A 55,282-nucleotide genomic window follows, 5' to 3' on the forward strand; every position below is an offset into this window, starting at 1 on the left:
CCTGGCGCAACAGAGCCAGCACAGTCTTCGCCAGCTCGCTCTGGTCGAGATGGAGCAGGAGGGATTCGAACGGGTGGTGCGCTTCGGATTTGCCAGCCGGCCTGGCAATCCCGTGAAACGACATCTTGTCTTGGAACTGATGGGCCGCCACAGCAACCTGCTGCTCCTTGATGAACGCAATCGGGTGATCGCTCTGGGCCGCCAGGTGAGGGGGCATCAATCACGGGTGCGACCCATCGGCACCGGGGATGACTACGTGCCACCACCACCACTGCAAAGCAGTCCACCGCAGAAGGATGAAGACTTCGCGCGTTGGAGAAAACGGCTGACCCTGCTACCGGTTCCCCTCGCCAAAGCCCTGCCCCAGGCCTACCAGGGCATTAGTCCGGCTTTGGCACGACAACTGGCATCAGATGACCCCAGTGCTATCCACTCTCTTCTCAACACTCCTGTTCAAGAGATTGATCAGAGGCAATGGGAACAGCTGCATGAACGCTGGCAGCAGTGGTTGCACTGCCTGGACGAGGCCAGCTTCAGTCTCCACATCTCAACCGCAACGAATAGCTATCGCGTGTGGGGAGCGACCACAGTGCCATTAGCGGCCTCAACCCCAAAAGAACCACCCCTGAGCCTGACGCTCGGTTGCTACTACAGCGATCAGCTGCAGGCCCGAGAACTGGAACGTCAAAGCGAGGAGCTGCGCCAGCAGCTCCTCCAGACCAGACGCCGGGAAGAGGAGCTGCTGCTGGATCAGATCACCAAAATGCAAGCCACCGACTCGGCTGCGGAGCTGCAACAACAGGCGGATGGCCTGTTGTGCCTGCCGGCTCCTAGTCGCGACCAGATTGATCAGGCACAGAAGCTTTACCGCCGCGCACGCAAACTGCGAAGGGCAGTGCCTCAGCTGGAGGAACGGCAGCGCCACCATCGCCAACGGCTGGCCTTAATCGACGGCAGCGAGGCCTTTCTTGAGGAGGTGCTTTCTGCAGGCTGGGACTGCCCTAGGCAGCGGTTGGAGCGCCTGAATGAGCTGCGTCTCGAGGCGCAGGAATTGTTGACCTCTCAGCGGCGACGTGGCCGTCGCCAAGGAGCACCTCGACCAGCGCTCCAGCCCCAGCCCTTGGAACTGTGCTCACCAGCAGGTCTGACGATCCAGGTGGGCCGCAACCACCGACAGAACGATTGGATCAGCCTGCGCCATGCCAAGCCAGGCGACCTTTGGTTCCACGCCCAGGAATGCCCCGGCAGCCACGTTGTGCTGAAGGCATCTACCGGCCTGGCGGATGAAGCCGACCTCACTCTGGCGGCCGATCTGGCAGCCCTATTCAGCCGAGCACGCGGCAACCGTCGTGTGGCGGTAGTGATGGTGCCGGTGGAGCAACTGCAGCGGATTGTTGGGGCTGGGCCAGGCACAGTGCGCCACCGCGGTGGCGCTGTGCGTTGGGCCGAACCCGAGCGCGCTGAGCGACAGCTCCAAGCCGGAGAACTTCTAGCCTGAAGCAAGCACAGGCACGCCTTTCTGAGCCCTCCCGAACCAATCGATCAACCGGACGTCATCCCCAAGCCGCTCGCGCCTCCTCCGCCGATCCAGATCGGTCGATCCGGAAGGGCGGATCTACCGGCGGATAAAGAGATGCCTCTGCTGGACCATCTCGAGGAACTGCGCCAACGCGTCCTGCGCAGCCTGGTTGCGGTGGTAGTGGCAGCGATCGCCTGCCTGGTAGCGGTGAAGCCGCTGGTTCGGCTCCTGGAGGAACCGGCCGGCTCGATCCATTTTCTCCAACTCGCACCTGGGGAGTTTCTATTCGTCTCCTTCAAGGTGGCCGGCTACGCCGGCCTCACCCTGGCACTGCCCTATGTGCTCTATCAGGGACTGGCCTTTGTACTCCCAGGCCTCACGCGCAATGAACGCCGCCTCATCGCTCCAGCCGTAGCTGGCTCGGCAGTGCTGTTTCTGGGGGGATTGGCCTTTGCCTGGTGGGCACTCGTGCCTGCGGCCCTGCGCTTCCTGGTGAGCTATGGCGCCGATGTCGTGGAACCGCTCTGGTCGATCGAGCGCTACCTCGACTTCGTGCTGCTGCTGATGCTGGCGACAGGTCTGGCGTTCCAACTGCCTGTACTGCAACTGCTGCTCGGATTGTTTGGGCTGATCAACTGGAAATCAATGCTGGCGGCCTGGCGCTGGGTTGTGCTGGCGGCATCCCTGGCTGGAGCAGTGCTCACTCCTTCCACCGATCCAATCACAATGCTGTTACTGGCGGGAGCGATCACGGCGCTGTTCCTCATCGGTGTGGGTCTGGTGGCCCTCACCGAGAGATTCAGAGCACAAACTCCTCCAGACGCTCCCCCCCCTGAAGCGGCAGGCTGAGGGCCTTTCCGAGGCGAGGGCGATCGCGAGTCGTGGCCAACCACTCGCGCACCACCTGCGCCTGAGCTAAACGATTCACAACATCAATCACCTCCGCGATGTGCTCCCGATAGGCGTTTTCGTCGAGGGGGAACGACTGCTGCTCGAGATACGCCCACATCACATGGAGGTAAAGACGCCCCCTACGAACGACCAGCTGAAGGTCGTAACTCGCCTGCCAGCGCTGCTGTATGCAGCCAATCACCTCATCAACGGTCAAGGGGCTGGGAGCCTCTCCAGCACGAACGTCAAGCACGGAATCGCAAGAAAGAACAATCGGTAAAGCCCTGTCGTCGCAAAGTGTGACGGGACCTTTAGCGTCCATAATGATCGCCATTCAGTGACGGTTGATCACCCGCCATGACCCAAGCCTCCTCGAGCGATGTGCCCGGAATGGGTCGTCGGCAGTTCATGAATCTGCTGACATTCGGCTCCGTGACTGGCGTTGCCCTGGGTGCTCTCTATCCGGTTGCCAACTACTTCATCCCTCCCCGGGCCGCAGGTAGTGGTGGTGGAACCAGTGCCAAGGATGAACTTGGCAACGCTGTCACCGCCTCCGGATGGCTGAACAGCCACCCCAGCGGCGACCGCAGCCTGGTGCAGGGCCTCAAAGGTGACCCCACCTATCTGATCGTCGAAGGCGACGACGCCATCGGCAGTTACGGCATCAATGCCATCTGCACCCATCTTGGCTGCGTTGTGCCTTGGAACAGCGGTGCCAACAAATTCATGTGCCCTTGCCACGGCAGCCAGTACGACGCCACCGGCAAGGTGGTGCGTGGTCCTGCTCCCCTTTCTCTGGCCCTGGCGAACGTGAGTGTCGAGAACGACAACGTGTTCGTGAGCCAGTGGACCGAAACCGACTTCCGCACGGGCGAGAAGCCCTGGTGGGCCTGATCAACCCAGCCGTCCTCCCATCCCACCCCGCTCCTCGTCCCCCATGCGTCGCCTCCTTTCACCTCTTCTCGCAGCCCTGATCATGGGCATGGCCGTGCTCACGGCACCCACCGCATCCTGGGCTTACCCCTTCTGGGCTCAGCAGAACTACGACAGTCCCCGGGAAGCAACTGGCAAGATCGTTTGCGCTAACTGCCACCTCGCCAACAAACTCACCCAAGCTGAGGTACCCCAATCGGTGCTTCCCGACAGTGTGTTCAAAGCTGTTGTGAAGGTTCCTTATCAATCAGGCCTGCAGGAAGTCGGTGCTGATGGCAGCCAGGTACCGCTCCAAGTTGGTGCTGTGGTGATGCTTCCCGATGGTTTCACCCTGGCACCGCAGGACCGTTGGACCGACGAGATCAAAGAAGAAACTGAAGGGGTCTACTTCAGTCAGTACAGCGACGACCAACCCAACATCCTGCTGGTGGGACCAATCCCCGGAGATCAGAATCAGGAAATCGTGTTCCCGATCCTGTCTCCAGACCCTTCAACCGACAGCAGCATTCAGTTCGGCAAATATCAGATCCACGTTGGCGGAAACCGTGGCCGTGGCCAGGTCTACCCCACCGGTGAAAAGTCCAACAACACCCTCTTCACCGCCACTGCTGAGGGCCGCATTGCCTCGATTGAGCCTGGCGACAACGGTGCAAGCTTGGTGACCATTGAGACGGCTGACGGCACCACCACTGAGACCATTCCTGTGGGCCCCGAACTGGCTGTTGCAGTGGGTGATCAAGTGGAAGCAGGTGCTCCCCTCACCAATGATCCCAATGTGGGTGGCTTCGGCCAGCTCGATGCAGAAGTGGTTCTCCAGAACCCTGTTCGCATCTACGGCCTGCTCGCCTTCTTTGCTGCCGTAGCCCTTGCCCAGATCATGCTGGTGCTGAAGAAGAGACAGGTGGAGAAAGTGCAGGCTGCTGAAGGCGTCTGAGGTCTGTGTCACTCCTCTCGTTGTTCACCTCACCAGGGCCCGAGCTTTTCCAGCTCGGGCCTTTTGCTCTGCGTTGGTACGGGTTGCTGATTGCCCTGGCGGTGTTGATCGGCCTCAACCTGTCCAGCTGGCTGGCCAGGCAGCGTCAGCTCGAGCAAGGACTGATTAGTGATCTGCTGCCAATCCTTGTGCTCTCAGCGGTGATCGGAGCCAGGCTTTACTACGTCGCTTTTGAGTGGCGTAACTACGCCGCCACTCCCTTGAAAGCTCTGGCGATCTGGGAAGGCGGCATCGCCATTCATGGAGCCCTAATCGCAGGAACCCTTGCCGTCATTCTGTTCTGCCGCTGGAGGCGACAGCCCTTCTGGGATGTATTGGACGTGCTCGTGCCATCCGTGGCCCTTGGTCAATCAATCGGTCGTTGGGGCAATTTCTTCAATAGCGAAGCCTTCGGAGTGCCTACAGACCTCCCCTGGAAACTGCTGATCAAGACCGTTCCGATGAACGTCCAGAGGCTCTTTCCTGACGCCCAGTTCTTCCATCCCACCTTCCTCTACGAATCCCTTTGGAACTTGGTGGTCTTTGCGGTGCTCATGCTGCTGTTCCTCCGAGCCAAACAGGGATCGCTAAAACTGCCTGCCGGTGCTCTCAGCTGCCTGTATCTGCTCGCCTACAGCCTGGGCCGTCTCTGGATTGAAGGCTTGCGCATCGATCCCCTCTGCCTGGGTGGCATGCCTCCCTTCTGCGATGGAGGACTGCGCATGGCCCAGTTGATGAGCCTGATGCTGATGGCCCTTGCGGCTGCTGGGCTGTGGTGGCTGTATGGACGCGATCGGTCCCTTCCCGATCCGGGCCTCCGTCAGGGCTGATTTCCATGTCTTCCACACCCAGCAGAATTGCCATCGTTGGCGCAGGACCAGGCGCGCCAGATCTGCTGACCCGCCGCGCCGAAGACCGACTCAAAACAGCCGACGTTCTGATCTGGACCGATTCACTGGTCTCTCCGCAGATTGCCGCGCTTGCATCGCAACGTTGCGAACGCATCCGCACCAGCAACCTCACCCTTGAAGAGGTGCTGCCAGTGATGATTGATCGCGCACGCAAAGGATTGCGAGTGGTCCGTCTTCATGACGGTGACCCCTGTCTTTATGGAGCCTTGTCTGAGCAGGTCTGCGGACTGGCTGATGCCGGTATCAGCGTTGAGGTCGTGCCTGGGCTGAGTGCTTATCAGGCCACTGCATCCGCTCTCAGCGCAGAACTCACAATTCCAGGCATCGTCCAGACCATCGTGCTCAGTCGCGCCGGCGGACGGACCGGCGTGCCACAAACCGAAGAGCTGGCGAACTTGGCCCGCCTCCAAGCATCCCTCTGCCTCTACCTGAGTGCCCGTCATGTTGACGAGGTGCAGGCCACCTTGCTCGAGCATTATCCGGCCGACACACCCGTAGCGATTGGCTACCGGGTGAGCTGGCCTGATCAGTGGCTGGATGTGGTGCCGCTGAATGCGATGGCGAAGGCCTCCAAAGAGCGAGATCTGATCCGCACAACCCTCTACATCGTTAGTCCAGCCCTTGCAAGCCAAGGACGCCGTTCCATGCTTTATTCCCCCAGCCACGACCATCTATTCCGTCCCCAGCAGGGGTAACAAACAAGCAACGGTGGTGGTTTAAGATCCCTTCGTGCGGGCGATTAGCACAGTGGTAGCGCACTTCCTTCACACGGAAGGGGTCACTGGTTCGAATCCAGTATCGCCCATTGATTCTTGATGCTCAGCAGCACATTTTTAGATCAATTGGATCAGGACAAATCCGATCTTTACCATTAGGTTCTGCCTGATCGAAAAGAGCGTGCTCTTGGATATGGCGAATGTCGACCATTCCTCCAGCGACAACCACAGCGAGACCAGGCAAGAATCATTCACCGGTCTTCAACAGGTCGGGGCTGCTCTCCAGTCCGCCCGAGAATCCCAGGGCCTGAGTCTTCATCAGCTGGCCGAAGGCCTTCACATGGGCGATGAACAGCTCAAGGCTCTTGAAGCCGGTGACCGCGCCAACCTTGCCGAAAGCGTTTTTGTTCGCGCCACGGTACGACGTGTTGCCGACAGGCTACGGATGGATCCAGAGCCCTTGATCGCTGCCCTTCGCGATCTGGATGGCATGGACTCCGACCAACGGTCCAAACGCTCCACTGCGAGATCCACTCCGGCCCAAGCTCCTGGACAGACCGATGCAAAACCCAACCAGAGCGGACGTTTAATCCGAATCGCAATGGTGGCCGTGGCCGTGGGGGCGGCAGTCGCCGCTGGTTGGAGCTGGAGCCAAACCGCCTTCCGACGTCAGCCCTTGCTGCCGCAAAGACCACCATCAGCCTCGGCTTCCCTGCCATCGCCCCAGCCAACACCCCCTCAGCTGCGGGCCAGTCAAGGGCTCGAGCTAACTGATCAAGCCTCGACAACGAGGGGCAGCAACCAGTCGGTCACCATTTTCACGAAGGAGCCCAGCTGGATCGCTATCCGCGATCGAGAAGGCCAGCTTCTGTTTGAAGGCATGGTGGACTCCCAAAAAACCTTCGACGCAAGCAACGGCATTGAGATCTATGCCGGCAGGCCGGATCTGGTGACGGTGAACGATGACGGTCAGAGCCAAGGCCCCTTGGGCGCAATCGATCAGCTGCGTTGGTATCCCATCACTGCTGCACCTTCACCTTCAGAGCCAAACCAGTCGCTTCCTGCAACACCAGCGAACAACCCTCAAGGCTCCACTGCTCGAGACTGAGGTTCTGGTTCAGTCGCTCTGGCACCAGTTCAAGCGAGAGAATCCCCTGTTTTGTTTTGACGCGGATCGAATCGACCACCGGTTCAGGCCGTCGATCGAGGGCTGAAGCCAGACGCAGCAACAAAGCCATCTCCGACACGGTGCGGCGTTCAGAGCGCGTTTGCAGTGCCTGCCAAGCCTCATGCCGCTTTTTGGGCAGGCTGCGGCGGTGGTAGCGGGCGATCGCCGCAACCATCAAGTGTTCGGTTTCGGAGTAACCGAGCAGCTCACCGTGACGAATTAAATACCAGGAATGCTTGTGATAAGCGCTGAGGTTGATGTGCTGACCACAGGCATGGAGCATGGCCGCAGCCCAGAGCAACTCCCGTCCCAGACCGGTATCCCGATGCAGCACACCGGCGGTGTTGTCATAGAGACAGAGGGCATGCTTGGCGACCCGTTCCGCCCGTTGCTGATCAACAGCGAAACGCTGTACCTGATGGATGACGGTGCGCTGGCGAATGCTGCTCTGAAAACTGAAGCGGTCTTCGAGAAGACCGTGACGCAACATCCAGTCAACGATCAAGCCCTCTCGAAGCGCCCTTTCGCTCAGCACCATCTCCTCAACGTCGAGCATTTGCATGGTGGTCTGCAGGATCAACGCGCCCGGCACGATGATCTCGGCCCGTCGGTCGTTGATCGGCGCCAAACCCTTGCGCTGCTCTGGGGAGAGAGTCACCAATCGATCAACAACCCGGTCAAGGCGATCACGATCCAGGCGATAGCCATGCAGCTTCAGCGGAGCACGGTCGTCCTCGCTGGCGGCGAGAGCGCCAATCGCCATGGCGGTGCCACTGGTGGCGACCATCACAGGCGTTTCTCCCGGCTTGATGCGGCGCCGAACCTTGTCGACTGCAGGCTCCAAGGAACCTTGGATGTAAGCCCGTAGAAAGGCCTGTCCCTTGGGCGGCAGAGGATCTTCCCTAACGAAATCACGCTGAAGCCGTACGGCTCCGACGCGGGTGCTGGTCAGGGCGCGGGCATCGCGTCCGTCAGCCAGGATCAGTTCGGTGGATCCACCGCCGATATCCAGCAGCAGGTGAGGGCGATCCCCAAAAGACATGCCAGAGAGCACCCCGAGGTAGATCAGTCGCGCCTCTTCAGGACCACTGACGAGATCGACATCGAGATCGAGTTCATCTTTGACCTGTTGGAGAAACTGACGGCCATTCGGTGCTTCCCGCACGGCACTGGTGGCCGCCGTGACAATCTGCTCAACCTGATGGCTGGCGGCCAGATCGGTGAACCGGCGCAGGGCATCCATGCCACGCGCGAGCGCCTCCTCACTGAGGTGTCCCGTGGCTGCATCCCGTTCTCCGAGCCTTGTGGTGGATTTCTCCGCCAGCACAACACTGAAGGTGCGCAAGCTGGGATCCACCGCCGCGACCAACAGGTGGGTGGAATTGGTGCCGATGTCGATCGCGGCGACGCGTCTGAGCTCTCTCACGCCCTGGCGCTGAGCGTTGTCAGATGACGCGGCGTCGGCACCTGCCATCAGCAGAGACTTGCAAACCGCTCACACTCTGGCATCGGTCCATGGCGAGACCATCAAGCACCGCCTCAAGGGAGGGAGTGCCTATGGTTTTTTGAAACACCGCTCAACGTGATCGGCGCACTACAACGCCACTTCAATCCTGCCTGGGCCGCCTGGATCCAACTTCTGCGCTGGAACAAACCCAGCGGACGACTGATTTTGCTAGTGCCGGCCGGATGGAGCCTCTGGCTCACCCCCGAATCTCCACCACCAGTCTCCCTCGTTGTGCTGATCAGCGTCGGTGGTCTCGCCGTGAGTGCGGCAGGGTGCATTGCCAATGACCTCTGGGACCGACGCATCGACCGCCAGGTGGAGCGCACCAAAGGCCGTCCTCTGGCCCGAGGAGGCCTGCCGTTATCGGTGGCCATCGCCTCATTACTGGCGCTGCTGCTGATCAGCCTGGTTGTGGTGCTAGCCCTTCCAGCAACGGGACGCGGCCTCTGCCTTGTGCTGGCCCTGCTGGCGCTGCCACCAATCCTGCTTTATCCCTCAGCGAAACGCTGGTTCCCCTTCCCTCAAGCCGTTCTGGCGCTCTGCTGGGGCTTCGCCGTGTTGATCCCTTGGGCCGCAGCTGAAGGAGAGCTGACCGCCACACCGGCCCTGTGGCTGTGCTGGCTGGCAACGATGGCCTGGACCTTCGGCTTTGACACCGTGTATGCCATGGCCGACCGGATCGATGACCGTCGTCTTGGCTTGCGCAGCAGCGCCCTCACCCTCGGCAAGGCCTCCGTGCCAGTCGTGACCGCCTGCTATTCCCTCACTGTGCTGGCCTTGGGGGCTGCCGCCATCGAGACAGGTGTGGGGGCTGCCTTCTGGCCCTGCTGGTGCGTGGCGGCAACCGCCATGGTGCTCGAGCCCAGGCGATTGCAGCGTCTAAGCCAGCAGCCGATGTCGGTCTACGGCCGACACTTCAAACATCAGGTCTGGCTGGGGGGACTGTTGCTGTTTGGCCTCGTGCTGGGCGGGCTACAAGGATGAGCGGACTCACCGCGCCTCTACGCAAGGGCGACACCGTCCATGTGGTGGCAGCCAGCTCAGCCTTTGATGACCCCGAAGCGCTCTACCAGGGCCTGGAGGTGCTCAGTCGCTGGGGCCTGAAAACGGATCCCATTGGAATCCCTCGGCGTCGGTGGGGCTACTTAGCGGGAGAAGACCACGAACGTCGCAACGACCTTCACCCCGTGCCGGCAGCACCACTACTGGCCTGTGCACGCGGTGGCTGGGGGGCAGCACGCCTGCTGGAACAGCCAATCCATTGGCGACCAGGCTGGCTACTGGGCTTCTCCGACGTGACCGCCCTGTTGCTGGCTCGCTTCAGCGCAGGGCTTGATGGAAGCATTCACGGCCCCCTGCTGAGCACCCTGGCGGCTGAACCGGACTGGAGCCAGCAGCGGCTGAAAGATCTGCTGTTCGGGCAGCCACTGCCTGACCTACAGGGCATCAGCTGGGCTAGCGGCACAGCACGGGGGCCCCTGATCGCAGCCAATCTCACCGTGGCCTCCCATTTACTAGGGAGCCCTCACATGCCAAGCCTCAGCGGAGCAATCCTGATCCTTGAAGACGTGGGGGAGAGTCCTTACCGGATCGATCGCATGCTCACCCACTGGCGCCTGACCGGTGCACTGCACAAGCTGTCTGGCCTGGGCTTCGGACGTTTCAGCGGCTGCGAGGACGACGAGGACAGCGATGGATTCGCTTGTGCGGAGGTGCTGCAGGAGCGCAGCCTCGATCTGGGCATTCCCGTTGTGGCCGACCTGCCACTGGGGCATGGTCCGGGTGGCAACGCCGCCCTACCGATCGGGAGAGAGGCCTGTCTGGATGGTGACCGCGGACACCTCAGGCTTCTCTAAACGACAGCACCGCCTCGGCAACAATCAAATCAAAAGGAGTGGTCACCTTGATGTTGGCGGGGCCAGCATCCAAGACCTTCACATCCCAACCGAGTCGTTCATACAGCGAGGCATCATCGGTGACTTCCCAGCCAAGCCGAAGGGCCTCGGCATGCCCTTGGCGCAACTGATCCACAGCGAAGGCCTGGGGTGTCTGGGCAGCCCAGAGTTCGGAGCGATCTGGTGTGGCAGTGATGCAGCCTTGATCATCCACCCGTTTGATCGTGTCGGTCACCGGCGTGGCAGCGATGACTGCCTCACCTTCGAGCACGACCTGCGCACAACGGTCGAACAGGGCCGACTCCGCCAGACAACGGGCCCCATCGTGAATCAACACATGGGAGGCCTCTTCAGGCAGCCCAGCCAGACCACGCAGCACTGATTGCTGCCGCGTGCTGCCTCCTTCGATCCAATGAATTGGTTTGGCGGGTGCCAGGGGCTGGGCCTCAGTGATCAGGGCCTCAATCGCCGCACGATCGATCTCTTGCCCGACGATGCCGATCCAGCCGACCGTCTCCGCCTTTAAGGCAGCCTCAAGCGTCCAAGCCAGAACGGGACGTTCCCGCAGCGGCAACAACAACTTGTTGCGGTCGCCCCCCATGCGACGACCGCTTCCGGCGGCAGCGATCAACAGATGCACAAGCGACTCCTGCGGCCGGCAGGGGGAAACGGCCTCCATACAATCAGCTCGCACCCTCCTTGTGCTGCTGGTTCATGCGTGTTCTTGTCCTAAGTCCGGGGACTCTTCAGCAGCAACTCGAGCGTCTGCCCGCTCTGGCCGCTGCTGCTGAACAGCTCAACGCCACGATTCAGGTGGCCTGTCCACTCGCCCACCGCCAGGGATGGGAGCTGCTTCCGGCCGTTGAGAAGGTGATCCCCTTCGGATTCGACGACGACACCAATCTGTCGGACTGGGCCAATCTGCTTGGCACCGTGCGCGAACCCGACTTCCAGGTGTGTTTCAACTTCGCCTTCGGGCGACAGGTGAACCTGATGCTCGGCATGAGCCATATCCCCACACGGATCGCCCTCGACGGTTTCTCCACCACCGACCAGATCCAGCCCGGCAGTGGCTGGAAGGCCCAGAAGACCAGCAGTTTTCTTCAGCCGATCGGCCTGAAGCTCGATGCCGACGCCTTCCGCCTATCCCTGCCTGCTGCAGCGCTCGACTCAGTGCGTGCCGACCAGCCCGCCGGTGACGGTCCCTTGCTGCTGCTTGCTCCTGGTCAGGACAACAACGACTGGCCCGCCGATCGCTGGCAGCGGCTGCCAGGCAGCATCCGCCAGCGCTTGGACTCTTTACGCAGCCAGCACTTACCGGCTGGCGGGAAGCTCAACATCCGTGCAGCCCAGGTGGCCTGCTCGGATGTGGTGCTCAGCAGCTGCCCCGTCACTCAGCTTCTGGCGGTGTATGCCGGTGTTCCACTGGTGGCCCTTGGCGCGGATGAGGCCGATCTACCAACACGTCAAGGGGTGCGCTGCCTGGGGGGTGCGGGCTCTGATCTTCGCGACCTCAGCGAACAGGACGTGCTTTCCGCTCTCGGGTTCTGATGCCAAAGAAGCGACTGGGCCAGTCCAGCCGCAGACCATCCTTCTCACCGTGGCGCCTGGGGCCCAATCTGAGGCTGCTCGCTCAACCCTGGATCGGCCCCTTACTGGCGCTGGTGGTGGTGGTCATCGGTGGGGCCGTCGGGTATCGGATCACCGAGGGTTGGGACTGGGGGGATTGCTTCTGGATGGTGCTGATCACAATCAGCACGATTGGTTATGGCGAAGTGGAGCCCCTCTCGCACGCCGGGCGGTTGGTGACGGTTTTGATCATCGCCGGGGGCATTGTGGTGGTCCAACTGACCATCCAGCGCATCCTTGGCCTGACCGAGGCCGGTTACTTCCGCCAGTTGCGAGCACTGCGCTTTCGACGCAAACTCCGGCGCATGCACGATCACGTGATCATCTGCGGCTATGGCCGTATCGGTAGGGAGATCGGCGAACAACTCCTTCAGGAGAACATCGCTGTCTTGGTGGTGGAGCTGGACCCCCAGCGAAGCCAGGCCGCCCAGGAACGCGGCTTGCGGGTCCTGGAAGCGGATGCCACAGGAGATGAAACCCTCCTCGAGGCCGGTCTGAATCGCTGTCGCAGCCTGGTGGCAGCCCTCCCCAGTGATGCGGCCAACCTCTATGTGGTGCTCAGTGCCCGAGGCCTGCAGCCGAACTGTCGACTGATTGCACGCTCCGACAGCGAAGAGGCAGCAGCGAAGCTGAAACTTGCCGGCGCCAGTGTGGTGGTGAGCCCCTACGTCGCCGGGGGACGGGTCATGGCAGCGTCTGCTCTGCGCCCCCTCGCCGTCGACTTCATGGAGTTGCTGGTGGGCTCCGACTGCGAAATCGAGGAGTTCCAACTGAGCAACAACCCGCTGCTTCTCCACAACCTCCCGGGACAGACCCTGGCAGATCTCCAGCTGGGGCGACGGAGCGGAGCCTTTGTTCTGGCCATTCGGGACAAGGGCAGGCTGGTGGCCAATCCCGGTGGCGACATGCGCCTGGAAGCAGGACAGCTTCTGGTGGTGCTGGGCAGCAAAGAGCAACTGATGCGCTTCCGCGAGCTGCTTGGCCCTGCCGTGGACATGGTGGAAACCATGGGCGGTTCCGCCTCGGGATAAGCGCTCCCCAACCCATCCCGGTTGAGCCCATACGGGGCGGATCCCTACGATCCATCCACTGTGGAGCCCTTTATGACGTCCAACGACTCCCTCAACGGCCAGACCGCTCTGGTAACCGGTGCCAGCCGCGGTATCGGCCGCGCCGTTGCTCTGGCTCTTGCTGCGGCGGGCGCTGAAGTGGTGGTGAATTATTCCAGCTCTCCGGATGCAGCAAACGCAGTGGTGGCAGAGATCACTTCTGCCGGCGGCAAGGCCTATGCCCTCCAGGCCAACGTGGCTGATGAGGAAGCAGTCGAAGGCCTGATCAAAACCGTGCTCGAGCGCAGTGGACGCATTGACGTGCTGGTGAACAATGCCGGCATCACCCGCGACGGACTGCTGATGCGGATGAAGACAGCCGACTGGCAGTCGGTCATCAACCTCAACCTCACCGGTGTCTTCCTTTGCACCCGTGCCGTCACCCGCACGATGCTCAAACAAAGGAGCGGGCGGATCATCAATATCACGTCCGTGGTTGGCCTGATGGGCAACGCCGGCCAGGCCAATTACGCCGCCGCCAAAGCCGGAGTCGTGGGACTGACCCGAAGTGCTGCCAAGGAAATGGCCAGCCGGGGCATCACCGTCAATGCTGTCGCTCCCGGATTCATCGCGACGGACATGACCAAGGATCTCGATGCCGAAGGGATCCTGGCGGCCATTCCCCTGGGCAGCTTCGGTACACCTGATCACATCGCCGGCACCGTTCGTTTCCTGGCGGCCGACCCTGCAGCCACCTACATCACCGGCCAGGTCCTGCAGGTGGACGGCGGCATGGTGATGAGCTGAGCATCAGCGTTCTAGGGGTTGATTCAGTTCATCCCGCAGCCGGCGGATGCGCTGTAGCAGCCGCAGCCGCCGGCTGCGCTCCGTGGCGGTGAGGAAGAGCCTCAAGGGTGCATAGATCAAGGCCATGCCCCCCGCAAGGGCCGCGAACAGGGTGAAGGACTGAAAGCCGGGTTCATCCATGGCCGGACCATAACGAGCCGAGTTAGGCCAGACAGCTTCAGGATCGCTTCGATTCGGCTTTCCCCACCAAACGGGCGGTCCGAAGGGTCAGCTTCCTGTGGGACATTGACCAGCGGGTACCTGTAGAACATGGCCAAACTCCTCAGCTTTTCGGATGAGTCCCGCGGCGCGCTCGAGCGCGGCATGAACACCCTTGCCGATGCCGTGCGCGTCACGATCGGCCCCCGCGGACGCAACGTGGTTCTGGAGAAAAGCTTCGGCGCTCCTGACATCGTCAATGACGGCGACACCATCGCCAAGGAGATCGAACTCGACAATCCCTTCGAAAACATCGGCGCCAAGCTGATTCAGCAGGTGGCGTCGAAAACCAAAGACAAGGCTGGCGACGGCACCACCACAGCCACCGTGCTGGCACAGGCCATGGTTGAGGAAGGTCTGCGCAACACCGCTGCAGGAGCCAGCCCGATCGAGCTGCGCCGAGGCATGGAGAAGGCCGTGGCCCATGTGGTGAGCGGCCTCTCCCAACGCAGCCAGGCGGTGAGCGGCCAAGCCATCGGCCAGGTTGCCACCGTTAGTGCCGGTGGCGACGAAGAAGTTGGCCAGATGGTCTCCGAAGCCATGGACAAGGTGAGCGTCGATGGTGTGATCACTGTTGAAGAGTCAAAGTCCCTGGCGACCGAGCTGGAGGTCACCGAGGGCATGGCCTTCGACCGGGGCTATAGCTCCCCCTATTTCGTCACCGATGGCGAACGCCAGCTGTGCGAATTCGAGAACGCGCTGCTGCTTCTGACCGACCGCAAGATCAGTGCCATTGCCGACCTGGTCCCCGTTCTGGAAACAGTCCAGAAGTCCGGCTCACCCCTCGTCGTACTGGCCGAGGAAGTGGAAGGCGAAGCCTTGGCCACTCTTGTGGTGAACAAGAACCGCGGTGTTCTTCAGGTTGCAGCCGTTCGCGCACCCTCCTTCGGCGAGCGACGCAAGGCCGCACTGGCTGATATCGCCATCCTCACCGGTGGCACCGTGATCAGCGAAGACCGTGCCATGACCCTCGACAAGGTCAGCCTGGACGACCTGGGCCGTGCCCGCCGCATCACCATTACGAAAGACAGCACCACGATCGTGGCCAGCGAGGAGCATCGTGCAGCGGTCACTGAACGTGTTGGAGCGATCAAGCGCGAGCTCGATAACACCGAATCGGACTATGACCGTGAAAAGCTGAGTGAGCGCATCGCCAAGCTTGCCGGCGGCGTGGCTGTGATCAAGGTGGGGGCGCCGACCGAAACCGAACTCAAGAATCGCAAGCTGCGTATTGAGGATGCTCTCAATGCAACCAGGGCCGCCGTAGAGGAAGGCATCGTTGCCGGCGGTGGATGCACCCTGATCGAGCTCGCCGAGGGACTCGACGAGCTCTCCGCGCAGCTGCAGGGCGACCAGCGCACGGGCGTCGAAATCGTGAAGCGTTCTCTAAGCGCACCCCTGCGCCAGATTGCCATCAATGCTGGAGCCAATGGTGACGTAGTGGTCGAAGAAGTACGACTCTCCGGGAAGGGATTCAACGCCCTCACAGGCAACTTTGAAGACCTTCTCCAAGCAGGCATCGTCGATGCGGCCAAAGTGGTGCGCCTGGGGCTTCAGGATGCTGTTTCGATTGCCTCTTTGCTCATCACCACTGAAGTGGTGATTGCAGACAAGCCCGAGCCTGCTGTCGCTGCCGCGCCAGGAGGCGATCCCATGGGTGGCATGGGCGGCATGGGCGGCATGGGTGGAATGGGCGGCATGGGTGGCATGGGCATGCCCGGCATGATGTGATCCACCGCTCAAGGCTGGTGCGATCGCACCTCAGAGGGAGCGCACCAGCCGAGCATGGATCCTGCAGACAGCAAGTGCTTCCCGAGGCGGGCGACTGCAAAGCCGTCCAAGCTCATGATTCAGGGCCTGCAGCTCCCCCATTGGCAGCCCTGCCAGGGGCATGGCGAACACGAGACCACCGAGGGCAAGAGGCAATGGCAGGTACAACCGGAGTCTTTTCATCGGTCTCACGCGTCTCAAGCACATTGTGTGTCCAGGCGGCCCCGTGGTGTCAATCCGTCAGATTCGCTTCAAAGCCCTAAAGCGGATGGCTTGATCAACTCGCTATCTGGCGGCAATACGCAGCCACTTGCAGATCCACTCCAGTGATCGCTGTGCCCACCACCACACAGTCGGCACCCTGTTCAAGCGCTTGTCTCGCCATCACGGCTGAGGCGATCCCTCCTTCACAGATCAAGGGGACTGCTTGCGGCAACTGAGTACGCAACGGCTGCAACAGCTCCAGCCCAGGCGGCGTTGCTTCAGCCGTCTCAGCGGTATAGCCGAACAGGGTTGTTCCCACCCAACGACAGCCAAGCTGGGCTGCACGCAATCCGTTCGCAACGCTATCGACATCAGCCATCAAGGGGAGTTTCAGTTCCCGATCAGCGCGTTCAACCAGAGCTTGCAAAGACTCTCCATCCGGCCTTGGGCGTGATGTGGCATCGATCGCCACCACATCGGCCCCAGCACCCCAAACAGCCTGGATCTCCTGCCAACGCGGTGTGATGTAGACCTCACTATCAGGGAATGTCCGTTTCCACAGCCCAATAATGAGGGCCTCTGGACAGCGACGACGCACAGCGCCGATGTGCTCAGGACTCTCGAGACGTACTCCGACTGCACCGTTGTTGAGACTCGCCTCTGCCATGGCGGCGATCACTTCAGGGTCCCGCATCGGCGAGCCCTCAGGCGCTTGAACAGACACGATGAGCCCACCCCTGAGGGCTGCCAGATCCAGACGGCTCATCAATCAGGAAGCCCGTGGCAGCTCGTCGGGGGATGCAGTCGGCAGCCATCGACGCAACCGATGCAAACGGGGTGACGGAGGGGGAGGAACCGCCCCTGCAGGGGACAGGCGATCCAGCAGAGGCTTGTCGAAGCCCTCAGCATCGTTGGGAGCCTCAGGAGTGCTAACCACCTCATCGAGGCAGTCTGTCTCGATGCAATCCGCGCGTTCGCTTTTGAACCGAGCCACTGGAGAAGGCTGTGCAGCGATTCCGATAGGTGCGACTGCTGCCAACGGTGAAGGCGTCACCGGCACAAAATCAGCATCAGCATCAGCACCGAAATCCGCAGTGGGCTCCACAACAGTCAGGAGAGGCTGTGGTGCAGGGCTCTCGACCGGCTGAGGCAACGTGCCCACTCCGTAGCGATGCACCCACTGAAGTTCGGCACGATCGATCGCCAACTGATCACCCTGGGCACGGGCATCGTTGAGCTGCTGCAACTGAGCGTCCCGTCGACGCTTTGGGGAAAAGGCTCTAGAGGCAGTCACAGGATTAGGAAAGCTTGCGGTTGAGTAGGGGGCGGATCAGCAGGAACAGTCCCGCAGTGAGCAGCATCAAGACCAGGAGGCAGACATAACCACTCACCGGACCATAGGGTGCATCCAGAAGGACGACCGAGAGATCCAGAGGACCGGCGTAGGCAGCACGGATCGGTTCTATGGCGAAGGTAAGTGGATTCAGTGCCGCAAGCCAGCCCAACCAGGGCGGCATGAATGACAAAGGCGCTAACGCCGTGCTTGCAAAGAGCAGAGGCAAGTTGAAAACGAAGATCACCGCGATCAGCTCAATGTGCCCTGGGAGAGCAAAGGCCAGACCGAGGCTGAGGGCCGTCACGGCAAACACCAAGAGCAACAGCGTGACCAACACCAGCCCGAGGCCTGCCATCCCAGGCCAGCCATAACCGAGCAGGGCAGCAGTGGCCATGATGGCCAAACTCTGAATCAAGCTCAAGGTGGTGATGTAGATCACGGATGCCAGCACGATCGAACTGCGGCTGCGCAGAGGCGCTACCAGCAGACGATTTAGGAAGCCGAATTCCCGATCAAACATCACAGGCAATCCGGCATTGAGAGCCGCACTGAAGGCGGTGAAGACAATCACTCCGGCACCGAGGAAGCGGCCGTAACTGATCCCGCCTGGCAACAGGCCCTCAGGAGCCCTCGAGAACAAGGCCCCAAACAGCACCAGCCAGATCAGGGGTTGGAGGACCCCGGCCACCAATGTGGAAGGACGGCGTTGCAGTTGCAGAAACAAACGTCGCGTGAGGGCCGTGGTTTCCTGCACCAGTTCAGCCATCGGAGCGCTGGTGGGAGTAGCAACAGGACTGGTCATCAGGAGATTGGATCAGACGAGAGAAGCTGAGAAGAAAGACGAAACAACATCAGCGAAAGCAACAATCCGGAACCTCAACGCATGGACTGTTTCCGCTCTTGCTTGGTGTCACGCTGACCGGCAACAGCCAGTTCCGCATCCATCAGAGTGCGACCGGTGGCTTGAAGGTAGACATCATCAAGGCTCGGCCGGCTCTGGGCCAGGGCAAACACCGGCAAACCCGCCTGATCAAGCTGCTGACGCAGACGTTGGAGCACATGATCTCCTTCCACAACCAGATTGAGGGAGTACCCCTGAGCTCGGTTGACCACGATCTGAAGCACGCCCTCCACAGGCTGGAGCAGGCGCTGGAGTCGCTCTGCCTCGTGCTGATCGCTGAATTCACGCACCCGCAGGGTCACCCGATCACCACCGAGCCGCTGCTTGAGCTCATCTGGCGTGCCTTCTGCAATCACACGCCCTGCATCGATGATCGCCATCCGGTCAGCAAGAGCCTCCACCTCTTCGAGGTAATGACTACTGAGCAACACCGAGGTGCCCTCCTGGACCAACTCACGAAGCACCTGCCAAATCGCGCCACGGCTTTCAATGTCCAGACCGACAGTGGGTTCATCTAAGACCAGCAGTCGGGGTCGATGCAGCAGCCCTGACGCGAGATCCAACCTGCGACGCATTCCACCGGAGTAGGTCCCACAACGGCGATCGATCCAATCCTGCATTCCCAGCAGTGCGATCAGCTCCTGCATGCGCTTGTCGCGATTCGCAGGACGAAGGTGATAGAGATCACCCTGAAGCTGCAGCAACTCTCGACCGGTCAGAATTTTGTCAATGGCCACTTCCTGGGCCACATACCCCATCAGACAACGCACTGAGCGGGGATCTTGCAACGCATCGATGCCTGCGACCTGAACCGTCCCCTGATCAGGAGCCAAGAGAGTGGCGAGGATTCGCAACGTTGTGGTCTTCCCGGCACCATTGGGACCCAGCAGGCCATAAAGACAACCCTCAGGCACATCCAGGCTGAGGTCTTTGAGCGCCTTCACTGGCCCGTAGGACTTCTGGAGATGTGCCAGCTCCAACAAGGGCATTGAGCTGTAGCGGGAGGGTCGGGATGTGAATCTAGGCAGCGATCTGTGGAAGTCCACGGATCAGCATGTCGAACACGGCATGAACCTGATCATCAAACACGACAGAGACAGGCAGGCGACTGAGGATCAGAAGCAGGCAGATGCCAAATAAATAAAGGATGGACCAACGGAACAAGCCCTTCGCCCGTTCTGTGCTCTCCGGGGCTGCAGCCAAATTGTGCACCATCTGCAAGAGGCGGGCGTTGAAGGGGAGTAGTAACAGGCCATAGAGAAGACCACCCTCCGGCAGGGCCAGCACACCAAAGCCACTCAGCACAACCGTGGCCCAGCCGTAGCGACGAATGGCGCGAGCGGTCACAACCGGGCCCTTCACCACTGGAAGCATCGGGATGCCGACAGCTCGGTAGTCATCGCGGAGCAGTAGGGCTAGGGCCCAGAAATGGGCTGGGGTCCACACCATCACCAGGGCAAACAGCCACCAACCGCTAAGGCCCACATGCCCCGTGGCCGCAGCAGCGCCCACCAGAGGGGGGATCGCTCCAGCGACACCACCGATCACGATGTTCTGTGGTGTTCGCGGCTTGAGTATGGCCGTATAGAGCAGCACATAGCTGCACAGACCAAGCAACGACAATCCCGCCGCCAAGCAGTTCACGCCGCTCACCAAGAGGAGAGCGGCCGCCAGGGTGCAGGAGACGGCACCAGCGAATGCAGTGCTAGGGGAGAGGCGACCGGAAGGAAGGGCACGGCCACTGGTGCGATGCATGCGGCCGTCCAGCTCCTGCTCCCAGAGGCAATTGAGCACTCCAGCAGCAGCAGCAGCCAAAGCGCCGCCGCCAAGAGTGCAGGCCAGTCGCGGTGACGACAAAGGCCACCCCTCGCTCAGGGCCATCCCACCGAGGGTCGTGGCCAGGAGAAGGGGGATCAAACGCGGCTTAGCCACCTCAAGCCAAGCCGGCAGCTTGACCCGTTTTCGAGAAGGCACCACCTGATCACGGGTGATGACCTGAGGAGTTGTTGCAGTGGAGCTAGCCATGACAAGGCTCCAGAGAGGAGGAATCGAGAAGTGCGGGATCGGTCTGCACCGATAGATGAGGACGCCTGCACGTGAGTGCTGCCAACAGCGCAACCAGGAGGCAAGCCACCAGTTGATGGGCCACGGTCAGCGATGGCTGAGCCAGTCCGAGTCGCAGAGTGAACACACCGAGCGCGATTTGCAGGAACACCAGGGATGCCACGGCCAGCAGCAGGGGCCACTGCCGCCTGGCCCAGCCCCCGGCCACCAACGCAACGGCGACGAACAGACAGACGCTGAGCGCTGCTGGTGTTGCCGCAGTGCGATGCCAGTGCAACCACTGACAAGAGTGGCCGGCATCAAGACATCGCTTGGCCGCCCAGGAGGTCGCCATCCGCCCTCCCAGCAGGCACTGAGCACTCACCGCAAGCAGGCTCAGCCCCCCAAGCAGTCGCCACCAAAGTGGAGAGGTCTGCGCTTGGGACGACAGTTGCGGCGCCAGCAAGAGCTGACTGAGTCCGCTCATCAGCGCCACCAGCAGAAGGCCCAGCACCAAATGCGCAGTCACCACACCAGTAGGAAGGAGGTTCAGCACCGTGAGTGCACCGAGTCCACCCTGGACAAGCACCATCAGCACAAGAACGACACTGCAGGGCAGCAGCCACCTGGGCAGCTGACGCCGCCACCACCAGGCCGCCCCCAGCTGAACCAAAAGGGCAATGCCGATCACAAAGGCGTCAAGCCGATGAAACCATTCCAGAAAAACCTGAACGTTCATCTGCCTGCCTGGCAACAAGGAGCCGTAGCAAAGAGGCCAGTCAGGACAGGCCAGACCAGCTTCCATCACTCTTGTGGCACCACCGATCACCACAAGGGCGACTAGGGCCACCACAAGATGACTGGCAAGGAGGGCAAGACGATGACGAATCGGCAACGAAGAGGAGCTAACCAACGGAACGCCCCCCTCACAGGCAGCAACGGGAATAGACGGAACGTAGCGATCTGATCGACAACGGCACGGTCTATGGCCGTTCGCAACATCATTCGCCCACATTCACGCCACAAACGTCTCCTTCCGCTGACAGATTCACGACAAAATGGCCACAATCGCAGCAACCAAAAGGATTTCGATGAGCAGCATCATCAAGATTCCAGGAATTTCCAAACGGCTTAACAATCAACGTGTGGTTGCCATCTGACGATGCCCATAGCCTGAAATGAACCACGGATCGTGCCGTGCCAATCCCCTCTTCAATTCTCACCCTTGTTCTGGGGATGATCCTGGTACTGGGTGGACTCTGGATCGGTCAGAACGTCAACCTCCTGCCCGCCGATGCCAGTGCCAATGCACCCGTCTACGACGAACTCTTCCGAGTTCTCTTCAGCATCGGCACCATCCTCTTCATTGGCATTGTTGGGCTGGTGATCTTCAGCCTGATTCGCTTCCGCCGCAGACCTAGCCAACGCGGCGATGGCCTTGCGATCGAAGGCAACCTACCGCTGGAAATCTTCTGGACAGCAGTTCCCGCAATCGTGGTGCTGTTCGTCGGGCTGTACAGCTACGACATCTATGACCGAATGGGCGGCATGACCCCGCTCAACCACGGCATGGATCACTCCGCTCCGATGCATGATCCGTCACCTCCCGACGAGAATGGAGAACGGGTTTGGGGAGGGATTGGCACCAGCTCCATCCAGGCGAAGGATGGTGGTGCCATTGCAGCCGTGCCCATTGAAGTCACCGCCATGCAATTCGCCTTTCTGTTCCGCTATCCACAGGGCGATTTCATCTCCGGAGAGCTGCATGTGCCAGCAGGAAAGCCCGTCAGCTTGCGCATGGAAGCGAAAGACGTGATCCATGCCTTCTGGGTGCCTGAATTCCGACTCAAACAAGACGTGATTCCTGGACAGCCGACCGTACTGAACTTCACCCCCACAAGGCCCGGCACCTATCCGATCGTCTGCGCAGAACTCTGTGGTCCTTATCACGGTGGTATGCGCTCATCTGTCGTCGTTGATGACCCCGAAAGCTACGAAGCCTGGTTCAACGCCAACAACACTTTGGAGGTCGCCGACGCATGACTGTCTCTCTCACACCGCAGGGTGAACAACACAGACCTTCACTGCAACCGACTGGGTGGCTGCGCTACTTCAGCTTCAGCGTCGACCATAAGGTGATCGGTCTGCAGTATCTCGTTTGCGGATTTCTCTTCTATCTGATCGGAGGTGCTCTCGCAGGAGCCATCCGCACCGAACTGGTCAGTCCGATGTCGGACTTCATGCCGAGAGATGTTTATAACCAAGTGCTCACCCTGCACGGAACGGTGATGATCTTTCTCTGGATCGTCCCCGTAGTGAATGGGGCCTTCGGCAATTACCTGATCCCGTTCTACGTAGGGGCCCGCGACATGGCCTTCCCGCGGTTGAATGCAGTTGCATTCTGGTTAATTCCGCCAGCGGGGCTGTTATTGATCAGCAGCTACTTCATCACCGGTGCAGCCCAGTCTGGATGGACCGCCTATCCACCGCTCAGCACCACTACCGCAGCCAGCGGACAAGTGATCTGGATCTTGAGCGTGCTTCTTCTAGGCGGAAGTTCAATCTTCGGCGGCATCAATTTCATCGCAACGGTGCTCAAGCTGCGACGACCTGGATTGAAGCTGATGCAATTACCGATGTATTGCTGGGCCATGCTGGGCACAAGCATTCTCGTCGTGCTCTCGACCCCCGTCCTCGCAGGCACACTCATTCTTCTCAGCTTCGATATTGTTGCCCATACCGGATTCTTCAATCCAGGGCTTGGCGGAAATGTGGTGGTGTATCAACACCTTTTCTGGTTCTATTCACATCCAGCGGTTTACATCATGGTGCTACCAGCCTTCGGACTGGTGAGTGAAATCCTGCCTGTTCATTGCCGTAAACCACTTTTCGGCTACGCAACAATGGTGTACTCAATCATGGCAATCGTTGTGTTGGGCCTAGTGGTGTGGGCCCATCACATGTTCACGAGCGGTACACCTCCATGGATGCGCCTGTTCTTCACCATCGCCACCGCCTTCATCGCCGTTCCCACAGGAATCAAGTTCTTCAACTGGCTAGCCACCCTGTGGGGAGGACGAATTGCCTTAAACAGCGCTGTTCTCTTTTCATGCGGGTTCATCATCAATTTTGTGCTCGGAGGCATCACAGGAGTGGCCTTGGCTCAGGTGCCTTTCGATGTTCATGTGCATGACACCTACTTTGTCGTCGCCCATTTCCACTACATCGTCTATGGAGGCACGGTGTTTGTGATCTTCGCGTCGATCTATCACTGGTATCCGAAGGTCACCGGTCGCATGCTCAACGAAACGCTGGGTCGCCTTCACTTCCTGCTCACCTTCATCGGCTTCAACCTCTGTTTTGCCCCCCAGCACTGGCTGGGCCTCAACGGCATGCCAAGACGGGTGGCGGAATACGACCCACAGTTCGCTTTCATTAATCAGCTCAGCAGCGCTGGGGCACTGCTGATGGCCATCAGCACGCTTCCCTTCCTCTGGAACGTGGTCGACAGCGCTTTCCGAGGTGAAATCGCCGGCGACAATCCCTGGAACGCTCTGACGCCTGAATGGCTCACCAGTTCACCGCCACCGGTTGAGAACTGGGAAGGGGAAGCACCTCTTGTTCATGAGCCTTACGGCTACGGCGTGCCCATCGACCAAATCGACCTAGCGGCTGCCAGCGGCAGTGACCTCTGGAGCAGCGGCAAATGACCAGCCTCAAGCCATCAAGTACCGACGTCGCCAGCAGCGCGACTGACCACGCCCATCAGGACCACCGCATGTTTGGTGTCGCGACCTTCTTGGTCGCTGACGCGATGACCTTTGCCGGTTTCTTTGCCGCTTACCTCACCTTTCATGCTGTCAATCCGCTTCAGCCCGATGCCATCTATGAGCTTGAGCTGCCCCTACCGATCCTGAACACGGTGTTACTGCTGGTGAGCAGCGCCACCTTCCACAAAGCCGGCCAAAACCTGCGCAAGGGTGCCAACCAGGTGTGCCGCCAGTGGCTGATGCTGACCGCAGTCCTCGGCCTGGCATTTCTAGTCAGCCAAATGGTCGAATACTTCACCCTGCCCTTCGGACTGACCGACAACCTCTTCGCCAGCACCTTCTATGCCCTAACTGGCTTCCACGGCCTCCACGTCACGCTTGGGGCCTTGATGATCCTGATCGTTTGGTGGCAATGCCGCACTCCAGCCGGCCGGGTGACCTCTGAAAATCAGTTCCCGCTCGAAGCCGTTGAGCTCTACTGGCACTTCGTTGATGGGATCTGGGTTGTGCTCTTTCTGATTCTCTATCTGATCTGAGCACAGCCCTGAGCAAGGCCCCTACAAGAAGCATCAAGCCTGCTGGGAGAAAGAGAAGGCCAAAAAGCGAGCATGATCCTTGCGGCAATTGCTCAGAATCGCCAGAATTCAATTAACTCTTCCTGATCAGATGCTGGTCGGCCAGGAACTCCTCGACAAAGCTCGCGCCCTCAGCAATCGGCGTGAAGATGAAATCGCACGTGGATGCGGCTATGTGGGCCCCAGCGGACGGGTACTGAAGAAAAGCTTCTACAAGGCGCTGGTGGAAGCGAAGGGATACACGCTTCCATCCGCCAGTGGCAATGCTGGTGGTGGCACCAGAGGTCGGCAGGCAGAATTCCGCACCAGGGTGCATGGGAATGGCAATCTCTTAATCGGCCATGCCTACACAAGACGGCTTGGTCTTGAGCCCGGGCAGGAATTCCGAATCGAACTTCACAAGGACTCCGGCTCAATCTGGTTGCTTCCACTTGAGGAAGACGCAGCCATGAGCGGTGATGAGGCCCTATCTGCTCAGACAGGATCAGACGAAGCCACCTGAATCACCCCCCCTTGACCTGCAGGATTGATTCAGCTTCAAGCCGTTGCCGGCGGATCCTGACCATCGTGAAGACTGGAACTGAAGGCGATCAAGTCGATCCCGCTGAACAGGAAGCTGATGCCCACAAGGGTCCCCAGCACCCAGAGAAGACCCCAGAACTTAAGGGTGACGATCAGCAGGCCAAGGATGAACGTGATCACTCCATTCGCAATCGCCCAGCGAGCACCAGGTCGACTGCTGTTGATGAGGCCGCTGAAGAAAGCCACCACCCCCTCAACCAGAAAGACGATACCGATCGCCAAGGCGAAGACAGCGACCTGCTCGAGGCTGTCTTGACGCAGATCCTTGAGAATCGAACCACCGGCCACGATGAACAGGGTCGAAACAACCAGTCGCCAGAAGCAAACCCAGCGGCCCATCCGTCCAGCACGGACCAAGTTGCTGATCCAGCCCACCAAGCCGCCGATCAAGAACAAAACACCGACAACAGCCACTGTCCAGACAGAGGCCAAGACGGGAAACACAAGGGCAAGAATGCCAAGCACAATCAGCAAGACGCCTTCGGCGATGGCAAAGGCCTTGAAGCTGCCCAGAGAGTCAGGGCGCTCATCCACGGTCATTTTTGGTTCACAGTGAACAACTCCCGCAAGGTATTGACGACCTCCGGGCGCGGCCACTTTTCATCACCGTTTCGCCGGCGGCACCGCTCAGCTCCAGCCGTGGTCCGTCAGCCATGCAGGAGTGATCGTGGCGTCATTTGGGTTTTGATCCATGTCGCCACCTGAGACGGGCTGGGCCAGCAGCCTTTCGGTGTAGCGAGCGATCAGATCCGCCTCAAGATTCACCACAGCGCCAACGGCAAGGTGCTGCAGGGCCGTGGATGCCCAGGTGTGCGGAATCACCGCGACCCAGAAACGACGTCCCGCCTCAGAGCAGCCCGCCACCGTGAGGCTGACCCCATCCACAGCGATGCTCCCTTTCTCACAGACATAACGGCCATAAGTGGGCTCTCGCCACTGCAGCTCCAAGCGCCAGGACTGCGGCAACGCCTCCACCGCCATCACCTCTCCGGCCCCGTCGATATGACCGCTCACTAGATGGCCACCAAGTCGATCCGCCAGCCGCAAAGCGGGCTCGAGATTCACCGCGCCACGTTTCAGAGCCTTGCTTCCGAGTGTGGTGCGATGCAGTGTCTCCTCACTCACATCAGCCAGGAAGCCATCACCGACGCATTCAGCCACGGTGAGGCAGACCCCGTCGACCGCGACGCTATCGCCAAGTTGAAGCGGCAGGAATGGGCCACATCCAGCCACCATCAGACGTTGACCACGTCGCTGCACGGATCCAACAGCCTGCACCAGCCCAGTGAACATCGCTTCCCTCCCATGGCCGTTCCTCTCGCCATAATCGGATAAAGGGCAGAGAGGCCGTGGTTGAAATGCACGTTGCCGGGATTGCTCTCGATGCCGGCAGTCGAAGTCCAATTGTGCTCCTGCGCGACCCTTCCGGGCGCCGTCAGGTGCCGATCTGGATCGATCAGCCCCAGGCCCACAACATCATGGCCGGCCTTCAGGGAGAAGAACCACCTCGACCCCTCAGCCACGATCTGATGGTGGCCCTGCTGGAGGCGGGCGAGTTGGAGCTGGAGCGTGTCATCATCCACGCCATTGAAGACAGCACGTTTCGGGCACTGCTCAAGCTCCAGCGCTGCGGCCATAACGGCGTGGACGCTGATCAACTGAAGGGTGACGACCAGAGCGAGGAGAAGGGGCAGGAGCAACCTCCAGAGACGCAGATGGCACCGCCTGAGGCCGTCGCCGACAGCAGCGAAGACATCGAGATCGATGCACGCCCCAGTGATGCCATTGCCCTAGCGGTGCGGACTGGCACAGGCATCTGGATGCTGGAGGAAGTCGTGGCTGAAGCCTCAATCCCCGTCGATGCCGAGGCCGACTCCGAAGAGCAGGACGAATTCCGACGTTTTCTGGATCAGGTCAGTCCTGCAGCCCTCGTCCGTCACCTCCAGTCTCGACAGCCTGATGATCCGAACGACGCGAGCGGCGAGAACGCGCCATGAGCGCAACATGACCACAGCATGAATGCAGCTCCCGCCGTCCGCACCCCAGCCCGTCGCCGCTTCGGTGATGGACCGGCTGTGAGTCTCTTCACCCTCGGCACGATGCGGGCACTCACCTCTCCTGCCCAGATGCAGGAGGTGCTGGAAGCGGCGGTCACAGCAGGGATCAACCATCTTGAAACCGCGCCCGCCTACGGCCCTGCAGAGGCGTTTCTGGGCCAGGCACTGCGGGACCTCAGCGATCGGGGCATCGCACCAAGTGGCGGCTGGGTGATCACCAGCAAGGTGCTTCCAGGAGTGACGTTGCAGGAGGGGCAGGCCCAGCTCCGGAACTGCCTCCAGCGTCTTGGAGTGCCGAGGCTCGACAACTGGGCCATCCACGGTCTGAATCTGAATGACCATCTCCACTGGGCCCTGAAAGGGGATGGACTGGCGCTGATGCGCTGGGCCCGCGAGGAAGGCCTAGTCGGTCAGGTGGGCTTCAGCAGTCATGGCACGACCGAAGTGATCGCTGACGCCATCGCCAGTGGCAGGTTCAAGTTCTGCAGCCTCCACCTCCACCTGCTGGATCCTGTTCATCTGCCCCTAGCCGCCTCCGCCCTCCAGGCGGACATGGGGGTCATGGCAATCTCCCCCGCCGACAAGGGCGGGCGCCTCCAGGACCCCAGCCCGACCCTTGAGGCCGATTGCAGTCCCCATCACCCTCTCGAACTCGCCTACCGCTATCTGCTCAGCCGCGGTATCAGCACCCTCACCCTCGGCGCCAGCCGAGCCGAGGACCTGCATCTGGCCCACCAACTCGCCGAAGCGGAGCAACCCTTGAGCAACAGCGAACACCAGGCGCTCGATCAACTGCAGGCACGCCGCAGCGAGCGGCTGGGGCGCGATCAATGCGGGCAGTGCAGGGCCTGCCTGCCCTGCCCAAACCAAGTGCCGATTCCGGAATTGCTGCGCCTGCGAAACATGCGTCTTGGCCACGATCTGCGTGGTTACTGCGAAGAGCGCTACAACCTCATCGGACGCGCCGGCCACTGGTGGGAATCGCGCAACGCCAGTGCTTGTGAACGCTGCGGAGACTGCTTGCCTCGATGCCCGCACGACCTGCCCATTCCCGATCTCTTGGCAGAGACCCATGCCCTGCTGGCTGCAGCACCACGGCGGCGGCTATGGGGTTGAATCGTCCCAGCGCTCCGCCAGCTGTTGCGCCTCAGGGGGCGATAGAGGGCTGAGACTCCAGCAACGGTCCCAGATGGATTGAGGCGGCAGCACGACAGGACGCAGACGCGACGGCACAGACGCACGCAGCCCCCTAAACACCTGCTGGGGCAAAGGTGGCACCCAGCCCTCAGCCAGCAGCCCAGCCAGAAGCGGCTCGCTCCAGGCCTCCTCAACCCAGGCCTGGGGCAGTGGTTCCTTGGTTGTGGCAGGCCGCATCAACAGCGTCCAATTCAGAGGCGCACCCTGCTCAGGCAACACCGCCTTCACCCGCGGATCACTCCTGAGCATCTTCATGCATCGCACTAAAGGCAGAACCGCCACCCGAGCCTTGCCCTGCAGCAGCCAGTTGAGAGCATGACGATCGTCAAACACTCGAGCCGCTCCCCGCAGACGACGCAACGCATCAGGCGCATCGATGTGATCGGCAAGACTGAGCACAAGCCTGGGGCTAGCGGGGAGCACCACCTGCCCAGCCAGGCCAGGCTCGAGCAACGTTCTCCACCCCTGCTTGGCAACATTCGGCCCGTCGTCATCGCCCCGGAACACCATCACCCAGGGACTGACCGACACAGGCAACAGAGCCGCAGCCAAATCGGGAGGGAAGCTCCCCAGCAGGCTGACAGCCTGCTGACTGAGGCGCTCACGCAGCGAGGGCGCTCCTAAGGACTGCAAGGCATCCGGGGGGAGCTGGGGAACCCAGCCGTCCGGAAGGGCTAGGAGGTCCGCCGGCAGCGGAAGCTGGCCCTCCAGCTGCCGGATCGATTCCAAGGGTTTGTACTGCCAAGGCTTAGCGATCCGGCGGCGCCAGAGCATCGGCAGAGTCTCAGGGGCCGCCATCAACGTGGGGGCAGCGGCCCTGGCACATCCCGAAAGGCCACTCATACCAAGCAGCAAACCCATCTGCAGCACCTGGCGCCGCCGGATCCCCGCCGGGGGCAGAGCAGGTGAACGCAGGGATGGAACGTTGGAGTCGGCCGTCATGGCTCCGACCCTAAAGACCCGCCACCAGTGCACCCACCGGGCTGTTGCAACAGAGCATCCATCGCCCGATCGCAATCCGCCAGCAACTGATCCGTACCAATACCGCGCAGCTGGGCGAGTAGAGCCAGCCCCCCTGCACCGACCCCCTCCTTCACATGACCGAGTTCGTAATCGCGAAGCTGCTGATGGCGACTCAACTGCAAACGAAGACCACTGGCGATCGCCAAAACAGGGAGCTCCAAAAAACGGGAAACGCGCTGCAACAGCTCCGGGAAGGCTGGAGGGCTAGGCCTCTGATCCACCATCTCCGCAAGCTGCTCAACCGCCAGCCAGGCGGTGGTGCCCAGAAGTAACTGACTTGCCAGCACTGGGCGCTCGTGAGGGGCACAGCCGGTCAGAGCAAGGGCCAGCACAGCCAGCATCTGACTGCCCCCCGCCAGCATTAACGGCTGGCCGGACTCCATGGCCCCCTCGATGAGCCCAGCGGCTAGGGCCTGAAACGGGTCCCCCACGGCAGCAACCAAGGGCTTCGGCTGAATAGGCGGGCGCAGAGCAGCCGCTTTCAGCCCGTCAGCGACCAGGCTTTGTTTCAGGACAAGAGGTGGCTGCCGAGCACTACCGCTCACCAGGTCATCCACGGGCACCCCAAGGCCACTCAGTACAGCCTGCGCTGTGGTGGTGCCTCCCGGGACGCATTCCGCCAGCACGAGCGGCCCCCGCAGCACAGACCCCAGTCGCCGCCCGCGCTCCCAAAGCCGCTCGACCCTGTCAAGCGACATCGCCTGACCACTGCTGAGACAGTCCGCAGCCCCGAGGGAGGGTGCTTCAAAACGCAGATGCGGGAACGGGGGCTGTTGATGCAGACCGATGGCCGCCACCTCAGGCGCCAGGGCGAGTCGTTGGGCTGCAGCCCAGCTGATCAGTGCCGGTGAGACCCCTGCCGGCAAAGGGGGGAGGGGCCAGTGCGGCTGATGAGCAGGCCCATGCAGCAACAGCTCGGCATCAGCGATAGCCGTGTAGCGACGGGATGCCGTTGTGGCCCCTGCCGCCGAGATCCCTGGGACCTCGGCGGTGCGGGTGGCCGCCAACACCACCAGCAACGAGGGTTGAAATGCCTGATCACACCAAGGGCGCAAGCGGGCGGTGAGATCGGCATGCGACCAACCTGCACCGATCAACTCACATCCAGGCGGAAGGATTGAGGCCATGGTGGGAGACATCGCAGAGGAAGGAGGTCTGCTTCAGAGAGGGTCAAGGGCAACCAGGCCCTCTAGCGCCTTCGGAGGCGATGGAACAGGAGCCTTCAGACGCGGAAAGATCCAATACGACAGAGCGTGCAGGGCAAGCACATAGATGAGCTGCTGCAGCATCACCAGGCCCAGCGCCATCAACTGCACCTGCTCGAGATCGGGGGAAAGGGTGACGCGCAGAGGTAAATGCAACAGCACCAGGACATTGTTGAGGGTGCTGATCAGGCCATTGAGCATGTTGTCACCAGCCCGGGTAATCACCACCCAGAGGTTCTCTCCCACCAGCAGCGACAACACCACGACCCTCACCAGAAAACCGGCTGCACCGAGCAGGGTTCCCAGGCCCCAGCTCAGCCACCAGCTCAGACCCCGAAGCCAGCACCAACCCAGCCAAAGCGAGAGCAATCCGTAGGGGAAGAGGATCAAAGGCCCGCGCACGGGACCCATCAGAGCCACCAGAAGCAGCACCGCCAAAACCACGCCCTCCAGGCCGGCCTTCCAGCCTCGTCGCAGCAGCAAAAGCGCCAGCGGCAGGGGCAGCGCCAGCCTGAACAGCGCCCCACCAACGGGCAAGTAATAGAGCGCCAGCCAAATCAGGCCTGCGGTAGCGGCCAGATAGGAGGTCTCCATCACCCGCAAAGCCTGGCGACGGCTCATGCCATGACCGACAGGCCGGCTCAAGGTTTCGCTCCTCGGCGATCCGGGGTCACCTGCAGGGTGGCAGGGGGCTGAATGCGCTCGATCCTCTCCACTTCAAATTCAATGCCGGCCTCCCGCAGGGACCTGGTCACCACTTCAGCCGGAGCGGAAGGATCCGCCGCCGACAGTCGAATCGTGATCCTGTAAGGCTGAGGAGTCGCTGGCTTGGGGCGCGCCTGGCTCACCACCGCTCGGGACGGCACCGCAGTGGCTGGCTTGTCATCCTTGCTATCCGCAGAAGCCCCCTCCGCTGGCGTTGACTTCAACGGCTGGGGACGGGGCTTCTGCGGTGATGGCTCGCCGCTAGATGCAGAGGTTGAAGGCACCGACGCGGTGCCGGCAGCGGGTGTGGACGGTGCATCAAAACTGTCTGCAAGCTTCTGGCCAACAGGGTTATTCCCGCAGGCCTGCAGGAGCATGAGCGCCACCATCAAGAGGCCAGAACGGGCCTGGACCATCAGGCATCTCCAGGCTTGATCACGCGCACGGCACTGGCGCGGAGCCGACCCGTTTTGGTGGTCGCCGGTGGCTTCTTGGCCGCCGGCTTCTTAGCAGCAGCCTTTTTGGTGGTCGTCGTTTTGCGTCGGGAGGTCTTTTTGGCCGCGGCCTTGGCCTCCAGCAGTTCAACGGCATCCTCCAGGGTGATGTCGTCAGCCCCCTTCCCCTCCGGCAAGGAGGCATTCACTTTGCCCTGTTTCACATAAAGGCCATAGGGACCGTCGTACACCTGGATGGATTCATCACTGCCCTTGGGCTTGCCGAGATCTTTGAGAGCGGTGCGACCTCCACGCCCACGCTTGGGCATGGCCAGCAGTTCGAGAGCCCGACTCAGGCCCACGCTCAGCACATCGTCCTCCCCCTTGAGCGAGCGGTAATCCTTCTCGCCCTTGCCCTTGTCCCACACCACATAGGGTCCGAAACGCCCGAGGCCAGCTTGCACCTTGCCACCATCCGAATGCTCGCCAAGCAGGCGGGGGAGGCGCAGCAACCCAAGGGCATCGTCTAAGGAGAGGTCCTCGGGCTTCACACCCTTGGGAAGCGAAGCCCTCTTGGGTTTGGGATTCTCATCGCTCACCTGGCCGCGCTGGACATAGGGGCCGTACTGACCAAACAGCAAATAAACCAAATCGCCGGTCTCAGGATCCTCACCCAGGGCTTCAGGCCCATCGGCCTTCTGCTTGAGGATGAGTTCAGCCTTCTCGGCATCGAGGTCAGCAGGAGTGATTTCCAGCGGCAGCGTTGCTTTGAGCAACTCCTCCTCGCCATCCTCCCCAACACGCTTGGCCTCGAGATAGGCCCCAAAACGTCCGATGCGCACCACACAGGGCAGACCCTCGAGATCCACCGTGCGTGAGGTCCCGGAATCGATGTCTCCTTCCCGTTGCTGGACGAGGTTCTCAAGGCCCTTTTCGCCCTTGTAGAACCCATCGAGATAAGGCAACCACTGCACCTTGCCGTGGGAAATCTCATCCAGAGTGTTTTCCATCCGAGCCGTGAAGCCAGGGTCCACCAAATCGGGGAAATGCTCCTCAAGAAGAGCCGTCACAGCAAAGGCAGTGAAGCTGGGGGTGAGGGCATTGCTCTGCAGGCTGGCGTAACCGCGGTCAACAATCGTGCCGATGATGCTGGCGTAGGTGGACGGACGGCCAATCCCTTCTTTCTCAAGCATCTTCACGAGGGATGCCTCGCTGAATCGAGCCGGCGGCTGGGTCTGGTGACCGAGTGCCTCCACCTCCTGAGGACTTGGGGCATCACCACTTTTCAGTGCAGGCAGCAGCACTTCCTGCCCCTCAAGGGCCGCATCCGGGTCATCGCTGCCTTCGACGTAAGCGCGGAAGAAGCCTGGGAAATCAATCCGTTTGCCGTTCGCCCGGAAGCGGGCTTCGCCAACCGCAAGCTCAACAGCCATCATCGTGAGCCGCGCTTCAGCCATCTGACTGGCAACGGTGCGCTTCCAGATCAGTTCGTAGAGCGAAAGATCCCGCCCCTCAAGTCCCGTTTCAGACGGAGAGCGAAAGCTTTCGCCGGCCGGGCGGATCGCTTCGTGAGCCTCCTGGGCATTCCGAGCCTTGGTACTGAACTGACGTGCTGCCTTGCTGAGGTATTCCGTGCCGTAGCGGGATTCAACACAGCTGCGAGCAGCCGTAATTGCCTGTTCGGATAGGTGCACCGAGTCGGTGCGCATGTAGGTGATGAACCCTCGTTCGTAGAGCCCCTGCGCGCAGCGCATGGTCTCCCGTGCGGAAAGCCGCAGTTTGCGGTTCGCCTCTTGCTGCAGGGTGCTGGTGGTAAAGGGCGGAACAGGGCGCCGCACCGTCGGCTTCTCCTCCACCGCCTCGACACACCAGTCACCACTGCGCACTTGGTCGGCCAGGAGACGGGCCTCGTCTTCACTGAGCAGACGAACGGCACTCCCCTTTTTCAGGGCTCCTGTGCTCTCATCAAAATCGTTACCGGTGGCAATCTTCTGACCACCGAGATGGCTGAGTTTGGCATCAAAACTGCTGCCGGAATGGCTGAGCCTTGCTTTGAGGTCCCAATAACTGCCACTGCGGAACGCTCTTCTAGCCCGTTCACGCTGCACGAGAAGGCGAACAGCCACCGACTGCACCCTGCCGGCGGAAAGCCCCCAAGCCACTTTCTTCCAAAGGAGGGGGGAAAGGGTATAGCCGACAAGGCGATCGAGGATCCGGCGAGTTTCCTGGGCATGCACAAGCTCCATATCGAGCTCTCGTGTGTCATCCAGAGCCCGGGAGATGGCCTCTTTGGTGATCTCGTGGAACACCATGCGCTTGACAGGCACCTTGGGCGACAGAAGTTCGAGCAGGTGCCAGCTAATGCTTTCCCCTTCCCGGTCTTCATCAGTCGCCAAGAGGAGCTGATCCGCCCCCTTCAGCGCGTCCTTCAACTCGCGCACCACCTTCTTCTTGTCCTTCGGAACCACATAGAGGGGTTCGAAGTCGGATTCAGTGTTGACACCGAGGTTGGCCCATTTCTGCCCTTTTTGGGCCGCTGGGATCTCGCTTGCGTTGTTGGGGAGGTCGCGCACATGACCCATCGAGGCCTCAACCCGGTAGCCCTTGGGGAGGAAACCACGGATGGTTCGGGCCTTGGTGGGGCTCTCGACGATGACCAGGGTGTTCGCCACAGGCGGGAGGTAACCGTTCCCTTCTTTATCGCACCGTCGAACCAACTGCAGCGAATGGACAGGTTTTCATGGCCTCAAGCAGGTCGATCCGGCAGCGCGGCTACAGTCATCCGAACAGGTCTGATCCCGCGAGCGCCATGCCCGAGTTGGGTGCACTGCTTCTCTCCACCCAGGCCATGCCCGCGCCGGGCGAATTGCTGAATCTGGCGCTAAATGCCGGAGCCATTGCCCCGGAGGGGGCAGTGCTGCTGGCCATGCTGGCCACCCTTCTGGTGGACCTGGCTGGTGAACGCGTCGCCATCCGTTGGGTCCCTCCCATCTGCTACCTAGGCCTTGGTGCTGCCCTTGTGCTGCTGGCCCTGCAGTGGAATGCACCTCTGGAGCCCTCTTTCCTCGGGGCCTTTCTCTCCGACCGACTGGCCATCGCCTTCAGGGCGGTGGTGGCGATGTCCACCTTGCTGTCATTGCTGATCAGTTGGAGATACGCAGAAAAGAGCGGTACGCCCGTTGGTGAATACGCCGCCATCCTCCTAGCGGCAACCTTGGGAGGCATGCTCCTCTGCGGTGCCACCGATCTAGTGAGCGTATTCGTCTCGCTGGAAACCCTCTCAGTCGCTAGTTATTTGCTCTCGGGCTACATGAAGCGGGACGCCCGCAGCTCGGAAGCGGCGTTGAAATATTTGCTGGTCGGTTCAGCCGCTGCGGCCGTGTTCCTTTACGGCGCGTCCCTGCTGTATGGCCTGAGCGGCTCCACCAGCCTCGAAACCATCGGTCTTGCTCTGATCGATAGTCCATCGCCTTTGGCAGCCCTTGCCCTGGTGTTCGTGCTGGCAACAGTGGCGTTCAAAATTGCTGCTGTGCCTTTCCACCAGTGGACGCCTGATGTGTACGAAGGCTCACCAACTCCGGTGGTGGCCTTCCTCTCGGTGGGGTCCAAGGCAGCAGGTTTTGCCCTTGCACTGCGCATCCTCGTGGGCTGTTTCGGCTCCTTCGATACCCAGTGGAAGCTGCTGTTCACAGTCTTAGCCCTGCTGAGCATGACCCTCGGCAACGTGGTGGCGCTGGCCCAGACCTCGATGAAGCGCATGCTGGCCTACAGCTCGATCGGCCAGGCGGGCTTCGTGATGATCGGCCTGGTGTGTGGCACCGAAGAAGGCTTTGCCGCCATGGTCCTTTACATGGCTGCCTACCTGTTCATGAATCTGGGCGCCTTTGCCTGCATCATCCTTTTCTCCATCCGTACCGGTAGTGATCGAATCTCCGACTACGCCGGTCTTTACCAAAAGGATCCCCTGATCACGCTCGGACTGAGCCTCTGCCTGCTCTCTCTGGGAGGGATCCCGCCGATGCTTGGCTTCTTCGGCAAGATTTACCTCTTCTTCGCCGGCTGGGCCGATCACCAGTATCTCCTGGTGGTGGTTGGCCTGATCACCTCCGTGGTGTCGATTTACTACTACATCGGGGTGATCAAGATGATGGTGGTCAAGGAGCCCCAAGAGGCCTCTGACGTGGTCAAGGATTATCCAGAGGTGACTTGGAACACCATCGGCCTACCCCCACTCCGCTTCGCCCTGGTGACTTGCGTGATTGTCACTGCAGTGGGAGGCATTCTTTCCGATCCGATCTTCCGCTGGGCCAATAGTGCCGTTGACGGCACTCCGCTGCTGCAGCAGGCAATCGCCATCGCTAGTCAGAAAGCGATTGGCTGAGCCCTCCACCGCTGACCCCGGCCATCCAGTCGCCCGTCTGACGGGCGTGAAAAAGATCTACGGCCAGGGTGCAACTGAAGTGAGGGCCCTTGATGGCCTTGATCTCACCGTTCAACAAGGCGATTACCTGGCTGTGATGGGCGCCAGCGGATCCGGCAAGAGCACGGCGATGAACATTCTCGGCTGTCTCGATCGCCCCAGCACAGGTGAATATCTGCTGAACGGCGTGGCAGTGGAACAGCTTGATGATGACCATCTCGCCGATCTGCGCAATCAGCAACTGGGGTTCGTGTTTCAGCAGTTCCATCTGCTCCCGCACGCCACGGCCATGGAAAACGTCATGCTTCCCATGGTGTATGCCGGGGTGCCAGCAGCAGAACGGCGCCGTCGAGCTGCCGAGGCCCTTGACCGTGTCGGGCTAGCGGAACGACTGGAGAACCGTCCCAACCAGCTTTCTGGTGGCCAGCAGCAGAGGGTTGCCATCGCCAGGTCGATCATCAACCAACCGGCCTTACTGCTTGCGGATGAACCCACAGGAGCTCTCGACTCCCGCACCACCGAGGACGTGCTTGATCTCTTCGATGACCTGCACAGCCAGGGCATCACCCTTGTGCTTGTCACGCATGAGGATGAGGTTGCTGCCCGCGCCGAAACCGTGGCCTTCTTCCGAGATGGCCGTGTGGACAACATCTCCAGGAATCAGCAATAACTGAGAATTCGGTCAGGGCTTCTCAGCCTGTTTAACTTGGGGAGAGGCGCCTGCAGCCTGCATGCCAGACCCGTCAACACCACGTCTGCGCGTCCTCGTGGTGGACGACGAAGCCAAGCTCACCGAACTGCTTCAGCTTGAACTGGATGTCGAGGGCTATGACGTCGATATCGCCTGCGATGGAGCGTCCGGCCTGGTGAAGGCACGGTCTGAACCGGCCCCTGATTTGATTGTTCTCGACTGGAACCTGCCCGACTTCTCCGGTGTGGACATCTGTCAGCGCATCCGGCGAAGTGGCGTCACCATCCCGATCCTGATGCTGACGGGCCACGACGACATCGCCGATCGCGTCACAGCTCTGGATGCCGGGGTTGATGACTACCTGATCAAACCCTTCTCGATCGAGGAACTGATGGCTCGCCTGAGGGCGATGCAACGCCGGGCCCAGACCTTCTCTGGAGGGGGGCAAGGGCGAGAGCCGGTGGTCCTCACAATGAGTGATCTAAGGATCGACACCAGCACCCGCGATGTCAGCCGCGGCGACCGGCAAATTCAATTGTCCGTCAAGGAATACGATCTGCTTCTGTTCCTGATGCGTGCCGACGGCAAGGTTCTGGAACGTGCGGAGATTATGCGCGGCGTCTGGGGCGACAACTTCTACGGCGACGACAATTTGCTCGACGTCTATATCCGCTATCTACGCCAAAAGATTGAAGCGCCTGAATTACCGGCACTGATCCACACCGTGCGAGGTGTGGGATTCATCCTTCGTGACGCCTCGAGTCAGGAGACCTGAGGCTGTCCAGCAGCTGGCCCACCAGCATTGCTACGGCATCGCCACCCTCACCGGTGAGGGGATTGAGGTCCATATCGCCAGGATCGGTGGCCACCCATCCAGAGCCATGGGGCTTGCGCAACTCGAAATGCAGATGGGGTCCGGTGCTGATGCCCGTGCTTCCCACCCGGCCGATCACCTCACCCTGCCGCACCCGGTCCCCGCTCTTGACATAGAGCTCAGACAGATGGCCATAAAGGGTGCGCCGTTTCGGATTGGCATGCTCCAGCTCCACCGCGATGCCATAGCCACCAGCCAGGCCGCTACTGGCGACGCTGCCAGACAGGGCTGCCACCACAGGCGTGCCCTCAGGGGCTGCTAGATCCCTGCCAGCGTGCATCAACCACTCACCAAAAACTGGATGCAGGCGCCAACCGAACTCGCTGGTGGTGATCGCGGAACCGATGATCGGGAAGAGCAAGCGACGATCACCGTTCCCCACAAGCGGCAAGGGTCTCGGGGTGACAGAAAACACCGATTCGAGTCGAAAACCGCTGCCCCCGAGCAGGGCAGACACTGGCACGGTGATCGGAGGCAGGGGACGGCCATCCCTGCCCCGCCGCAGCGTGGTGGGCAAGCCAGCGCCACCTCTCTCGCGCCAAGCAATTCGCGCCGCCAGTCGGCGACCGGCCCCGCCCCGGATCGCGACCCCTGAAGCACACTCCTGACGGGACAGGGCCCCACTGCGACAGGCTTGCTGAAAACGCGGAACATCAATCGGCAGTCCCGGGGCATCACCCTCGAGCTCACGGCGTTCAGCAGGTGTAATCACCTGATTGCGCTCGAGATTTTCGAGCGAATGATCAAAGCGCAGAGGGGATTGCGGCGCGGGCAGATTCGCCGGAGGCCGCACTGGGCCAGAAGGATGAAGGGGCACCCCAGCGGGAACAGTCAGCAGCCAGGCAGCCGCGAGCCAACGCACAGCCCGACTCCAATTGTGTTCAGCAAGACTTTAGAGATCCGCAACAGGGGCATCGTTCCAACGAGTCCAGGTGTTCGTCCGGGTTCCCTGACGCAAACGCAGAGCACCATCCTCCGCTAGCCCCTCAATGCTCCAGCTTTCCCCACTGCGGGGATCCTGCACCTGTCGCGTCCACAACCGCATCTCAGTCGCATGGCAGACCCGCTCGGGGTCTGCCACCAGGGAGACAGCATGGTCTAGAGCCGCCAGCACCTCCGCCGTCCAGTGGAGCTGCTGAAGTCTTTGAACAGAAGGAATCTCCGTTAATGCAATGCCGCCAGGCGGCACCGCATTGACGACATTGAGACCCACACCGACTCGAGCCAAACGAACCTTGCTGCCGCGGACGACCATGCGTGGCAAGACACCTGCGAGTTTGCGGCCCTGCACCAAGAGATCATTGGGCCATTTGATCAGCACAGCCACACCGGAGGCCTCCAAGCGCTCCGCCAGCGCCACCGCCACCGCAAGCCCCAAGATCCCTGGCGCCGAGCAAGGCGCTGACCAGGGCAATACGGCGCTGAGCCAGACACCTCCAGGAGGCGACTGCCAGCGACGCCCCCACTGACCCTGGCCCAAGGTTTGACGACGGGCAATGACGGCCCGGGGGAGCACTCCGTCCCAAGGATGCAAACGCAACCAGTCGCTCAAAACCTGCTCTGTGCTCGCACACACAGGCAAACAACGCAACTGCCAAGGCGGAGCCCCGCTTTGTCTGCGCAGCCGAGCCAGGGAAGCACCCCCAGTTGGCATCAACACTGCTGGCGCCACCAGGGTTCTAAGCGAGCAACCGCGGCTTCCAGCTCTTCCACCGGCCTGACCAACGCAAGTCGCAGCCAATTCAAACCGGCATCGCCAAACCCCGACCCAGGCGTGAGTGCCAGTCCGGTGTGCTCCAGCAAGGCCGCGGCCAGTTGCTCGTCATCCCAATCGGAGGCAGAGGCCCAATCGGGTAGCGGCAGCCATAGGTAGAGAGCCATCGACGGGCAAGGGGCCTGCCAGCCAAGGCGAGTGAGGGCAGCCAGTGTTCGATCCCGACGTTCGCGGTACACAGGCAAAATCTGCTGAGGCCAGTCAGGGGCTTGAGACAGGGCTGCGATCGCGCCCTGCTGCAAGGCGAGCGACTGATTGAAATCGACCACACCCTTGAGCTGGCGCAATGCCGTGATCAACGGCTCAGCACCAACGGCGAAGGCCAGCCGGAAACCTCCCATGCACCAACCCTTCGAAAGGGAGAAGAACTCAATACCTCGCTCACGCCATCCATGCGTGCGCAGCAGAGCTGGAGCCTCACCGTCCAGAGCCAGATCCACGTAGGGATTGTCATGGGCGAAGACCAAATCATGACGTTTGGCGCGGTCCATCCCCTCGTCCAACCAGGCCTGCTCACCCACTTGAGCGGTGGGATTGTGGGGAAAGCCCATCACCATCAGCCGCAACTGGTCCCAACTACTGGCGTTGAGACTGTCGAAACAGGGGCGCCACTGCTGTTCAACGCGCAGAGGGAGAGAGCGAATCACCGCATCGGCGAGCAACAGGCCACCGCGATGGGAGGGATAACAGGGATCAAGGATCAGTCCGGCATCTCCAGGATTGAGAACAGCCAAAGGGAGGTGGGCTGTTCCCTCCTGGGAGCCGACCAAGAGAAGCACTTCCCGGTCGGGATCCACCGTCACATCAAAACGGTGGGCACACCAATCGACCACCGCTTCTCGCAGTGGACGCGTGCCCGCATGCAGGCAATACGTGGCACTTCCAGGGAGTTCCAGGGCCGAAGCCATGGCGTTGATCGCTACCGCTGGTGGATCCAAATCCGTGGAGCCCAGCGAGAGATCCACGAGAGGTTGGTGACCTTCGGCTGCACTCGTGCGATAACGCTGCTTGCGCTGATCGTTGCGATCGAAAACGCCGCTTCCGAGGCGTTTCAGTCGTTTAGAGGTGAGCATCCAGGAAGGCCTGCAGTTGGGGCTTGGCAATCGCTCCCTCCTGACGGGCAACTTCCTTGCCATCACGGAAAAGGATCAGACTGGGAATGCCCTGCACCTGATAAGCGTCTCGGGTGACGGGATTGCTATCCACCTCCATCTTGCCGACTAGCAACCTGTCGGCATAGGTCTCAGCAGCCCAGTCCATCAGGGGAGCCATCAGGCGGCATGGGCCGCACCAGGGAGCCCAAAAATCCACCAACACAGTGGATGTTGCCTGCAACACCTCTGAAGCGAACGTTGCATCGGTGTAGTCAGACACGGCTTGGCCCACTGCAGCTTGTAAAACGCCCCCCGATCCTATGAATCAAGGCGGGGGGTTGGGCAGAGATCAAGGCTGAGGTTCAGAGTTTGTCGATCGATTTCTTCAGTTCTTCAAGGTCGGCATCCACCTCAGACACCTTCACTGGCTTGACCTCTGGCGCCTCTCCGGCGGGCAAAGCCACGGCCTCAGGACCGCCGGCAAGCTGCTGGCGCAGGCTGGCCAATTCGTCGTCCACATCGTTACCGCCTTCCAGGGCCATGAACTGACTTTCGAGGTCAGCACCAGCCAGTTCTGCAGCCGCCTGGCTGCTGGCCTCCATCGCCTCCACCTTGTCTTCCATGCGCTCGAAAGCCGCCATGGCGGAGTTGGTGCCGAGGGTGCCGACGGCGTTCTGGAGCTGCTGCTGGGCCTGCGCCGCCTGGGCACGAGCCTTGAGCATGTCTTTCTTGGTTCGGGCCTCGGCGATCTTGCCTTCAAGTGCGACCAGGCTCTTCTTGAGGGTCTCCACCTGAGCGTCCTGGCCCTTCACCTGAGATGACAAAGAGGTCGCTGTCTCCTGGAACGTCTTGCGACGGGTCAGTGCTTCCCGTGCCAGGTCATCCTCACCCTTCTTCAGCGCCAATTCAGCACGCTCGTACCAGGTGCGGGCCTGAGCCTCAGACTGTTCAGCCTGATTGCGGAGTCGCTTCTGGCTGGCGATCGCCATTGCCACGGCCTGGCGCAACTTGACCAGATCCGCCTGCATGTCAACGACGGACTGGTCGAGGATCTTGACCGGGTCTTCCATGCTGCTCACCGCAGCATTGGCATTGGAACGGACCAAGCGGCTCAGCCGATCGAAGAAACCCATGGGTGGAGGTCAGCACAGAAGGGCAGCAGCTGGAGGCTAGCGAGACAGCCACGTCATCCCACCTACGATCCACAAACCACAGCACGGACCAGGACGGCAACGGCGATGGCACGGGCCCCAAAATCCCAGCGTCGCCCTTTCGGCAAAGGGGAACTGCTGCAACCACCGCCGCCCGCCCCGGCCCAGTCCCTCAGCGCCTGCCTGGAGAGATTGCGAAGCCAGTGGCGACGTGACGGCTCACTGGCGGCCATCTGGCAAGACTGGTCCAAATTGGCTGGCGCACAACTGGCGCCCCATTGCCGGCCGCTCAATCTTCAGGGCGACGTTCTGATCGTGGGAGCCAGCCACCCGCAATGGCGCCAAGCCCTGCTCTATAGCCGACCCCAGCTGCTGGCCTCCCTGCGGGCTGCAGGCCATGCCATTAAGGATCTCCGCATCCAACAGCACCACAGCCAGCCAAGACCATACCTGGAAAGCGAAGCAGCAGTCTGGGCCCGTCATCCCAGCCGCATTGATGTCCACGGCATGGAGACCTGTCCCCGCTGCGGGCGCCCCTCGCCAGCAGGTGAGATGGCCCTCTGGGGCCATTGCGGCTTCTGCAGACGAAGCGAACTGGCAGCCATCACCCCGACGGACTCTCAGTAGCGCTCAGGTCTGGGCTCCCGCCAGTCAGGGGTCACGCCTTGCTGACGCAACTGCCTGGCTCGGGCCTCCAGACGGCGGCGATCCACTCGCCAGAGCCGATAAATGCCATGGCTCGCCAGCTTCTGCGGTTGCAGTGCCTGCCAATGCTCCGACTCACTCGTCCGACCATCGATCACCACAAGGGCTGTGGGCTGCTCTTCCACACTCGAGCCGCGAAAACCGCGACGGGACATCTCGGAGCGGAATCGATCAACGACATTGACCAAGGCCGCCTCAGAAATCCCCTCATAAATCACCACCTGATCGGTATAAAAGTGCAGCGATGGCTTCATGGCTCCAACCATCGCCAGTGGTTCCACACCGACGGATTGACGTTCGCGCACGATCGCTTCGGCCACCTGGCGAACGGGGACCTGTCGCACCCTGTCTCCCAACAGCATCATTGGGACCAAAGCCACAAGCTGAAATACCACCAGGGGCCCCTGCATGGCCAACAGCCTTCCAGGCTGGGGGCGCCACCACAGCCAGGCACCAAGCACCACAGCGACACTGAGGCACACCGCAGCCCTCAGAACGAAGCCGCTGGCCAGCAGCTCAGCGGGGAGGGTAGGCATCTCCGGATCATCGATGAGGGGCACCCAGAGACCTGCACCCCAAAGCCCCGCCGCCAACACCAAGGCCAGGAGCACCGATCCCAGCCAGCACCAGCTCTGGGCACGACGCGATCGACTGGGATCCGGGAGCAGAGCCAGGGCGATCAACAAGCCTGCAGCAGGAGTGGCCGGCAGCCAATAACTCGGCAGCTTGGTGGCGGCAGTGGTGAACAACAGGAACACCGCCAGCAACCAGCAGGCCGCGAACATCTGGAGGCTCTGATCAGGTGTCGAAGGTGGGCGTCGACGCACCAGCCCCTGCACCACCTGAGTGAGGCCAAGCAGCACGAGGGGGGTGAACGGCAATGCGGCGATCAGCAGCACCGGAACAAAAAACCACCAGGGCTGCAGATGACTGTTCACCACAGAGGTGAACCGCTGAAAATTGTGGTATCCAAAAAAGCTGTCCCAGAACGGCTGGCCCTCCACAAGCAACTCCAGGGCATACCAAGGGAGGCTGATCAGGGCAGTGATTGCGAGACCCGGTAATGGACGGAGCTCACACCAAAGTGCTCCGAGATTGCGGCGGGCCAGCCCAAACAACACCAGTGAGATACCGCTGAGCACCACGGCCACAGGGCCCTTCGTCAGCACGGCTAGGCCGAGCACAATCCAGGCGAGCCACCACCGACGCCCTCCCGAGGCATGACAGCGCCATTGACAGAGAAGGCTGATGGCAAGAGTGCCCGATAGCAACCCATCACTGACGGCGGTGCGGCTCCAAAGCAACACCAGAGGTGAAAGAACGAAGGCAAGGGCGGCCGCAAGGGCTGTGCGACGTGGGGTGAAATCGTTGCTCTGCGGAAAGCGCAGCAACGTGTCAGCCAGCATCAGCAACGTGCCCAGCGTGCCGAGAGCGGACGGCAAACGACCGGCCCAAGTCCCTAAGGGATCCCACTCCGACTGGCCTGGGAGGGAGTACCCCAATCCCATCAACCAATACACGAGGGGAGGCTTGTCATAGCGAGGCAGTCCATTGACACGGGGAGTGAGCCAATCACCGGTGCGAGCCATCGCCCGTCCAGCCGCCGCAAATAATGGTGGAGTTTCATCCACCAAGCCATTGCCTCCGAGCTGCCAGAAGCAGATCAACAGACCAACAACAAGCACCAACAGCAGCCCGCGACGTCGCTGACGCGGCGTCAGATGGGGGGAAGCGACGGTGGCCACGGCCTCAGGGGAGCTGGTCATCAGGAGATGCTGCCATCCTCGGTCTCTAGACCTGCCCTGATCCAGGCCTCCACACGCTCAGCGAAGACGTCCTGACTGGCATGGGTCTCGACCCAGCGTCGGCAGGCAAGACGCTCAAGGCTGGCTGCACGCACGGTTGCCTGCCGAAGCGCATCCACGTCATCGGGCGGAACCAGTAGGCCGGTCAGACCATGCTGAACGAGTTCACCAGGTCCACCGCGGTTGTAGGCCACCACAGGCACACCGCAGGCCATGGCTTCCACCACCACATTGCCGTAGGCCTCATTCCATTTCGGTGTATTGATCAAAGCCCTGCAGCACCCAAGCTCTTTCTGCAAGGCGTCGGTGGGAAGGAAGCCACGCCAATGAATGGTGCCTGGTGGGACCCCGGCCTCAACGCGCTTGGCGTAGGCCTCGTCTTCACGCATCCCCCAGACCCACAGCGGCTCACCCAACGCTGCGGCTACGGCAGCCGCATCCTCAAGACCTTTTTCGGGAGCAACCCGACCAGCCCAACCGAGTGGGCCATCGGCACCGGATTGGAATTGATAAGCGCTGAGATCGAAACCATTGCCGACCACTCTGGGGGGGGCGGGCAATGAAAAATCTGATGCTTGGGCCTGGGTATGAAAGGCGAGACGACGCTGATCCCAGCAGGCGAGAGCAGCAATCTGCTCGTCCATCACTGTGGACACTGATCCCATGCTCACCAAGTGAAAGAGAGCCTGAGGCACCTGCGGAGTGAGCCAGAGCGGCAGCCAGTCGTAGCCGAAATTCAGCACTGCATCCGCCTCATGCCCCAGGGCTAAGGCCCTCTGCCACAGTCGCGGCAGCAGACCATCAGGGGGAATCACCACAGCTGCTTGGCGCTCAAGGTGCTGCCAGCTCGGCTGATCTACGCCAACCACGGACTCAAGGCGAAGGTCCTGATCGACAACGGGGGGGGCGGAACCCTGCCCTGCCACCAAAGTCAAGCGGTGCCCCCGCTCCAGAAGGCCACGCACCAAAGACGCCAAAGTGAGCTCCACGCCACCACCTCGACCACTGCCGAGGTAACCGATCGGTGTACTGACTAAGACCAGATCCATCGGGCGGCACGATCTCTCCTTGCTGGTCATCCTCCAGACCCTCCGGCTGCTCCAATCACCGCCGAGGGCCCGTGCTCCCACCAGCGCCGACGCATGCTCACGAGCACCACAGAGAGCAGGACCAACACAACACCGACCCATTGCAGCGGCGCCAACCTTTCAGCCAGCCACACACCCCCGGAGGCAAGCGCAAACAGCGGGGTGAGGAATCCGAGGCTGGAGAAAGCGGTGAGTTCACGATGGGTGGCAAACCAGAAGAACAATCCGTAGGCCACAGCACTGCCCAGCAGGCTGGCGTAGGCCATCAAGAACCACTGGCCTGAGCCCCATTCAGGGACAAGGGGATAGGCCGGATCCGCAAGATGCCAAACCAGCAAGGGCAGTCCACCCAACACCATGTGCCACCCGGTCACACTGACGGGATGACTGGCGCTACAGGCATAGCGACTGATGACCGTCCCCAAAGCCATGGCCACTGCCGCGGCCAGCATCCAGGCAGTACCGCCCTCCCAAAGACCAGAGAAGGGAACGGCGTCTCCCAGCAGCCACCAGTGACGCAGCAGATCGGTGGGAACCCCAAGGCAAACAATCCCCGCCAGGCCCAGCATCAAACCGAACCAACCCACCGGATTGATCGCTTCGGCGAACAGGCTTCGGGCCAGAAGCGCCACCATCAGGGGCTGGGAGTCGATCAGAACAGAGCCAAGGCCGGCGCCTGTTTCCCGCAACCCTCGGGCCAAACAGAACTGGAACAGAGTGGCATCAATCAGCGTGAACACAACGAACCAGATCCGGTCCTGAGGTGCAATCCTCCATGACGCACCCAACGCTGGCAGCGCCAGAAGCAGGGCAATACCCGCCGGCACCAGGCGCAAAGCCGCCACCAACTCCGGGCCACCGGATTCGAGCAATGGAGCCATCGCCGCCATGGCTGTTCCCCAGAGCGCGAAGGGCAACACCATCAGCAGCCCGAGGCGAATCGACACCATGGCGGCAGATCACAGGCTCCTTTTTAAGATCTGATCGATAACGACTGACGAATATGGTCTGGCCCTGGCGCCGCAAATCCCGGCGACGGATGGCACGCATCACCATCGAAGGGGCGATTGCGTCACCCACCCGCAAACGGGTTCTCAAGGCACTACGGGAGGTGGAGCAACGGGAATTCCCGGCTCTGCTACTCCGCATCGACAGTCCCGGCGGCACCGTCGGTGACAGTCAGGAGATCCATGCGGCCTTATTGCGACTGCGCGACAAGGGCTGCCATGTGGTGGCCAGTTTTGGCAACATCTCCGCTTCGGGCGGGGTGTATGTCGGCGTCGCAGCCGAGAAAATCGTTTCCAACCCGGGCACGATCACCGGATCCATCGGCGTGATTCTGCGGGGTAACAACCTCTCCAAACTGCTCGAGCGGATCGGGGTCCGGTTTGAAACGGTCAAGAGTGGTACCTACAAGGACATCCTCTCCCCTGACCGAGCCTTGACGGCGGAGGAAAGGGAGTTGCTGCAGGCCTTAATCGACAGCAGCTATGACCAATTCGTGGAGGCGGTTGCGACAGGCCGGGGGCTCAGTACCGAAGCAGTGCGTCAGTTCGCTGATGGCAGAGTTTTCAGTGGAGCCCAGGCAAAAGAGCTTGGCCTTGTGGATGAACTGGGCGATGAGGAACGCGCTCGTGCTCTCGCCGTGGAATTGGCCGATCTGGACGAGAACTGCAAGCCTGTCACCCTTGGCAAACCAAAGAAACAGCTGCTGGCCCGACTGCCAGGTAGCAGCCTGGTCAACAGGCTGAGCGACATGCTTGAGACAGAGCTGTCCCATTGCGGCCAGGCCCTCTGGCTCTATCGCCCATGACCCGCCCTTCGATCGCCAACGGACTGGCCCTACGGGGATTGCGGGGGGCCACAACCTGTGGTGACAACAGCGTCGAGGCCATCGAAGTGGCCGTGCATGAGTTGGTCACCTGCCTCGTCGAGCGGAACGCCCTGGAAGCGGACCGAATTGTGTCGGTGACGTTTTCGGTCACCACCGATCTCGATGCCTGTTTTCCAGCAGCGATTGCCCGACGCCAGCAGGGATGGGACGAGGTGGCACTGCTCGATTGCCAACAAATGGCTGTTCAAGGCGACCTCAAACGCTGCATCCGGCTCCTCGCCCACGTTTGGCTGCCAGCCGAGCAAAGCCCTTGTCATGCCTACCTTGGCGAGGCCTCTCGGCTGCGGCCAGACAGATCTGGTTACAACTGACAGCTCGAACGCCGGCCCAGGCTCTTCCGATCTTCCTCACTCTCCAAGACAATCAGGACACAAGTCATGCCGATGGCCGATGCCATCGTCTTCACGAGATGTCTGATCCCACCCCTAACTCCTGTGTCCAGAGACTGCGTCGGTTCGGTCTCACCGGCGGCATGGTCGGAAGGGTCACCCTGACCGGATTACTGGGGGCAGCATCCCTCATCCCAACCCTGCCTCCCAGCGAAGTGCAGGCCCAGGCCACCCCTGCACTGCTGGAGTTTCGCTGGGAGGACAACAAGGACTACAAGAAGCTCTATTACTGGCAAAGCTCCACCCGCCCACTCGACAGGGCCAGGTACTACCTGATGCTCCGCCCCAAGGACCGCAAAAATGCAATTCTGAAACTGACCATCACGGTGCCGGATTATTTCGACGCCAAGATCAAGCCTTCAGGGCTCAAACTCTGCAAGATGAAGCTGGGGGGAATGCTCTCCAGGAGCCAATGCGAGGAGACTCTGCCCGCGGTGTTTGAAGTGAACGAAAAGCAAACGGCCATCGAGGTCTTCCCAGACGTGCCGGTTCCCACCGGGGGCACCTATGCCGTGGTCATGAAAATCTTCAACCCAAGCAGCGGCGGCATGTTCCAATTCAATGCCTTGGCACAAGCTCCTGGCGACGTGCCGGTATCTGGTTACCTCGGAAGCTGGAGCATCGACATCGACAACAGCGGAGCCAACGGCTTCTGAGCGGTCATCCCAACTGATAAATTATCGAATTGACGACAGGCCGGGCGCCGAAATTCCATCATGACGAAACGAACTCTCGGTGGCACCAGCCGCAAACGCAAGCGCGTTTCCGGGTTCCGCGTGCGCATGCGCACCCACACTGGTCGTCGTGTGATCCGCACCCGCCGCAAACGCGGGCGCTCTCGTCTGGCTGTCTGATTCAACGGCTCACCTCGCTCAGCATTTACCGATGGTCCTGCCGACACCGATGCGTCTGCGGGGCCATCGCTGTTTTGATCGCTTGCATCGCGACGGCCGACGTCTGAACAGCACACACATGCTTTTACGGATTGTCGATGCCAGGCCGAACTTGCTGAGGCCCTTCATCGCCTCTGCCGAGAAAGCCTCCCCCCAATCCCGTCGATGCCGATGCGGTGTGGTGATCAGCAGCAAGGTGAGTAAACGCTCCGTTGTGCGGAACCGTCTACGCCGCCAACTTCACAGCCACCTGCGCAAGCGGCTGGAGACCAAACCAGAGCTAGGACGCCACTGGCTTCTCCTCAGCATCAAGCCCGGAGCGGTCGAATCGGGGGCTCCGTTGCTGGAAGAATGCGACAGATTGCTCACAGACGCGGGACTGCTTCCATGACAACCACCATTCAGGAAGACACCTTCTATGAAGGTGGGCCTGCTATTGGCGATCTGATCTTCAACCTGCTGCTTGGGCTAACCCTGATCGGCATTCCATTCGCAGTCGGAGCCATTGTCCGCGCACTGTGGTTGCGCTTCCAGATCACCAGCCGTCGTGTTTCCGTGAGCGGTGGCTGGAAGGGAAAAGACCGCAGTCAAGTGGTCTATAGCCAGATCCGTGAATTGCGTTGCGTTCCCCGCGGCTTCGGAGCATGGGGCGACATGGTTCTGGTGCTCTCTGACGGTTCCCGCCTGGAAATGCGCTCGGTGCCCAACTTCCGCGCCACTGAGGCCTACATCCTCGAGCGAATCGACCAGCGTTCAGCCAGCAAAGACGAGAGTGAGTCCAAAGGCTTCGCTGCCTGATCCCCCACCCTCCTCCTGCCTGTTGCACACTGGCAGTGCTTCTCTGACCCCTCTTCAGGACCTTCATCGTGATCGGATACATCTCCGACAACCTGCTGATTCCAATCCTCGATTTCTTCTATGGATTGGTGCCCAGCTACGGCCTGGCGATCGTGGCGCTCACTGTTGTGATCCGCCTGGCGCTGTTTCCCCTCAGTGCCGGCTCCATCCGCAGTGCTCGACGCATGCGCATCGCCCAGCCAGTGATGCAGAAACGGCAAGCCGATATCAAATCCCGCTTCGCCAACAATCCCCAGAAACAGCAGGAAGAGCTCCAGAAGCTGATGAAGGAGTTCGGCAGTCCCCTGGCGGGATGCCTCCCCCTGCTCGTGCAGATGCCGATCCTGTTCGCACTGTTCGCCACCCTGCGGGGGTCACCGTTTGCAGATGTGCCTTACACCTTCAATCTGAAGGTGCTTCCCGCAGATCAAATTGCTGCGGTTGAACCCAAACCGTTCAACACCGCAAGCCACTCGATCTTCATTACCGAAACCGATCATGTTCCCGTGATCGGAAGCCTTCCTGGCGGGACCAAACTCGGAGCTGGCGACAGCGCCAAGATTCAGCTGCAGACCAAGACGGGCGAAAGCTTCAGCCAGGTCTTGAGCGGAGTGAGTGATGGCCAGAAATTCCAACCTGATTGGTCCGTCACCAAAGGGGATGGGGTGGTATCTGTCGCCGCTGACGGCACGATCAAAGCCATCACGCCTGGTGATGCCACTGTCGAGGGCAAGATCCCAGGCATCGCCGCTCGCAGCGGCTTCCTGTTTATTAAGGCTCTTGGCCAGGTTGGCTTCTACACCGATGGAGCCGTCAACTGGGATATCGCCATTCTGGTCGGTGGCTTTGGCTTGAGCCTGTTTGCCTCCCAGCTGCTGTCTGGCATGGGGATGCCTGCCAATCCACAACAGAGCACCGCGAACAAAATCACTCCTGTGATGATCACCGGCATGTTCTTGTTCTTCCCTCTGCCAGCGGGGGTGCTGCTCTACATGGTGATCGCCAATATTTTCCAAGCAGGTCAGACCTTCCTGCTCACCCGAGAGGCTCTTCCTGACAACCTTCAGACGATCCTTGATGACCAGATGAAGCAGAAGAAAACAGCTGGCGCAACCGCCGGTGCGGGTGGCCAGGGGGGATCAAGGCTTCCCTTCGAACCTCGTGGTGGAAGCAAATGATTCCAGGGCTTGAGCCCGTTCCGCTTCGAGACCTCCAAACCCTGGCGACCGCCAGGGTTTGGCCTGTGGAAGGTCAACTCGACGATCTCCCCTCCCTCACCCCAGTGCGTGGCGAGGTGAAGGCCGAGCATCGGGGCAACCTGCTGGAGGTCAGCGGGTCTCTGAGCACGATCATCAGCCTGTGCTGCGATCGCTGCCTAGGCCAGTTCAACCAACAACTCACTGTTCAAACGGAAGAACTGATCTGGCTCGGAGATGGGCAGTCGGTCGAAGCACTCAGCGGAGCAGAACTGGATGCCGACGGCCCGGACGGTCTGATCGAGAGTCTCGACCCCCGTGGCAGCTTCGAACCCGAACGCTGGGTGTTTGAACAGCTCAGCCTTCAGCTTTCTGTCGTCAATCGCTGCGGCGACGCTTGCCCAGGTCCTCCAAAACCGGCGAAGTCCACCGCAACGGCCACGGCCTCAGACCCAGTTGATCCTCGCTGGAAGTCCTTGCAACAGCTTCGGGAGAACAACAGCAATGCTTGAGCTTTGGAGTGATCAGCTCGACCTGCTGATCCGTGCTGGCACCCCACTGATCTGGATCCGAAGTCCCGAAGAAGAGCGCGTCGAGACCCTGCTCAACAAGGCCGTGACCCGCCTTGGCAATCGTCGACTCGCCACCTGGAACTTCATCGATGGTCTCGGAGGAGTGCTCAACAATGATGGGCTGGGGGCTCGTCAGCCGATGGCCATCCTCCAGTGGTTGCAGGAGCTAGAAAGCAGCAACCCTACGCTGCTCCTGCTTAAAGACTTCCATCGCTTCTGTGAGGACCCTGGGGTCGCGCGGATGCTGCGCAACCTCACCACCCGTCTGCGCGAACAACCCCACACCCTGGTGCTCTGCTCCGGTGCTTGGTCTCCACCAGAAGAACTGGAGGAATCAATCACCCTGCTGGACCTTCCCCTACCGCGTGAGCAAGAGATCCGCCCACTGCTCCAGTCGATTGCCCAGGCGAGTGGCACCCCGTTGGATGGAGAGGTGCTGGAAGAACTCACCCATGCCTGCAGCGGCCTCAGCGAGGCGAGGGTGCGCCACGTCGCAGCCAGAGCCCTGGCGCAACGCGGCGCCCTCAGCCGCCATGACCTGGCCGATGTGCTGGAGGAAAAACGGCGTGCTCTCGCCCGCAGTGAAGTGCTCGAGTATTGCCATACCAACGCGGACCCAGCCGACATTGGAGGGCTCGATGCGCTTAAACATTGGCTAAACCAGCGCCATCAGGCGTTCTCCGATGAAGCACGCAGCTTCGGCCTACCCCTACCCCGGGGCGTGCTGTTGGTGGGGCCCCAGGGCACTGGAAAATCGCTGACCGCCAGGGCTGTCGCCCATAGCTGGTCGATGCCGCTGCTGCGTCTGGATGTGGGGCGTCTGTTCGCAGGTCTGGTGGGAGCCAGTGAGGCGCGCACCCGGGAAACGATCCAACGAGCCGAGGCGATGGCCCCGTGCGTGCTTTGGATTGATGAGATCGACAAAGGATTTGGAGGGGATGCCCGCAGCGACGGCGGCACCAGTCAGCGCGTGCTGGCCACCGTGCTCACCTGGATGGCAGAAAAACGCTCCGCAGTGTTTGTAGTAGCGACGGCCAATGCCGTCGATCGCCTACCGGCAGAACTACTGCGCAAGGGGCGGTTCGATGAGATCTTCCTGCTCGATCTGCCTGCCCCAGCGGAACGGGAGAGCATCCTTTCGCTGCACGTGACAAGGCGGCGACCGGGCATTTCCCTTCCCCTAGGAACCGTCGTGGGGCGAACCGAGGGCTATTCAGGGGCCGAATTGGAACAAACAGTGATCGAAGCGATGCACCTGGCCTTCGCCGAGCGCCGAGAACTGAACGAAAGCGATCTGATCAAGGCAGCCACACAGTTGGTCCCCCTCTCCCGCACGGCCCGAGAGCAGCTAGAAGCTCTCAAGCGCTGGGCAAGCAGCGGCAGGGCCAGAGCCGCCAGCAGCAGCCACTCGCCCTCCACCCGTATTACGCCAAATGAAGAACTCTGACGCGGCGTAAAGAGCCCTGGCTGGGACCTGGGCAAGCCGTTGCACCCTCCTTAGCGTCGCTTCAATACAAAGGGAGCGGGCGTGAACCGATTCAGCGATCTCACCACCCAATTGGCTGTCGCATGTCTCGGTGCCGGTGTGATTACCACCGTCGCAGTCGCTCAGGGCCAGAACCCCCTCACAGCCCTAGGAATCACGCTGTTCTCCGCCGTCGCAGCCGTGATGATTGGCCAGGTGCTCTAAGCACCAGCGCCTAGGCTGCCGGCGCCGCGATCCAAACCGCCGTGCTTGATCAGCGCCTGGTGCGTGACAACCCCGATTTCATTGCCCAACAACTTGGGCGCAGAGGGTTGGATGTCGACCTCACCGGCCTGCAGTTGATCGCCAACCAGCAACGTGATCTCGAGGAACGACGAAGCTCCCTTCAAGCAGAAGGCAACACTGTTGGCAAACAGGTTGGCTTGAAGATCAAAGGTGGTGCTGACCCGAAGGGCAGTGAAGTCGCCGAGTTGCGCCACAGGGGCAACACCATCAAGCAGCAGGTTGCCGTACTCGAGGAGGAGGAGAAACAGCTGTCCTCAAAGCTGCGCGAGCAACTCCTGAGCTTCCCGAACCTGCCGTCTGTTGACTGTCCAGAGGGACGGAGCGAAGCCGATAACAAGGAAGTGCGTCGCTGGGGTGAGCCCCGCAAAGCCGAGGGCCTTGAGGAGCATTGGCAGATCGCCGATCGACTTGGCCTGCTCGAGACAGAGCGCTCTGTGCGGATCGCCCAGAGTCGCTTCGTCACCCTGATGGGCCAGGGCGCAAGGCTCGAGCGGGCACTGATCAATTTCATGCTCGACCTGCACTGCAGCAAGGGGTACAAGGAAGTGCTGCCGCCGGTGCTCGTGAATAGCGCCAGCCTGCAGGGATCGGGTCAGCTACCCAAATTCGCCGAAGAAAGTTTCCGCTGCGCCGACGACGACCTCTGGCTGACACCCACCGCCGAAGTTCCGGTGACCTCGCTCCATCGCGACGAAATCATTCCGGCTGATCTACTCCCTGTCCGCTACGTGGCCTACAGCCCCTGTTTCCGCCGAGAGGCCGGTAGCTACGGCCGGGACACGCGTGGGCTGATCCGCCTGCACCAGTTCAACAAAGTGGAGTTGTATTGGTTCAGCCATCCCGATCAATCAGACCAGGCCCACGCGCAGATCACCGCCGATGCCGAAGCGGTGCTCCAGGCCCTGGATTTGCCCTATCGGGTGCTTGACCTCTGCACCGGCGATATCGGCTTCTCCGCTGCGCGCACCTACGACCTGGAGGTCTGGCTTGCCGGGGCAGGGGCCTACCGCGAGATCTCAAGCTGCAGTGTTTGCGGCGACTTCCAGGCTCGCCGCTCCTCGATCCGCACCAAAGAGGGCAAGGCCACACGCCTTGTGCACACCCTCAATGGCAGTGGCCTGGCCATCGGCCGCACAATGGCGGCCGTACTGGAAAACGGCCAACAAGCCGATGGCAGCGTGCTTCTTCCAGAAGCTTTGGCGCCCTACTTCGGTGCCGACCGTCTCCAGCCAGAATGACGATCCTGATAACGACAGCGTGAACGTTCTTGCTGCACTACTAGCCCTGGGGCTGCTGGTGGTGATCCACGAAGCGGGCCATTTCCTGGCCGCCGTCGGGCAGGGCATCCGCGTCAACGGTTTCTCCGTGGGGTTCGGACCAGCCTTGATCAAGCACGAACGCAAGGGGGTCACCTATGCACTGCGCCTTTTGCCACTCGGTGGGTTCGTGTCATTCCCCGACGATGATGAAAACAGCACGATTCCGGACGATGATCCTGATCTGCTGCGCAACCGACCGATTCGCCAGCAGGTGCTGGTGATCAGCGCCGGCGTGCTGGCCAATCTGCTGCTGGCCTGGGTGATCCTGGTGGGCCAATCAACCTTCGCCGGCATTCCCTCTGCTCCGGAGCCGGGGGTGATGGTGGTGGCTGTGCAGCCAGGTGAAGCCGCAGCCCAAGCAGGCCTTCAGGCAGGCGATCGAATTCTCAGCCTCAACGGAGCACCGCTCGGCGTCGGCCAAAAGGCAGTGCGGAGCCTGGTGGAGCACATCCAGGCGCAACCCGGCCAAAGCCTCGAGCTCGTGAGCAGCAGCCATCGTGATGGCAGCAGCGAACGCCAACTCACACTCACTCCCGCCGATCGGGATGGCCAGGGCCGGATCGGCGCACAACTCCAAGCCAACCTCACTGGGGCCCTTCATCCAGCGTCGAACCCCTTCGAGGCGGTGGGATATGGAACCACCCAGTTCGCAGGATTGATCAAGAACACCGTTGTGGGCTACAGCGGCCTGATCACCAACTTCGGCCAGACCGCGCAGCAAGTCAGCGGCCCGGTGAAGATCGTGGAAATG

61 protein-coding genes and 1 tRNA gene (2 of these 62 cut by a window edge) are annotated in these 55,282 nt (G+C 61.1%); 36 read left to right on the forward strand and 26 right to left on the reverse strand.

Annotation, left to right across the window (positions count from 1 at the left end):
- Both DXY16_RS01700 and tatC read left to right on the forward strand, forming a co-directional pair.
- Nucleotides 1–1,498 carry the 3' portion of an NFACT RNA binding domain-containing protein gene (locus DXY16_RS01700; RefSeq protein ID WP_244281490.1) on the forward strand. Its footprint begins 212 nt before the window's first position, so the window shows 1,498 of its 1,710 coding nt (coding positions 213–1,710); its start codon lies off the left edge, out of view; it ends in the stop codon at nt 1,496–1,498.
- A 135-nt stretch (nt 1,499–1,633) separates the two neighbouring features.
- Nucleotides 1,634–2,368: a twin-arginine translocase subunit TatC gene (gene tatC / locus DXY16_RS01705; protein ID WP_115118970.1), complete on the forward strand. Its 735-nt coding sequence runs from the start codon at nt 1,634–1,636 to the stop codon at nt 2,366–2,368.
- Here the strand turns inward: tatC and DXY16_RS01710 are convergent.
- Nucleotides 2,319–2,732, reverse strand: a complete 414-nt coding sequence (locus DXY16_RS01710; protein WP_115119124.1) for a DUF3067 family protein — start codon at nt 2,730–2,732, stop codon at nt 2,319–2,321. The two genes, tatC and DXY16_RS01710, sit on opposite strands and share 50 nt — an antisense overlap.
- Nucleotides 2,733–2,767: 35 nt before the next feature.
- Here DXY16_RS01710 and petC point away from each other — a divergent pair, with 35 nt between their 5' ends.
- The 6 genes from petC to DXY16_RS01740 all read left to right on the forward strand — a co-directional run bounded on the left by petC (nt 2,768) and on the right by DXY16_RS01740 (nt 7,051).
- Nucleotides 2,768–3,304, forward strand: a complete 537-nt coding sequence (gene petC / locus DXY16_RS01715; protein ID WP_115018551.1) for a cytochrome b6-f complex iron-sulfur subunit — start codon at nt 2,768–2,770, stop codon at nt 3,302–3,304.
- A gap of 43 nt (nt 3,305–3,347) precedes the next feature.
- On the forward strand, nt 3,348–4,277 hold the full coding sequence (gene petA / locus DXY16_RS01720) for a cytochrome f (RefSeq protein WP_115118972.1): 930 nt from the start codon (nt 3,348–3,350) through the stop codon (nt 4,275–4,277).
- A 20-nt stretch (nt 4,278–4,297) separates the two neighbouring features.
- Entirely contained in the window at nt 4,298–5,146 is an 849-nt protein-coding gene (lgt, locus tag DXY16_RS01725; RefSeq protein ID WP_115118974.1) for a prolipoprotein diacylglyceryl transferase, read from the forward strand.
- A 5-nt stretch (nt 5,147–5,151) separates the two neighbouring features.
- A complete protein-coding gene (cobM, locus tag DXY16_RS01730) occupies nt 5,152–5,922 on the forward strand; it encodes a precorrin-4 C(11)-methyltransferase (RefSeq protein ID WP_115118976.1) in 771 nt (256 codons plus the stop codon).
- Nucleotides 5,923–5,960: 38 nt separating this feature from the next.
- Nucleotides 5,961–6,032 (forward strand) — tRNA-Val (locus tag DXY16_RS01735).
- Nucleotides 6,033–6,136: 104 nt separating this feature from the next.
- Nucleotides 6,137–7,051, forward strand: coding sequence for a helix-turn-helix domain-containing protein (locus DXY16_RS01740; RefSeq protein WP_115118978.1), 915 nt, complete (start codon nt 6,137–6,139; stop codon nt 7,049–7,051).
- Here DXY16_RS01740 and DXY16_RS01745 read toward each other — a convergent pair.
- Complete coding sequence (locus DXY16_RS01745) at nt 6,963–8,585, reverse strand: Ppx/GppA phosphatase family protein (RefSeq protein ID WP_115118980.1); 1,623 nt, start codon at nt 8,583–8,585, stop codon at nt 6,963–6,965. The genes DXY16_RS01740 and DXY16_RS01745 overlap by 89 nt on opposite strands.
- Before the next feature lie 108 nt (nt 8,586–8,693).
- On the opposite strand from DXY16_RS01745, the gene DXY16_RS01750 reads away from it, so the two are divergent.
- Both DXY16_RS01750 and DXY16_RS01755 read left to right on the forward strand, forming a co-directional pair.
- On the forward strand, nt 8,694–9,602 hold the full coding sequence (locus tag DXY16_RS01750) for a 4-hydroxybenzoate polyprenyltransferase (RefSeq protein WP_244281491.1): 909 nt from the start codon (nt 8,694–8,696) through the stop codon (nt 9,600–9,602).
- A complete protein-coding gene (locus DXY16_RS01755) occupies nt 9,599–10,474 on the forward strand; it encodes an LD-carboxypeptidase (RefSeq protein WP_115118982.1) in 876 nt (291 codons plus the stop codon). Before DXY16_RS01750 ends, DXY16_RS01755 begins: the two co-directional genes overlap by 4 nt.
- Here the strand turns inward: DXY16_RS01755 and ispD are convergent.
- The gene (gene ispD, locus DXY16_RS01760) at nt 10,461–11,153 is read right to left on the reverse strand and encodes a 2-C-methyl-D-erythritol 4-phosphate cytidylyltransferase (protein WP_115119126.1); all 693 of its coding nucleotides are present in this window, start codon (nt 11,151–11,153) and stop codon (nt 10,461–10,463) included. The genes DXY16_RS01755 and ispD overlap by 14 nt on opposite strands.
- A gap of 74 nt (nt 11,154–11,227) precedes the next feature.
- Here ispD and DXY16_RS01765 point away from each other — a divergent pair, with 74 nt between their 5' ends.
- The 3 genes from DXY16_RS01765 (at nt 11,228) to fabG (ending at nt 13,998) form a co-directional block, all read left to right on the forward strand.
- The gene (locus tag DXY16_RS01765) at nt 11,228–12,064 is read left to right on the forward strand and encodes a glycosyltransferase family 9 protein (protein ID WP_115118984.1); all 837 of its coding nucleotides are present in this window, start codon (nt 11,228–11,230) and stop codon (nt 12,062–12,064) included.
- On the forward strand, nt 12,064–13,173 hold the full coding sequence (locus DXY16_RS01770) for a TrkA family potassium uptake protein (protein ID WP_115118986.1): 1,110 nt from the start codon (nt 12,064–12,066) through the stop codon (nt 13,171–13,173). Before DXY16_RS01765 ends, DXY16_RS01770 begins: the two co-directional genes overlap by 1 nt.
- Nucleotides 13,174–13,245: 72 nt before the next feature.
- Nucleotides 13,246–13,998, forward strand: coding sequence for a 3-oxoacyl-[acyl-carrier-protein] reductase (fabG, locus tag DXY16_RS01775; protein WP_115118988.1), 753 nt, complete (start codon nt 13,246–13,248; stop codon nt 13,996–13,998).
- A 3-nt stretch (nt 13,999–14,001) separates the two neighbouring features.
- Here fabG and DXY16_RS14550 read toward each other — a convergent pair whose 3' ends face one another.
- Nucleotides 14,002–14,178 carry a hypothetical protein gene (locus DXY16_RS14550; RefSeq protein WP_170953788.1) on the reverse strand — a complete coding sequence of 59 codons (177 nt, stop codon included), beginning with the start codon at nt 14,176–14,178 and terminating at the stop codon, nt 14,002–14,004.
- Between the two features lie 129 nt (nt 14,179–14,307).
- Between DXY16_RS14550 and groL the strand changes: the two genes are divergently transcribed.
- Nucleotides 14,308–15,987 (forward strand): chaperonin GroEL, encoded by a 1,680-nt coding sequence (groL, locus tag DXY16_RS01780; protein WP_115118990.1) that lies wholly within the window; start codon nt 14,308–14,310, stop codon nt 15,985–15,987.
- 30 nt (nt 15,988–16,017) lie between these two features.
- On the opposite strand, the gene DXY16_RS01785 is transcribed toward groL, so the two are convergent.
- From DXY16_RS01785 to DXY16_RS01815, 7 genes are all read right to left on the reverse strand, one after another.
- Nucleotides 16,018–16,209, reverse strand: a complete 192-nt coding sequence (locus DXY16_RS01785; protein ID WP_115118992.1) for a hypothetical protein — start codon at nt 16,207–16,209, stop codon at nt 16,018–16,020.
- A 94-nt stretch (nt 16,210–16,303) separates the two neighbouring features.
- On the reverse strand, nt 16,304–16,996 hold the full coding sequence (locus tag DXY16_RS01790; protein ID WP_115118994.1) for an N-acetylmannosamine-6-phosphate 2-epimerase: 693 nt from the start codon (nt 16,994–16,996) through the stop codon (nt 16,304–16,306).
- Nucleotides 16,997–16,999: 3 nt separating this feature from the next.
- Entirely contained in the window at nt 17,000–17,524 is a 525-nt protein-coding gene (locus DXY16_RS01795) for a hypothetical protein (RefSeq protein WP_137006999.1), read from the reverse strand.
- A 4-nt stretch (nt 17,525–17,528) separates the two neighbouring features.
- Nucleotides 17,529–18,368 (reverse strand): ABC transporter permease, encoded by an 840-nt coding sequence (locus DXY16_RS01800; RefSeq protein WP_115118998.1) that lies wholly within the window; start codon nt 18,366–18,368, stop codon nt 17,529–17,531.
- 74 nt (nt 18,369–18,442) lie between these two features.
- Nucleotides 18,443–19,456: an ATP-binding cassette domain-containing protein gene (locus DXY16_RS01805; RefSeq protein WP_115119000.1), complete on the reverse strand. Its 1,014-nt coding sequence runs from the start codon at nt 19,454–19,456 to the stop codon at nt 18,443–18,445.
- A 31-nt stretch (nt 19,457–19,487) separates the two neighbouring features.
- On the reverse strand, nt 19,488–20,492 hold the full coding sequence (locus DXY16_RS01810; protein WP_115119002.1) for a heme o synthase: 1,005 nt from the start codon (nt 20,490–20,492) through the stop codon (nt 19,488–19,490).
- Nucleotides 20,485–21,423: a heme A synthase gene (locus DXY16_RS01815; RefSeq protein ID WP_115119004.1), complete on the reverse strand. Its 939-nt coding sequence runs from the start codon at nt 21,421–21,423 to the stop codon at nt 20,485–20,487. Before DXY16_RS01815 ends, DXY16_RS01810 begins: the two co-directional genes overlap by 8 nt.
- A gap of 284 nt (nt 21,424–21,707) precedes the next feature.
- On the opposite strand from DXY16_RS01815, the gene DXY16_RS01820 reads away from it, so the two are divergent.
- The 4 genes from DXY16_RS01820 to DXY16_RS01835 all read left to right on the forward strand — a co-directional run bounded on the left by DXY16_RS01820 (nt 21,708) and on the right by DXY16_RS01835 (nt 25,357).
- Complete coding sequence (locus tag DXY16_RS01820) at nt 21,708–22,553, forward strand: cytochrome c oxidase subunit II (RefSeq protein ID WP_115119006.1); 846 nt, start codon at nt 21,708–21,710, stop codon at nt 22,551–22,553.
- Nucleotides 22,550–24,220 carry a cytochrome c oxidase subunit I gene (gene ctaD / locus DXY16_RS01825; protein ID WP_115119008.1) on the forward strand — a complete coding sequence of 557 codons (1,671 nt, stop codon included), beginning with the start codon at nt 22,550–22,552 and terminating at the stop codon, nt 24,218–24,220. Before DXY16_RS01820 ends, ctaD begins: the two co-directional genes overlap by 4 nt.
- Nucleotides 24,217–24,816 (forward strand): cytochrome c oxidase subunit 3, encoded by a 600-nt coding sequence (locus tag DXY16_RS01830; protein WP_115119010.1) that lies wholly within the window; start codon nt 24,217–24,219, stop codon nt 24,814–24,816. Before ctaD ends, DXY16_RS01830 begins: the two co-directional genes overlap by 4 nt.
- 130 nt (nt 24,817–24,946) lie before the next feature.
- Nucleotides 24,947–25,357, forward strand: a complete 411-nt coding sequence (locus tag DXY16_RS01835; RefSeq protein WP_115119012.1) for an AbrB family transcriptional regulator — start codon at nt 24,947–24,949, stop codon at nt 25,355–25,357.
- Nucleotides 25,358–25,392: 35 nt separating this feature from the next.
- On the opposite strand, the gene DXY16_RS01840 is transcribed toward DXY16_RS01835, so the two are convergent.
- Nucleotides 25,393–25,977 (reverse strand): HdeD family acid-resistance protein, encoded by a 585-nt coding sequence (locus DXY16_RS01840; protein WP_115119014.1) that lies wholly within the window; start codon nt 25,975–25,977, stop codon nt 25,393–25,395.
- A gap of 87 nt (nt 25,978–26,064) precedes the next feature.
- Nucleotides 26,065–26,730, reverse strand: coding sequence for a riboflavin synthase (locus DXY16_RS01845; RefSeq protein WP_115119016.1), 666 nt, complete (start codon nt 26,728–26,730; stop codon nt 26,065–26,067).
- Between the two features lie 65 nt (nt 26,731–26,795).
- Between DXY16_RS01845 and DXY16_RS01850 the strand changes: the two genes are divergently transcribed.
- Together DXY16_RS01850 and DXY16_RS01855 are read left to right on the forward strand one after the other, a co-directional pair.
- Nucleotides 26,796–27,434, forward strand: coding sequence for a bifunctional nuclease family protein (locus DXY16_RS01850; RefSeq protein WP_170953794.1), 639 nt, complete (start codon nt 26,796–26,798; stop codon nt 27,432–27,434).
- An 18-nt stretch (nt 27,435–27,452) separates the two neighbouring features.
- A complete protein-coding gene (locus tag DXY16_RS01855) occupies nt 27,453–28,610 on the forward strand; it encodes an aldo/keto reductase (RefSeq protein WP_115119020.1) in 1,158 nt (385 codons plus the stop codon).
- Here the strand turns inward: DXY16_RS01855 and DXY16_RS01860 are convergent.
- The 5 genes from DXY16_RS01860 to topA are packed head-to-tail and all read right to left on the reverse strand — an operon-like array spanning nt 28,599 to nt 34,730.
- The gene (locus DXY16_RS01860) at nt 28,599–29,633 is read right to left on the reverse strand and encodes an ABC transporter substrate-binding protein (RefSeq protein ID WP_115119022.1); all 1,035 of its coding nucleotides are present in this window, start codon (nt 29,631–29,633) and stop codon (nt 28,599–28,601) included. The genes DXY16_RS01855 and DXY16_RS01860 overlap by 12 nt on opposite strands.
- On the reverse strand, nt 29,630–30,841 hold the full coding sequence (locus tag DXY16_RS01865; protein ID WP_115119127.1) for a nicotinate-nucleotide--dimethylbenzimidazole phosphoribosyltransferase: 1,212 nt from the start codon (nt 30,839–30,841) through the stop codon (nt 29,630–29,632). Before DXY16_RS01865 ends, DXY16_RS01860 begins: the two co-directional genes overlap by 4 nt.
- A gap of 33 nt (nt 30,842–30,874) precedes the next feature.
- Nucleotides 30,875–31,540 (reverse strand): DUF2232 domain-containing protein, encoded by a 666-nt coding sequence (locus DXY16_RS01870; RefSeq protein ID WP_115119024.1) that lies wholly within the window; start codon nt 31,538–31,540, stop codon nt 30,875–30,877.
- A gap of 20 nt (nt 31,541–31,560) precedes the next feature.
- The gene (locus tag DXY16_RS01875) at nt 31,561–32,040 is read right to left on the reverse strand and encodes a hypothetical protein (RefSeq protein WP_115119026.1); all 480 of its coding nucleotides are present in this window, start codon (nt 32,038–32,040) and stop codon (nt 31,561–31,563) included.
- A complete protein-coding gene (gene topA / locus DXY16_RS01880) occupies nt 32,040–34,730 on the reverse strand; it encodes a type I DNA topoisomerase (protein WP_115119028.1) in 2,691 nt (896 codons plus the stop codon). The genes DXY16_RS01875 and topA overlap by 1 nt, the downstream gene beginning before the upstream one ends.
- A gap of 137 nt (nt 34,731–34,867) precedes the next feature.
- Here topA and DXY16_RS01885 point away from each other — a divergent pair, with 137 nt between their 5' ends.
- The 3 genes from DXY16_RS01885 (at nt 34,868) to DXY16_RS01895 (ending at nt 37,944) form a co-directional block, all read left to right on the forward strand.
- Complete coding sequence (locus DXY16_RS01885; RefSeq protein ID WP_115119030.1) at nt 34,868–36,439, forward strand: NAD(P)H-quinone oxidoreductase subunit N; 1,572 nt, start codon at nt 34,868–34,870, stop codon at nt 36,437–36,439.
- Entirely contained in the window at nt 36,432–37,148 is a 717-nt protein-coding gene (locus DXY16_RS01890) for an ABC transporter ATP-binding protein (protein WP_115119032.1), read from the forward strand. Before DXY16_RS01885 ends, DXY16_RS01890 begins: the two co-directional genes overlap by 8 nt.
- 61 nt (nt 37,149–37,209) lie before the next feature.
- Nucleotides 37,210–37,944, forward strand: coding sequence for a response regulator transcription factor (locus tag DXY16_RS01895; RefSeq protein ID WP_115119034.1), 735 nt, complete (start codon nt 37,210–37,212; stop codon nt 37,942–37,944).
- On the opposite strand, the gene DXY16_RS01900 is transcribed toward DXY16_RS01895, so the two are convergent.
- The 5 genes from DXY16_RS01900 to DXY16_RS01920 form a co-directional block, all read right to left on the reverse strand.
- The gene (locus DXY16_RS01900; protein ID WP_115119036.1) at nt 37,910–38,905 is read right to left on the reverse strand and encodes a M23 family metallopeptidase; all 996 of its coding nucleotides are present in this window, start codon (nt 38,903–38,905) and stop codon (nt 37,910–37,912) included. The genes DXY16_RS01895 and DXY16_RS01900 overlap by 35 nt on opposite strands.
- A gap of 30 nt (nt 38,906–38,935) precedes the next feature.
- The gene (locus DXY16_RS01905) at nt 38,936–39,697 is read right to left on the reverse strand and encodes a biotin--[acetyl-CoA-carboxylase] ligase (protein ID WP_115119038.1); all 762 of its coding nucleotides are present in this window, start codon (nt 39,695–39,697) and stop codon (nt 38,936–38,938) included.
- Nucleotides 39,697–40,890 carry an aminotransferase class I/II-fold pyridoxal phosphate-dependent enzyme gene (locus DXY16_RS01910; RefSeq protein WP_115119040.1) on the reverse strand — a complete coding sequence of 398 codons (1,194 nt, stop codon included), beginning with the start codon at nt 40,888–40,890 and terminating at the stop codon, nt 39,697–39,699. The genes DXY16_RS01905 and DXY16_RS01910 overlap by 1 nt, the downstream gene beginning before the upstream one ends.
- Complete coding sequence (trxA, locus tag DXY16_RS01915) at nt 40,877–41,203, reverse strand: thioredoxin (RefSeq protein ID WP_115018493.1); 327 nt, start codon at nt 41,201–41,203, stop codon at nt 40,877–40,879. Before trxA ends, DXY16_RS01910 begins: the two co-directional genes overlap by 14 nt.
- A 70-nt stretch (nt 41,204–41,273) precedes the next feature.
- Complete coding sequence (locus DXY16_RS01920; RefSeq protein WP_115119042.1) at nt 41,274–42,044, reverse strand: PspA/IM30 family protein; 771 nt, start codon at nt 42,042–42,044, stop codon at nt 41,274–41,276.
- A gap of 105 nt (nt 42,045–42,149) precedes the next feature.
- On the opposite strand from DXY16_RS01920, the gene DXY16_RS01925 reads away from it, so the two are divergent.
- Nucleotides 42,150–42,689 carry a DUF721 domain-containing protein gene (locus tag DXY16_RS01925; RefSeq protein WP_115119044.1) on the forward strand — a complete coding sequence of 180 codons (540 nt, stop codon included), beginning with the start codon at nt 42,150–42,152 and terminating at the stop codon, nt 42,687–42,689.
- On the opposite strand, the gene DXY16_RS01930 is transcribed toward DXY16_RS01925, so the two are convergent.
- Genes DXY16_RS01930 through DXY16_RS01940 form a run of 3 tightly spaced genes read right to left on the reverse strand, consistent with a single transcriptional unit; the run spans nt 42,683 to nt 46,610 of the window.
- On the reverse strand, nt 42,683–44,533 hold the full coding sequence (locus DXY16_RS01930; RefSeq protein WP_115119046.1) for a glycosyltransferase family 39 protein: 1,851 nt from the start codon (nt 44,531–44,533) through the stop codon (nt 42,683–42,685). The two genes, DXY16_RS01925 and DXY16_RS01930, sit on opposite strands and share 7 nt — an antisense overlap.
- On the reverse strand, nt 44,533–45,621 hold the full coding sequence (locus DXY16_RS01935) for a glycosyltransferase (RefSeq protein ID WP_244281492.1): 1,089 nt from the start codon (nt 45,619–45,621) through the stop codon (nt 44,533–44,535). The genes DXY16_RS01930 and DXY16_RS01935 overlap by 1 nt, the downstream gene beginning before the upstream one ends.
- Before the next feature lie 26 nt (nt 45,622–45,647).
- Nucleotides 45,648–46,610 carry a DMT family transporter gene (locus tag DXY16_RS01940; protein WP_115119050.1) on the reverse strand — a complete coding sequence of 321 codons (963 nt, stop codon included), beginning with the start codon at nt 46,608–46,610 and terminating at the stop codon, nt 45,648–45,650.
- A 53-nt stretch (nt 46,611–46,663) separates the two neighbouring features.
- Between DXY16_RS01940 and sppA the strand changes: the two genes are divergently transcribed.
- From sppA to rseP, 12 genes are all read left to right on the forward strand, one after another.
- Complete coding sequence (gene sppA, locus DXY16_RS01945; protein ID WP_115119052.1) at nt 46,664–47,473, forward strand: signal peptide peptidase SppA; 810 nt, start codon at nt 46,664–46,666, stop codon at nt 47,471–47,473.
- Nucleotides 47,470–47,865, forward strand: coding sequence for a chorismate mutase (aroH, locus tag DXY16_RS01950; protein ID WP_115119055.1), 396 nt, complete (start codon nt 47,470–47,472; stop codon nt 47,863–47,865). The genes sppA and aroH overlap by 4 nt, the downstream gene beginning before the upstream one ends.
- Nucleotides 47,866–47,963: 98 nt before the next feature.
- Nucleotides 47,964–48,599 (forward strand): DUF2808 domain-containing protein, encoded by a 636-nt coding sequence (locus DXY16_RS01955; RefSeq protein ID WP_115119057.1) that lies wholly within the window; start codon nt 47,964–47,966, stop codon nt 48,597–48,599.
- Nucleotides 48,600–48,659: 60 nt separating this feature from the next.
- Nucleotides 48,660–48,797, forward strand: a complete 138-nt coding sequence (gene rpmH / locus DXY16_RS01960; RefSeq protein ID WP_115018477.1) for a 50S ribosomal protein L34 — start codon at nt 48,660–48,662, stop codon at nt 48,795–48,797.
- 31 nt (nt 48,798–48,828) lie between these two features.
- Complete coding sequence (gene rnpA / locus DXY16_RS01965) at nt 48,829–49,227, forward strand: ribonuclease P protein component (protein WP_115119059.1); 399 nt, start codon at nt 48,829–48,831, stop codon at nt 49,225–49,227.
- A complete protein-coding gene (locus DXY16_RS01970) occupies nt 49,224–49,634 on the forward strand; it encodes a PH domain-containing protein (RefSeq protein WP_115119061.1) in 411 nt (136 codons plus the stop codon). Before rnpA ends, DXY16_RS01970 begins: the two co-directional genes overlap by 4 nt.
- Nucleotides 49,635–49,702: 68 nt before the next feature.
- A complete protein-coding gene (yidC, locus tag DXY16_RS01975; RefSeq protein ID WP_115119063.1) occupies nt 49,703–50,851 on the forward strand; it encodes a membrane protein insertase YidC in 1,149 nt (382 codons plus the stop codon).
- Nucleotides 50,848–51,381, forward strand: a complete 534-nt coding sequence (locus DXY16_RS01980) for a DUF177 domain-containing protein (RefSeq protein ID WP_115119065.1) — start codon at nt 50,848–50,850, stop codon at nt 51,379–51,381. The genes yidC and DXY16_RS01980 overlap by 4 nt, the downstream gene beginning before the upstream one ends.
- The gene (locus tag DXY16_RS01985; protein ID WP_115018468.1) at nt 51,374–52,888 is read left to right on the forward strand and encodes an AAA family ATPase; all 1,515 of its coding nucleotides are present in this window, start codon (nt 51,374–51,376) and stop codon (nt 52,886–52,888) included. Before DXY16_RS01980 ends, DXY16_RS01985 begins: the two co-directional genes overlap by 8 nt.
- 81 nt (nt 52,889–52,969) lie before the next feature.
- On the forward strand, nt 52,970–53,131 hold the full coding sequence (locus DXY16_RS14555; protein WP_170953791.1) for a hypothetical protein: 162 nt from the start codon (nt 52,970–52,972) through the stop codon (nt 53,129–53,131).
- Between the two features lie 41 nt (nt 53,132–53,172).
- Nucleotides 53,173–54,450 (forward strand): serine--tRNA ligase, encoded by a 1,278-nt coding sequence (gene serS / locus DXY16_RS01990; RefSeq protein WP_115119067.1) that lies wholly within the window; start codon nt 53,173–53,175, stop codon nt 54,448–54,450.
- Nucleotides 54,451–54,469: 19 nt separating this feature from the next.
- Nucleotides 54,470–55,282, forward strand: the 5' portion of a protein-coding gene (gene rseP, locus DXY16_RS01995; protein ID WP_115119128.1) for an RIP metalloprotease RseP. The gene runs 279 nt beyond the window's last position; the window shows 813 of its 1,092 coding nt (coding positions 1–813); it begins with the start codon at nt 54,470–54,472; the stop codon falls past the right edge of the window.

Origin of the sequence: Synechococcus sp. UW105, assembly GCF_900473935.1 — a bacterium.
Taxonomy (GTDB): Bacteria; Cyanobacteriota; Cyanobacteriia; order PCC-6307; family Cyanobiaceae; genus Synechococcus_C.

Bases quoted from the DNA above. Each gene is read 5' to 3' on its own strand.
- DXY16_RS01770 (WP_115118986.1), top strand. From the start codon at position 12,064: ATGCCAAAGAAGCGACTGGGCCAGTCCAGCCGCAGACCATCCTTCTCA.
- DXY16_RS01925 (WP_115119044.1), top strand. From the start codon at position 42,150: ATGGCACGGGCCCCAAAATCCCAGCGTCGCCCTTTCGGCAAAGGGGAA.
- DXY16_RS01985 (WP_115018468.1), top strand. From the start codon at position 51,374: ATGCTTGAGCTTTGGAGTGATCAGCTCGACCTGCTGATCCGTGCTGGC.
- DXY16_RS01895 (WP_115119034.1), top strand. From the start codon at position 37,210: ATGCCAGACCCGTCAACACCACGTCTGCGCGTCCTCGTGGTGGACGAC.
- groL (WP_115118990.1), top strand. From the start codon at position 14,308: ATGGCCAAACTCCTCAGCTTTTCGGATGAGTCCCGCGGCGCGCTCGAG.
- DXY16_RS01855 (WP_115119020.1), top strand. From the start codon at position 27,453: ATGAATGCAGCTCCCGCCGTCCGCACCCCAGCCCGTCGCCGCTTCGGT.
- rpmH (WP_115018477.1), top strand. From the start codon at position 48,660: ATGACGAAACGAACTCTCGGTGGCACCAGCCGCAAACGCAAGCGCGTT.
- DXY16_RS01920 (WP_115119042.1), bottom strand. From the start codon at position 42,044: ATGGGTTTCTTCGATCGGCTGAGCCGCTTGGTCCGTTCCAATGCCAAT.
- DXY16_RS01875 (WP_115119026.1), bottom strand. From the start codon at position 32,040: ATGGTCCAGGCCCGTTCTGGCCTCTTGATGGTGGCGCTCATGCTCCTG.
- DXY16_RS01835 (WP_115119012.1), top strand. From the start codon at position 24,947: ATGCTGGTCGGCCAGGAACTCCTCGACAAAGCTCGCGCCCTCAGCAAT.
- DXY16_RS01830 (WP_115119010.1), top strand. From the start codon at position 24,217: ATGACCAGCCTCAAGCCATCAAGTACCGACGTCGCCAGCAGCGCGACT.
- DXY16_RS01905 (WP_115119038.1), bottom strand. From the start codon at position 39,697: ATGCCAACTGGGGGTGCTTCCCTGGCTCGGCTGCGCAGACAAAGCGGG.
- DXY16_RS01805 (WP_115119000.1), bottom strand. From the start codon at position 19,456: ATGCCCTTGTTGGAGCTGGCACATCTCCAGAAGTCCTACGGGCCAGTG.
- DXY16_RS01845 (WP_115119016.1), bottom strand. From the start codon at position 26,730: ATGTTCACTGGGCTGGTGCAGGCTGTTGGATCCGTGCAGCGACGTGGT.
- DXY16_RS01860 (WP_115119022.1), bottom strand. From the start codon at position 29,633: ATGACGGCCGACTCCAACGTTCCATCCCTGCGTTCACCTGCTCTGCCC.
- DXY16_RS01870 (WP_115119024.1), bottom strand. From the start codon at position 31,540: ATGAGCCGTCGCCAGGCTTTGCGGGTGATGGAGACCTCCTATCTGGCC.
- DXY16_RS01810 (WP_115119002.1), bottom strand. From the start codon at position 20,492: ATGGCTAGCTCCACTGCAACAACTCCTCAGGTCATCACCCGTGATCAG.
- aroH (WP_115119055.1), top strand. From the start codon at position 47,470: ATGACCCGCCCTTCGATCGCCAACGGACTGGCCCTACGGGGATTGCGG.
- DXY16_RS01745 (WP_115118980.1), bottom strand. From the start codon at position 8,585: ATGGCAGGTGCCGACGCCGCGTCATCTGACAACGCTCAGCGCCAGGGC.
- DXY16_RS01940 (WP_115119050.1), bottom strand. From the start codon at position 46,610: ATGGTGTCGATTCGCCTCGGGCTGCTGATGGTGTTGCCCTTCGCGCTC.
- fabG (WP_115118988.1), top strand. From the start codon at position 13,246: ATGACGTCCAACGACTCCCTCAACGGCCAGACCGCTCTGGTAACCGGT.
- petC (WP_115018551.1), top strand. From the start codon at position 2,768: ATGACCCAAGCCTCCTCGAGCGATGTGCCCGGAATGGGTCGTCGGCAG.
- DXY16_RS01910 (WP_115119040.1), bottom strand. From the start codon at position 40,890: ATGCTCACCTCTAAACGACTGAAACGCCTCGGAAGCGGCGTTTTCGAT.
- DXY16_RS01800 (WP_115118998.1), bottom strand. From the start codon at position 18,368: ATGACCAGTCCTGTTGCTACTCCCACCAGCGCTCCGATGGCTGAACTG.
- DXY16_RS14550 (WP_170953788.1), bottom strand. From the start codon at position 14,178: ATGGATGAACCCGGCTTTCAGTCCTTCACCCTGTTCGCGGCCCTTGCG.
- DXY16_RS01740 (WP_115118978.1), top strand. From the start codon at position 6,137: ATGGCGAATGTCGACCATTCCTCCAGCGACAACCACAGCGAGACCAGG.
- DXY16_RS01790 (WP_115118994.1), bottom strand. From the start codon at position 16,996: ATGAGCCGTCTGGATCTGGCAGCCCTCAGGGGTGGGCTCATCGTGTCT.
- DXY16_RS01970 (WP_115119061.1), top strand. From the start codon at position 49,224: ATGACAACCACCATTCAGGAAGACACCTTCTATGAAGGTGGGCCTGCT.
- DXY16_RS01955 (WP_115119057.1), top strand. From the start codon at position 47,964: ATGTCTGATCCCACCCCTAACTCCTGTGTCCAGAGACTGCGTCGGTTC.
- DXY16_RS01930 (WP_115119046.1), bottom strand. From the start codon at position 44,533: ATGACCAGCTCCCCTGAGGCCGTGGCCACCGTCGCTTCCCCCCATCTG.
- petA (WP_115118972.1), top strand. From the start codon at position 3,348: ATGCGTCGCCTCCTTTCACCTCTTCTCGCAGCCCTGATCATGGGCATG.
- DXY16_RS01765 (WP_115118984.1), top strand. From the start codon at position 11,228: ATGCGTGTTCTTGTCCTAAGTCCGGGGACTCTTCAGCAGCAACTCGAG.
- DXY16_RS01865 (WP_115119127.1), bottom strand. From the start codon at position 30,841: ATGGCCTCAATCCTTCCGCCTGGATGTGAGTTGATCGGTGCAGGTTGG.
- DXY16_RS01755 (WP_115118982.1), top strand. From the start codon at position 9,599: ATGAGCGGACTCACCGCGCCTCTACGCAAGGGCGACACCGTCCATGTG.
- ctaD (WP_115119008.1), top strand. From the start codon at position 22,550: ATGACTGTCTCTCTCACACCGCAGGGTGAACAACACAGACCTTCACTG.
- cobM (WP_115118976.1), top strand. From the start codon at position 5,152: ATGTCTTCCACACCCAGCAGAATTGCCATCGTTGGCGCAGGACCAGGC.
- DXY16_RS01710 (WP_115119124.1), bottom strand. From the start codon at position 2,732: ATGGACGCTAAAGGTCCCGTCACACTTTGCGACGACAGGGCTTTACCG.
- rnpA (WP_115119059.1), top strand. From the start codon at position 48,829: ATGGTCCTGCCGACACCGATGCGTCTGCGGGGCCATCGCTGTTTTGAT.
- DXY16_RS01980 (WP_115119065.1), top strand. From the start codon at position 50,848: ATGATTCCAGGGCTTGAGCCCGTTCCGCTTCGAGACCTCCAAACCCTG.
- sppA (WP_115119052.1), top strand. From the start codon at position 46,664: ATGGTCTGGCCCTGGCGCCGCAAATCCCGGCGACGGATGGCACGCATC.
- tatC (WP_115118970.1), top strand. From the start codon at position 1,634: ATGCCTCTGCTGGACCATCTCGAGGAACTGCGCCAACGCGTCCTGCGC.
- DXY16_RS01935 (WP_244281492.1), bottom strand. From the start codon at position 45,621: ATGGATCTGGTCTTAGTCAGTACACCGATCGGTTACCTCGGCAGTGGT.
- DXY16_RS01850 (WP_170953794.1), top strand. From the start codon at position 26,796: ATGCACGTTGCCGGGATTGCTCTCGATGCCGGCAGTCGAAGTCCAATT.
- DXY16_RS01885 (WP_115119030.1), top strand. From the start codon at position 34,868: ATGCCCGAGTTGGGTGCACTGCTTCTCTCCACCCAGGCCATGCCCGCG.
- DXY16_RS01785 (WP_115118992.1), bottom strand. From the start codon at position 16,209: ATGAAAAGACTCCGGTTGTACCTGCCATTGCCTCTTGCCCTCGGTGGT.
- DXY16_RS01840 (WP_115119014.1), bottom strand. From the start codon at position 25,977: ATGACCGTGGATGAGCGCCCTGACTCTCTGGGCAGCTTCAAGGCCTTT.